This window comes from Mesorhizobium sp. M0772, assembly GCF_040320135.1.
Classification (GTDB): domain Bacteria; phylum Pseudomonadota; class Alphaproteobacteria; order Rhizobiales; family Rhizobiaceae; genus Mesorhizobium.
Genome location: NZ_JAMYPB010000039.1, coordinates 1 through 55,822, shown reverse-complemented (window position 1 = coordinate 55,822; position 55,822 = coordinate 1). Strand labels below are relative to the sequence as shown.

54 protein-coding genes, 3 tRNA genes and 1 pseudogene are annotated in these 55,822 nt (G+C 62.5%); 34 read left to right on the top strand and 24 right to left on the bottom strand.

All coding sequences use genetic code 11. From position 1 onward, the window contains the following. Window positions 1-64 precede the first annotated feature (64 nt). The 3 genes from NKI06_RS22720 to NKI06_RS22710 all read left to right on the top strand — a co-directional run bounded on the left by NKI06_RS22720 (window position 65) and on the right by NKI06_RS22710 (window position 2,690). Window positions 65-496, top strand: a complete 432-nt coding sequence (locus tag NKI06_RS22720) for a CBS domain-containing protein (protein WP_023667498.1) — start codon at window positions 65-67, stop codon at window positions 494-496. 201 nt (window positions 497-697) lie between these two features. After that, window positions 698-2,197: an Asp-tRNA(Asn)/Glu-tRNA(Gln) amidotransferase subunit GatB gene (gene gatB, locus NKI06_RS22715; RefSeq protein ID WP_023681506.1), complete on the top strand. Its 1,500-nt coding sequence runs from the start codon at window positions 698-700 to the stop codon at window positions 2,195-2,197. Between the two features lie 4 nt (window positions 2,198-2,201). Next, the gene (locus NKI06_RS22710; protein ID WP_023695377.1) at window positions 2,202-2,690 is read left to right on the top strand and encodes a GNAT family N-acetyltransferase; all 489 of its coding nucleotides are present in this window, start codon (window positions 2,202-2,204) and stop codon (window positions 2,688-2,690) included. A 16-nt stretch (window positions 2,691-2,706) separates the two neighbouring features. Here the strand turns inward: NKI06_RS22710 and NKI06_RS22705 are convergent, their stop codons facing one another. From NKI06_RS22705 to panB, 4 genes are all read right to left on the bottom strand, one after another. Beyond that, window positions 2,707-4,107 carry an ArnT family glycosyltransferase gene (locus tag NKI06_RS22705; protein WP_050592950.1) on the bottom strand — a complete coding sequence of 467 codons (1,401 nt, stop codon included), beginning with the start codon at window positions 4,105-4,107 and terminating at the stop codon, window positions 2,707-2,709. A 181-nt stretch (window positions 4,108-4,288) separates the two neighbouring features. Next, a complete protein-coding gene (locus tag NKI06_RS22700) occupies window positions 4,289-5,449 on the bottom strand; it encodes a helix-turn-helix transcriptional regulator (protein WP_352596625.1) in 1,161 nt (386 codons plus the stop codon). 224 nt (window positions 5,450-5,673) lie between these two features. Beyond that, window positions 5,674-6,531 carry a pantoate--beta-alanine ligase gene (gene panC, locus NKI06_RS22695; RefSeq protein WP_352987252.1) on the bottom strand — a complete coding sequence of 286 codons (858 nt, stop codon included), beginning with the start codon at window positions 6,529-6,531 and terminating at the stop codon, window positions 5,674-5,676. An 11-nt stretch (window positions 6,532-6,542) separates the two neighbouring features. Continuing rightward, window positions 6,543-7,373, bottom strand: coding sequence for a 3-methyl-2-oxobutanoate hydroxymethyltransferase (gene panB / locus NKI06_RS22690; protein ID WP_352987243.1), 831 nt, complete (start codon window positions 7,371-7,373; stop codon window positions 6,543-6,545). 324 nt (window positions 7,374-7,697) lie between these two features. Between panB and NKI06_RS22685 the strand changes: the two genes are divergently transcribed. The 3 genes from NKI06_RS22685 (at window position 7,698) to NKI06_RS22675 (ending at window position 9,222) form a co-directional block, all read left to right on the top strand. Further along, window positions 7,698-8,096: an NADH:ubiquinone oxidoreductase subunit NDUFA12 gene (locus tag NKI06_RS22685; protein WP_352459060.1), complete on the top strand. Its 399-nt coding sequence runs from the start codon at window positions 7,698-7,700 to the stop codon at window positions 8,094-8,096. 115 nt (window positions 8,097-8,211) lie between these two features. Next, the gene (locus NKI06_RS22680; RefSeq protein ID WP_352987241.1) at window positions 8,212-8,763 is read left to right on the top strand and encodes a DUF2155 domain-containing protein; all 552 of its coding nucleotides are present in this window, start codon (window positions 8,212-8,214) and stop codon (window positions 8,761-8,763) included. A 75-nt stretch (window positions 8,764-8,838) separates the two neighbouring features. Continuing rightward, window positions 8,839-9,222, top strand: coding sequence for a hypothetical protein (locus NKI06_RS22675; protein WP_023667489.1), 384 nt, complete (start codon window positions 8,839-8,841; stop codon window positions 9,220-9,222). 36 nt (window positions 9,223-9,258) lie between these two features. Here NKI06_RS22675 and aat read toward each other — a convergent pair whose 3' ends face one another. The 6 genes from aat to NKI06_RS22645 all read right to left on the bottom strand — a co-directional run bounded on the left by aat (window position 9,259) and on the right by NKI06_RS22645 (window position 14,605). Then, on the bottom strand, window positions 9,259-9,876 hold the full coding sequence (gene aat, locus NKI06_RS22670) for a leucyl/phenylalanyl-tRNA--protein transferase (RefSeq protein WP_023667488.1): 618 nt from the start codon (window positions 9,874-9,876) through the stop codon (window positions 9,259-9,261). Between the two features lie 27 nt (window positions 9,877-9,903). Continuing rightward, window positions 9,904-11,247, bottom strand: a complete 1,344-nt coding sequence (gene accC / locus NKI06_RS22665) for an acetyl-CoA carboxylase biotin carboxylase subunit (protein WP_023681497.1) — start codon at window positions 11,245-11,247, stop codon at window positions 9,904-9,906. Window positions 11,248-11,257: 10 nt separating this feature from the next. Beyond that, on the bottom strand, window positions 11,258-11,722 hold the full coding sequence (gene accB, locus NKI06_RS22660; RefSeq protein ID WP_023681496.1) for an acetyl-CoA carboxylase biotin carboxyl carrier protein: 465 nt from the start codon (window positions 11,720-11,722) through the stop codon (window positions 11,258-11,260). Between the two features lie 26 nt (window positions 11,723-11,748). Next, window positions 11,749-12,183, bottom strand: a complete 435-nt coding sequence (gene aroQ, locus NKI06_RS22655; RefSeq protein WP_023667485.1) for a type II 3-dehydroquinate dehydratase — start codon at window positions 12,181-12,183, stop codon at window positions 11,749-11,751. A gap of 147 nt (window positions 12,184-12,330) precedes the next feature. After that, the gene (locus NKI06_RS22650; protein ID WP_023667484.1) at window positions 12,331-13,134 is read right to left on the bottom strand and encodes a DsbA family protein; all 804 of its coding nucleotides are present in this window, start codon (window positions 13,132-13,134) and stop codon (window positions 12,331-12,333) included. Window positions 13,135-13,192: 58 nt separating this feature from the next. Continuing rightward, window positions 13,193-14,605 carry a M48 family metalloprotease gene (locus tag NKI06_RS22645; protein ID WP_023691221.1) on the bottom strand — a complete coding sequence of 471 codons (1,413 nt, stop codon included), beginning with the start codon at window positions 14,603-14,605 and terminating at the stop codon, window positions 13,193-13,195. A gap of 152 nt (window positions 14,606-14,757) precedes the next feature. Between NKI06_RS22645 and NKI06_RS22640 the strand changes: the two genes are divergently transcribed. Continuing rightward, a complete protein-coding gene (locus NKI06_RS22640) occupies window positions 14,758-15,906 on the top strand; it encodes a pyridoxal phosphate-dependent aminotransferase (protein ID WP_023715790.1) in 1,149 nt (382 codons plus the stop codon). 11 nt (window positions 15,907-15,917) lie between these two features. Then, on the top strand, window positions 15,918-16,847 hold the full coding sequence (locus NKI06_RS22635; RefSeq protein WP_023715789.1) for a glutaminase: 930 nt from the start codon (window positions 15,918-15,920) through the stop codon (window positions 16,845-16,847). Window positions 16,848-16,940: 93 nt separating this feature from the next. Here the strand turns inward: NKI06_RS22635 and NKI06_RS22630 are convergent, their stop codons facing one another. Then, entirely contained in the window at window positions 16,941-19,859 is a 2,919-nt protein-coding gene (locus tag NKI06_RS22630; RefSeq protein ID WP_023715788.1) for a ribonuclease E/G, read from the bottom strand. A 647-nt stretch (window positions 19,860-20,506) separates the two neighbouring features. On the opposite strand from NKI06_RS22630, the gene NKI06_RS22625 reads away from it, so the two are divergent. The 5 genes from NKI06_RS22625 (at window position 20,507) to NKI06_RS22605 (ending at window position 26,908) form a co-directional block, all read left to right on the top strand. After that, entirely contained in the window at window positions 20,507-21,766 is a 1,260-nt protein-coding gene (locus NKI06_RS22625) for an N-acetylmuramoyl-L-alanine amidase (RefSeq protein WP_352987237.1), read from the top strand. Window positions 21,767-21,979: 213 nt separating this feature from the next. After that, window positions 21,980-24,436 carry a penicillin-binding protein 1A gene (locus NKI06_RS22620; RefSeq protein ID WP_352987235.1) on the top strand — a complete coding sequence of 819 codons (2,457 nt, stop codon included), beginning with the start codon at window positions 21,980-21,982 and terminating at the stop codon, window positions 24,434-24,436. Window positions 24,437-24,566: 130 nt separating this feature from the next. Further along, a protein-coding gene (gene prfB, locus NKI06_RS22615) for a peptide chain release factor 2 (RefSeq protein ID WP_155922402.1) occupies window positions 24,567-25,698 on the top strand; the annotation gives its coding sequence in 2 pieces (ribosomal slippage) (window positions 24,567-24,632 and window positions 24,634-25,698; 1,131 coding nt in all). 106 nt (window positions 25,699-25,804) lie between these two features. Continuing rightward, window positions 25,805-26,224, top strand: a complete 420-nt coding sequence (locus NKI06_RS22610) for a GFA family protein (protein ID WP_023667475.1) — start codon at window positions 25,805-25,807, stop codon at window positions 26,222-26,224. A gap of 288 nt (window positions 26,225-26,512) precedes the next feature. Next, window positions 26,513-26,908, top strand: a complete 396-nt coding sequence (locus tag NKI06_RS22605; protein WP_023667474.1) for a hypothetical protein — start codon at window positions 26,513-26,515, stop codon at window positions 26,906-26,908. 54 nt (window positions 26,909-26,962) lie between these two features. Here the strand turns inward: NKI06_RS22605 and NKI06_RS22600 are convergent, their stop codons facing one another. Then, window positions 26,963-27,832 (bottom strand): NmrA/HSCARG family protein, encoded by an 870-nt coding sequence (locus NKI06_RS22600; RefSeq protein WP_352987233.1) that lies wholly within the window; start codon window positions 27,830-27,832, stop codon window positions 26,963-26,965. Between the two features lie 103 nt (window positions 27,833-27,935). Between NKI06_RS22600 and NKI06_RS22595 the strand changes: the two genes are divergently transcribed. The 4 genes from NKI06_RS22595 (at window position 27,936) to NKI06_RS22580 (ending at window position 30,986) form a co-directional block, all read left to right on the top strand. After that, the gene (locus NKI06_RS22595; RefSeq protein WP_023681487.1) at window positions 27,936-28,826 is read left to right on the top strand and encodes a LysR family transcriptional regulator; all 891 of its coding nucleotides are present in this window, start codon (window positions 27,936-27,938) and stop codon (window positions 28,824-28,826) included. A gap of 147 nt (window positions 28,827-28,973) precedes the next feature. Further along, window positions 28,974-29,342: a GFA family protein gene (locus NKI06_RS22590; protein WP_023667471.1), complete on the top strand. Its 369-nt coding sequence runs from the start codon at window positions 28,974-28,976 to the stop codon at window positions 29,340-29,342. Between the two features lie 150 nt (window positions 29,343-29,492). Next, entirely contained in the window at window positions 29,493-30,143 is a 651-nt protein-coding gene (locus NKI06_RS22585; RefSeq protein WP_352987231.1) for a YiaD family glycine zipper/OmpA-like lipoprotein, read from the top strand. Window positions 30,144-30,377: 234 nt separating this feature from the next. Continuing rightward, window positions 30,378-30,986 (top strand): hypothetical protein, encoded by a 609-nt coding sequence (locus tag NKI06_RS22580; RefSeq protein ID WP_352987229.1) that lies wholly within the window; start codon window positions 30,378-30,380, stop codon window positions 30,984-30,986. A 236-nt stretch (window positions 30,987-31,222) separates the two neighbouring features. On the opposite strand, the gene NKI06_RS22575 is transcribed toward NKI06_RS22580, so the two are convergent. Together NKI06_RS22575 and NKI06_RS22570 are read right to left on the bottom strand one after the other, a co-directional pair. Beyond that, entirely contained in the window at window positions 31,223-31,492 is a 270-nt protein-coding gene (locus NKI06_RS22575) for a DUF2798 domain-containing protein (RefSeq protein ID WP_352987227.1), read from the bottom strand. A gap of 47 nt (window positions 31,493-31,539) precedes the next feature. Then, window positions 31,540-32,424 carry an NmrA/HSCARG family protein gene (locus NKI06_RS22570; RefSeq protein ID WP_023702467.1) on the bottom strand — a complete coding sequence of 295 codons (885 nt, stop codon included), beginning with the start codon at window positions 32,422-32,424 and terminating at the stop codon, window positions 31,540-31,542. Between the two features lie 119 nt (window positions 32,425-32,543). On the opposite strand from NKI06_RS22570, the gene NKI06_RS22565 reads away from it, so the two are divergent. Then, on the top strand, window positions 32,544-33,437 hold the full coding sequence (locus tag NKI06_RS22565) for a LysR family transcriptional regulator (RefSeq protein WP_352987225.1): 894 nt from the start codon (window positions 32,544-32,546) through the stop codon (window positions 33,435-33,437). Between the two features lie 167 nt (window positions 33,438-33,604). On the opposite strand, the gene NKI06_RS22560 is transcribed toward NKI06_RS22565, so the two are convergent. From NKI06_RS22560 to NKI06_RS22550, 3 genes are all read right to left on the bottom strand, one after another. Further along, window positions 33,605-35,212: a DEAD/DEAH box helicase gene (locus NKI06_RS22560; RefSeq protein ID WP_352987223.1), complete on the bottom strand. Its 1,608-nt coding sequence runs from the start codon at window positions 35,210-35,212 to the stop codon at window positions 33,605-33,607. 192 nt (window positions 35,213-35,404) lie between these two features. Beyond that, window positions 35,405-36,172: an NAD kinase gene (locus NKI06_RS22555; protein WP_023681482.1), complete on the bottom strand. Its 768-nt coding sequence runs from the start codon at window positions 36,170-36,172 to the stop codon at window positions 35,405-35,407. Between the two features lie 444 nt (window positions 36,173-36,616). Further along, a complete protein-coding gene (locus tag NKI06_RS22550; protein WP_352987221.1) occupies window positions 36,617-39,592 on the bottom strand; it encodes a caspase family protein in 2,976 nt (991 codons plus the stop codon). A 285-nt stretch (window positions 39,593-39,877) separates the two neighbouring features. Here NKI06_RS22550 and NKI06_RS22545 point away from each other — a divergent pair, with 285 nt between their 5' ends. The 4 genes from NKI06_RS22545 (at window position 39,878) to NKI06_RS22530 (ending at window position 43,897) form a co-directional block, all read left to right on the top strand. Next, window positions 39,878-40,912 carry an extracellular solute-binding protein gene (locus NKI06_RS22545; protein WP_352987219.1) on the top strand — a complete coding sequence of 345 codons (1,035 nt, stop codon included), beginning with the start codon at window positions 39,878-39,880 and terminating at the stop codon, window positions 40,910-40,912. 101 nt (window positions 40,913-41,013) lie between these two features. Next, on the top strand, window positions 41,014-42,441 hold the full coding sequence (locus tag NKI06_RS22540; protein ID WP_352987217.1) for an amidase: 1,428 nt from the start codon (window positions 41,014-41,016) through the stop codon (window positions 42,439-42,441). Window positions 42,442-42,510: 69 nt separating this feature from the next. Then, window positions 42,511-43,200 (top strand): TetR/AcrR family transcriptional regulator, encoded by a 690-nt coding sequence (locus NKI06_RS22535; protein ID WP_023681477.1) that lies wholly within the window; start codon window positions 42,511-42,513, stop codon window positions 43,198-43,200. 142 nt (window positions 43,201-43,342) lie between these two features. After that, window positions 43,343-43,897 carry a DUF2569 family protein gene (locus NKI06_RS22530; RefSeq protein ID WP_352987215.1) on the top strand — a complete coding sequence of 185 codons (555 nt, stop codon included), beginning with the start codon at window positions 43,343-43,345 and terminating at the stop codon, window positions 43,895-43,897. A gap of 120 nt (window positions 43,898-44,017) precedes the next feature. On the opposite strand, the gene NKI06_RS22525 is transcribed toward NKI06_RS22530, so the two are convergent. Continuing rightward, window positions 44,018-44,093 (bottom strand) — tRNA-Thr (locus tag NKI06_RS22525). A 158-nt stretch (window positions 44,094-44,251) separates the two neighbouring features. Here NKI06_RS22525 and NKI06_RS22520 point away from each other — a divergent pair. The 3 genes from NKI06_RS22520 (at window position 44,252) to NKI06_RS22510 (ending at window position 45,372) form a co-directional block, all read left to right on the top strand. Next, window positions 44,252-44,419 carry a hypothetical protein gene (locus tag NKI06_RS22520; protein ID WP_023681475.1) on the top strand — a complete coding sequence of 56 codons (168 nt, stop codon included), beginning with the start codon at window positions 44,252-44,254 and terminating at the stop codon, window positions 44,417-44,419. Window positions 44,420-44,583: 164 nt separating this feature from the next. After that, a complete protein-coding gene (locus NKI06_RS22515; protein WP_352625813.1) occupies window positions 44,584-44,796 on the top strand; it encodes a hypothetical protein in 213 nt (70 codons plus the stop codon). Between the two features lie 267 nt (window positions 44,797-45,063). Then, window positions 45,064-45,372: a BA14K family protein gene (locus NKI06_RS22510; RefSeq protein ID WP_352987212.1), complete on the top strand. Its 309-nt coding sequence runs from the start codon at window positions 45,064-45,066 to the stop codon at window positions 45,370-45,372. A gap of 74 nt (window positions 45,373-45,446) precedes the next feature. Here the strand turns inward: NKI06_RS22510 and NKI06_RS22505 are convergent, their stop codons facing one another. Together NKI06_RS22505 and bhcR are read right to left on the bottom strand one after the other, a co-directional pair. Then, window positions 45,447-45,815: a hypothetical protein gene (locus NKI06_RS22505; protein ID WP_352987210.1), complete on the bottom strand. Its 369-nt coding sequence runs from the start codon at window positions 45,813-45,815 to the stop codon at window positions 45,447-45,449. Between the two features lie 47 nt (window positions 45,816-45,862). Further along, on the bottom strand, window positions 45,863-46,681 hold the full coding sequence (gene bhcR / locus NKI06_RS22500; protein ID WP_023681470.1) for an HTH-type transcriptional regulator BhcR: 819 nt from the start codon (window positions 46,679-46,681) through the stop codon (window positions 45,863-45,865). A 204-nt stretch (window positions 46,682-46,885) separates the two neighbouring features. Between bhcR and gcl the strand changes: the two genes are divergently transcribed. The 3 genes and pseudogenes from gcl to NKI06_RS22485 all read left to right on the top strand — a co-directional run. Continuing rightward, window positions 46,886-48,667 carry a glyoxylate carboligase gene (gene gcl, locus NKI06_RS22495; RefSeq protein ID WP_352987208.1) on the top strand — a complete coding sequence of 594 codons (1,782 nt, stop codon included), beginning with the start codon at window positions 46,886-46,888 and terminating at the stop codon, window positions 48,665-48,667. Between the two features lie 168 nt (window positions 48,668-48,835). Then, window positions 48,836-49,633: a hydroxypyruvate isomerase gene (gene hyi / locus NKI06_RS22490; RefSeq protein WP_023821365.1), complete on the top strand. Its 798-nt coding sequence runs from the start codon at window positions 48,836-48,838 to the stop codon at window positions 49,631-49,633. Between the two features lie 217 nt (window positions 49,634-49,850). After that, a pseudogene (locus tag NKI06_RS22485) lies at window positions 49,851-50,741 on the top strand (2-hydroxy-3-oxopropionate reductase); the annotation flags it as partial. A gap of 43 nt (window positions 50,742-50,784) precedes the next feature. Here the strand turns inward: NKI06_RS22485 and rlmB are convergent. Next, entirely contained in the window at window positions 50,785-51,636 is an 852-nt protein-coding gene (gene rlmB, locus NKI06_RS22480) for a 23S rRNA (guanosine(2251)-2'-O)-methyltransferase RlmB (protein ID WP_023667451.1), read from the bottom strand. Between rlmB and NKI06_RS22475 the strand changes: the two genes are divergently transcribed. The 3 genes from NKI06_RS22475 to NKI06_RS22465 all read left to right on the top strand — a co-directional run bounded on the left by NKI06_RS22475 (window position 51,635) and on the right by NKI06_RS22465 (window position 52,033). Continuing rightward, window positions 51,635-51,868, top strand: a complete 234-nt coding sequence (locus NKI06_RS22475; RefSeq protein ID WP_023818201.1) for a hypothetical protein — start codon at window positions 51,635-51,637, stop codon at window positions 51,866-51,868. The two genes, rlmB and NKI06_RS22475, sit on opposite strands and share 2 nt — an antisense overlap. Next, window positions 51,847-51,931 (top strand) — tRNA-Tyr (locus tag NKI06_RS22470). Before NKI06_RS22475 ends, NKI06_RS22470 begins: the two co-directional genes overlap by 22 nt. 28 nt (window positions 51,932-51,959) lie before the next feature. Next, window positions 51,960-52,033, top strand: a tRNA-Gly gene (locus tag NKI06_RS22465). A 16-nt stretch (window positions 52,034-52,049) separates the two neighbouring features. On the opposite strand, the gene NKI06_RS22460 is transcribed toward NKI06_RS22465, so the two are convergent. Beyond that, window positions 52,050-52,439: a VOC family protein gene (locus NKI06_RS22460; protein ID WP_023688409.1), complete on the bottom strand. Its 390-nt coding sequence runs from the start codon at window positions 52,437-52,439 to the stop codon at window positions 52,050-52,052. Window positions 52,440-52,537: 98 nt separating this feature from the next. Between NKI06_RS22460 and NKI06_RS22455 the strand changes: the two genes are divergently transcribed. Beyond that, window positions 52,538-53,425: a helix-turn-helix transcriptional regulator gene (locus NKI06_RS22455; protein ID WP_352987205.1), complete on the top strand. Its 888-nt coding sequence runs from the start codon at window positions 52,538-52,540 to the stop codon at window positions 53,423-53,425. Here the strand turns inward: NKI06_RS22455 and NKI06_RS22450 are convergent. After that, window positions 53,422-53,898: a YidB family protein gene (locus NKI06_RS22450; protein ID WP_023681465.1), complete on the bottom strand. Its 477-nt coding sequence runs from the start codon at window positions 53,896-53,898 to the stop codon at window positions 53,422-53,424. The two genes, NKI06_RS22455 and NKI06_RS22450, sit on opposite strands and share 4 nt — an antisense overlap. 131 nt (window positions 53,899-54,029) lie before the next feature. Here NKI06_RS22450 and NKI06_RS22445 point away from each other — a divergent pair, with 131 nt between their 5' ends. Further along, window positions 54,030-54,287 (top strand): GlsB/YeaQ/YmgE family stress response membrane protein, encoded by a 258-nt coding sequence (locus NKI06_RS22445; protein WP_023667446.1) that lies wholly within the window; start codon window positions 54,030-54,032, stop codon window positions 54,285-54,287. Between the two features lie 65 nt (window positions 54,288-54,352). Here the strand turns inward: NKI06_RS22445 and NKI06_RS22440 are convergent, their stop codons facing one another. Further along, complete coding sequence (locus tag NKI06_RS22440; protein ID WP_023695297.1) at window positions 54,353-55,240, bottom strand: DMT family transporter; 888 nt, start codon at window positions 55,238-55,240, stop codon at window positions 54,353-54,355. Between the two features lie 313 nt (window positions 55,241-55,553). Between NKI06_RS22440 and NKI06_RS22435 the strand changes: the two genes are divergently transcribed. Then, window positions 55,554-55,822: GTP-binding protein (locus NKI06_RS22435; RefSeq protein ID WP_033839122.1), on the top strand; the 269-nt coding region annotated here is incomplete at its 3' end.

The window sequence follows — 55,822 nt, the reverse complement described above, 5'->3', positions numbered from 1 at the left end:
TTCACTCTTATGTGAAGCCGGTCAGGGCGGGAGCTGGCTAGCCAAGCAGGAGGAGGAGGACGCCATGACGGTTAAGGCAATTCTCGAGAGAAAAGGCCATGACGTGTTCACGCTCGGGCCGAATGTAAAGCTCAGCGAAGCCATTCGAATCCTGGCCGACCACAAGATCGGTGCACTGGTCATCACCAATGGCGATCGCAAGATCGTCGGCATCCTTTCCGAGCGTGACATCGTGCGGGTCGTTGCCAGGGAAGGCGCTGCCGCACTTGATATAACGGTACGCTCGGCGATGACGCCGAAAGTGAAGATCTGCAACGAGAACCACACGGTCAACGAGGTGATGGAGATCATGACCAAAGGCCGTTTCCGCCATCTGCCGGTGGAAAAGGACGGGCTGCTCGACGGTATCGTGTCGATCGGCGACGTGGTCAAGCGCCGCATCGAGGATGTCGAGCGCGAGGCCGACGAGATCAGGGCCTATATCGCAACGGCCTGACCTGACGAAGAGACCGCCGACCGAATACCGGCCGGCGGCGTTCATTCATCGGTTGCCGAGCGGCCGAAAAGGGCTGAAAAGGCCAGCCCGCTGCTCTGCGCTGCTTTGGGCGCTTGTCTCGCGAAGCGGTTTGCACTAGCGAAGACCGATACCCAAATTCGCGAAAATCGCAGTTTTCGCGAGCCAAAAGCGCAGGCCACCATGACCCTTATCGATACCCGCACGCCCGATGCCAAACGTTTTATTCCCGGCGCTACCGGCGATTGGGAGATCATCATCGGCCTCGAGGTTCATGCGCAGGTGACCTCGGAAGCAAAGCTGTTTTCCGGGGCGTCGACGACTTTCGGCGCGGCGCCCAACGCCAATGTCAGCCTCGTCGACGCGGCCATGCCCGGCATGCTGCCGGTCATCAATGAGGAATGCGTCAAGCAGGCGATCCGCACCGGCCTCGGATTGAAGGCGCAGATCAACCACAAGTCGGTGTTCGACCGGAAAAACTATTTCTATCCCGACCTGCCGCAGGGCTACCAGATATCGCAGTTCAAGCAGCCGATCGTTGGCGAAGGCACGATCGTCATTTCGGTCGGTCCCGACCGGCAGGGCGAGTTCGAGGACATCGAGATCGGCATCGAGCGCCTGCACCTGGAGCAGGACGCCGGCAAGTCGATGCACGATCAGCATCCGACCATGTCCTATGTCGATCTCAATCGCTCCGGCGTGGCGCTGATGGAGATTGTCTCCAAGCCCGACATGCGCTCCGCCGACGAGGCCAAGGCGTATGTCACCAAGCTGCGCACCATCGTGCGCTATCTAGGCACTTGCGACGGCAACATGGACGAAGGTTCGATGCGCGCCGACGTCAACGTCTCCGTTCGCAGGCCCGGCGGCGAATTCGGTACGCGCTGTGAGATCAAGAACGTCAATTCGATCCGCTTCATCGGCCAGGCCATCGAGTTCGAGGCGCGCCGCCAGATCGCCATCCTCGAGGATGGCGGCAAGATCGATCAGGAAACCAGGCTGTTCGACGCCGTCAAAGGCGAGACGCGCTCGATGCGCAGCAAGGAAGAGGCGCATGACTACCGCTACTTCCCCGATCCCGACCTTTTGCCGCTGGAATTCGATCAGGCCTATGTCGACGCGCTGGCCAAGGAGTTGCCGGAACTGCCCGACGACAAGAAGGCGCGCCTGATCTCTTCACTTGGCCTGTCGACCTACGACGCCTCGATCCTGGTGTCGGAAAAGCCGATCGCCGACTATTTCGAGCAGGTGGCCTCGGGCCGCGACGGCAAGCTTGCCGCCAACTGGGTCATCAATGACCTGCTCGGCCAGCTTAACAAGGCCGGCAAGGACATTGAAAATGCTCCTGTAACACCGGAGCAGCTCGGTGCCGTGATCGACCTGATCAAGGAAGGCACCATCTCCGGCAAGATCGCCAAGGATCTGTTCGAGATCGTCTGGAACGAGGGCGGCGATCCGCGCCAGCTGGTCGAAAGCCGCGGCATGAAGCAGGTTACCGACACCGGCGCCATCGAGAAAGCGGTGGACGAGGTGATCGCCGCCAACCCCGACAAGGTCGAGCAGGCTCGCGCCAAGCCGACCATGGCCGGCTGGTTCGTCGGCCAGGTGATGAAAGCCACCGGCGGCAAGGCCAACCCGCAGGCGGTCAACGATCTGGTCAAGGCCAAGCTCGGTATCGAATAGAACAATGTTCGTCCGCACCGCCAGCGAACGTGACCTTGCCGCCGTCCGCGCGCTGCTGGTCGAAACCTGGCACGCAACCTACGACGCGATCTATGGCGCCCAGCGGGTGATCGAAATTACCGACGACTGGCATTCGATCGCCTCGCTCAAGGCGCGGCTGACAAGGCCGAACTCGGAATTCCTGGTCGCCGATGACGGCAAGCGTATCGGCGGCATGGCTTTTGCCGCCGCAACGGCGGATGCGAAGATCGTGCTGCTGAACCAGCTCTATGTACTGCCGGCCTGCCAGCGGCAAGGCATCGGCCAGGCCTTGCTGGACGAGGTCGAAGCCAGCTTTCCCGAGGCAAACACTTTGCGCGTCGAGGTGGAAGAGGCCAACGTGCCGGCCATCGCCTTCTACCGTTCGAAGGGATTTTTGCCGGCCGGCAGCACCGCCGATTGCGGCGGCGGTTCGGGGTTGCCGGCGCTGATCTTCGAGAAACCGCTGGGATAGGCGTCCGACGAAACGTTCAGTGCTGTCCTTTCAGGACGACCAGATAGCCGCGTTCCACCGGCTGCCGGAAGGCGATCTGTTCGGATGTGCCCGGATCTTTCGATTGCTTCTCGATGACGTAGCCGCCGGGATGAGACTTGAGCCATTCCTCAGGCTTGTCGGCGTTCTCGAATGGCTTCTCTATTCGCCCAAGGAAACCGACCTCGCCCTGATAGTCGTAAGCGACGGCCCAGTCCGCGTCCTTTCGTTCGTCGATGAAGCTCGCCAGCGGCGCGAGATCGTAGCGTTTGAACACGGTCGCCGAGGCGGCGGCGTGGCCGATGCCGAAAAGGGCAAGCATGACAAAGGCCGTCGCCCTCAGTCTGGCGACTGAAATCTCGGCCATGAAGTAGCCCAGCAGAATGGTCGCGAACGGTAGTGCCGGCACGACATAGTGCGGCTGCTTGCCGGATATGGCGCTGAAGACCAGCAGCACCGCAATGAACGAGAACGACAGCAGGCGCAGGGCACGCAGATCCGGGGATTTGGTATCGATCAGGCTGCGTATCCGGGCAACCGGCCTCAGCCGCCACACCGGGGGGATAAAGGCCCAGGGCACGAACATGAGCGGCAACAGCATCAGGTAAAAGTAAAACGGCCGGCCATGCGAATTGTGCAGGCTTCCGGTAACCCGACCTGCCGACTGGTTCCACACGAGATCGTAGACGAAACTGCCCTTGGTCAGGATGGTCGCGGGCGCCAGCCATATGGCGACCGGGACAAGGGCGGCGAGAATTGCCAGGCCGGCTCCGGCAAAGAACTGCAAAGGGGCAAGGCCGGCTCGCCGGTCACGCCAGAGGGGATAGAGCAGGACGGGCGCGCCGATGTGAATGAGCACCACCGGGCCTTTGGCCAGCACGCCGAGCCCGATGAAGAGACCCGCCAGCACCGCCTGCCAGCGGTTGCCGGTCCTGGCGAAGCCCAGCAGCGCCAGCAGTGCGGCGACCACACAGGCCGTCAAAAGCATGTCGAACAGGATCAGGGTCGAATAGATGACAAAGACGGTGCTGCCGGCCACCAGCCAGGGGATGCGACTGGCGATGTCCGGGCGCTCGGGAAACAGGGTTTTGGCCAGAAGCGTCGTCAGCCAGATGACCAGCGACGAGGCGGCGAAGATGACGAGCATCGCCGCCGCGCGGCTCACACCGAAGATGTTCCAAGAGAGATCGATGAGCCAGAACAACAGCGGCGGCTTCTGCAGATAGGGCGCAAAGTTCATCGTCGGTACGAAGACATGTCCACCGAGATACATCTCCCAGGCGACGCTGAGATAGCGCGTCTCATCGACCGGCAGTAGCGGACGGAAAGCGAGCGCGATGCAAAGCAGGGCCAGCAGGAAGAGGTAAGGCAGCAGCCGTTCAATTCGTGTCGGTATCAAGTTCGGGGACCGCCCAGGAAATGGTTTCCACGTCCGGTCATGCACGATGCACCGTCTCCGGACCGGAGCAGAACCGCACCATGATTTTGGCCGAATTGCAACGATGCCGGCTTGGTATTGTGGATTACGCCTGCGTACCGGCAAATAGTTGAAAAATTTGACGATTGGCTCCGATTATTGCTCAGGCCGAGCGCAGCGGCGGCGTCAATTCGCGCATTAGGAGTTCCAGCTCTCGCTGGTCGCCGGTGGCGGTCTTGTCGAAGATGGTTGCCAGCTGTGATTTGACGGTGCCGTCCGAGACGCCGCTGGCAGCCGCGATTTCACGCCGTGTCAGCCCGGCGGCGACATGGCCGGCGACACGCTTTTCCGCTGCGGTCAGTCCGAACAGCGCAGCGATCGCTTCCAGCGCCGGCACTGATGCGGCGCCGGCGGCGGCAATGAAAATGGCCGCGGCGGCGCGCGGCGATATGCGGGCCGAAATGTCGCGTCGCGCCAGAGGCATGACATGCGCCACCGCCGGAGACATGGCCTTCACCAGCGGAATGTTGATGCCGGACGGTCCGAGCGCGAATTCGTCGCGCGTGCCGAGCTGGACGGCGCGACCGATGGCGGTGTTGGCGTTGGCATAAGCGAAGGACAGCTGGCCGCGCACCGAGGACACTGAGGCGGTTTCGGTGAGCAGGGCTTCGGCTGCCGGATTGGCGAAAATGATCTGCATATCGTCGGCGACGATCAGCACTGGATGGTCGAGGCTCTCAAGGATCGAGCGAAAGATGTCGGCCTTGCGCCGCTCGGCCTCGAACAGGTCGCCGATGGTCACCGCACGCCGGACATGGGGGGCGAGCCTGGACATCAGGTCGATATCCCTGGCTGAAATCTGGGGCCTGTCCTTGTCGGTAACCACCATCAGCGTGCCGGTGCGCGCCGGCTGCTTCATCAGCGCTACCCAGAAGAAATCGTCGAGACGGTTGGGTTCCACCCACTCGCGCACGATGCGGCTTTCGAGCCAGTTCTGGCGGGCGTCGGGGCCTTGCAGGGCGTAGACGCTATCGACGGTGAACGGCATGTCGATTTCCATCTTCGGCACCGCCTTGAAGAAGGGCACCTCGCAGGCGTAGTCGCGCTGCAGCGGCTCAAGCAGGACCGGATCGCCGCAGGAAGTCGAAAACCGGGCCGAGTTTCTCGCCGTATCGACGACCGCCAGCATGGCAAGCCGGCCGAGCGCCAATTTGCAGATTGATTCGAGCGTCGATGGCCAACGGCCGACATCGGCAATCGAATCGTAAATCGCTTCGACGATCTGCGGCAGGGCGCGACCGAATACGTTGGCTTGGACAGACACGTAGAGCCTCGTAAGGATTGCAGCGTAGTGGCAGGTCACACACTGTCTCTGCCTGGGGTCGCACACAACATAGCCGGCTTGGTTACGTCTGTGAAACGTCTCACAGCGGCGTTCGGTGTATCGTGAGCGCTTACGGGCTGGCCAGAACGTACCTGATGAGCCGTTGTCTAAGAGCACTCGGGCCGCTCTGCGATACAAATCAAAGTGAACGGAATTGGAATTTTTCAGGGAATAAATGAGGAAACTTCCACATTGTCGATCAACCTGGTTCTGCCAAGCCACGCCGCGGCAAGCAGGCGGCCATTGCCGTCACGCCGCCACGAGGTGAGCGTCAGGCTCTCGCGCGCGGCGACATAGTCGACGCTGTCGAAGCCTGCCTCGAGAAGCGCGGCAGTGGCTTTACCGGTCACGCCGTTTTCATCGGCACCGGCCGCGAGCGCTGCCGCCGTCTGGCGCAAGATGACATTGAGCTGTCGCGCGACGTCGAGCTCGGCGGCGTTGAGATAGGCGTTGCGCGACGACATTGCCAGGCCATGCGCATCGCGCACGGTTGGCGCGCCGACGATGTCCACCGGCAAGTCGAGATCGCGGCAGAGCTTTCGGACGACGCAAAGCTGCTGGTAGTCCTTCTCTCCGAAGACGGCGTAGTCGGGCAGGGCTTGCAGAAAGAGCTTGGCCACCACCGTGGCGACGCCCTCGAAGAAGGTCGGCCTGAAATCCGATTCCAGGCCAGAAGACGGGCCGCCGACCGAAATCTTCGTCGCAAAGCCTGCCGGATACATTTCGGAAACCGTAGGCGTGAAGGCAAGCTGTGCGCCGGCCTCGGTCAGCCGGTCGAGGTCGCGGGCCAGCTGCCGCGGATACTTGTCGAGATCTTCAGTGGGGGCGAACTGGGCCGGGTTGACGAAGATCGAGACGACGCAGCGATCGGCGGTTGCGAGCGCGGCCCTGACCAGCGAGATATGGCCGTCATGCAAAGCGCCCATGGTCGGCACCATGGCGACGCTCAGGCCTTCGCGCCGCCATTCGCGGATCTGCGCGCGAAGGCCGGGCACGGTGTCGACGACGAGCGGCTGGCTGATGGGGGGCCGGTTCATGCCTTGTCCTTGTCGCTCGCGGCTGAAAAGACGTGGCCCGGCCCGGGGAAGGTGCGGCTGCGCACCTCCGCCGCGTAGCGCGCGGCGGCATTGGCGACCACGCTGCGCAAATCGGCGTATTCCTTGACGAATTTCGGCACCCGGTCGACCGTCAGGCCGACCATGTCGTCGATGACCAGGATCTGGCCGTCGCAATCGCGGCTGGCGCCGATGCCGATGGTGGGAATGGCAATCCGCCGGGTGAGGTCGGCGGCAACGGTCTCGACCGTGCCCTCGATGACCAGCGAAAACGCGCCGGCTTTCTCGACCGCGTCGGCGTCGCGCATGAGCGCGGCCACATTCTCCGGCGTGCGGCCCTTGATCTTGTAGCCACCGTCCTTTTCCACCGATTGCGGCTGCAAGCCGATATGGCCCATCACTGGAATGCCGGCCGCGACGATTGCCGCGATCTGGAGGGCGACTTCGACGCCGCCTTCCAGCTTCACCGCCTGGCAGCCGGTTTCCTCAGAGATGCGGCGGGCCGAGGCAAGGGCTTGCGCGGCCGAAGTCTCGTAGCTGCCGGCCGGCATGTCGACCACCACGCAGGCCTTTGCCGAACCGCGCATCACGGCTTGGCCATGGGTGATCATCATCTCCAGCGAGGCGCCGAGCGTGGTCTTGTGGCCATGCAGCACCATGGCAACGCTGTCGCCGACCAGCAGAAGGTCGACATGATCGTCGAGCAGGCGGGCGACGGGATAGGTGTAAGCGGCAAGGCATACGACCGGCACGCCGCCCTTGCGGGCGCGTATTGTCTCCGCACTGATCCTGGCGGCAGCTAAGGCCATTCCTCACCTCCCGCAGCCGGCGTTGACTACAGCGCCGCGCGTCCCGTGGACGCGCAAAGGACGCTGTAGCACTTGGGTTTGGGCATGATCCTTTCCGAAAATCGATTTCGATTTTCGGGGTCATGCGGCAGCGCCGGGCGATGAGAGCTTTAGGAAGACGCAGCCGGCTTGGCAAGCGTCGGTTCGCAGGTGCGAAATGGATCGGCCAATGACCGAGCGTTTCGGCATGCCGTCAGTGCCGCAGGCGCCGCAAAACCCTTGCCTTCGCCAAGGCCTGACGCCATAAGCAGGGACAGCCACCGCCGCGCGCCCGCGAGGATCTGAATGAAAACTTTCCTTCTGCAGTTTTTCACCTGGTGGAACCGCCAGACGCTGGGAACCCGTTTTCACACCTGGCGCCACGGCAACAAGGTCGGCCAGGATGGGGCCGGCAATGTCTACTACGAAGGCGGCGTCGATTCGGAAGGCCGCACCCGCCGCTGGGTCATCTACGCCAATTATTCGGAGGCGTCGGCGATCCCTCCGGGCTGGCACGGCTGGATGCATCACCGCGTCGATGTGGCGCCGCCAAGCGACGACTATCAGCCGCGCGAATGGGAAAAGGCGCATGAGCCGAACCTCACGGGAACACCGGCGGCTTATCGCCCAAAGGGTTCCGTGCTCACCAATCAGCACCGTCCGCAGGTGACGGGCGACTACGATGCGTGGACGCCTGGTTCTTGACCGCCGGCCGGTCCTTTGTCGCCACAATTGGCGTTTAGCTGCTTGCTGATATGACAACGGCGAATAGCCTTGGGCGTGACAGAATCACCCGGGCCCAAACCACCGGTATCTCCGCATGAACATTTTCAGCCTGACATCGATGGCCGGACTGGCGGCAATTGCCGCTGTCGCCATGTGCCCGACATCGTTTGCCGCGGCCCAGGCGCCTGCGGCAGCACCCGCAATCTCCGATCGCATCACCAATCCGGTCGCCGAATTTGCCGGCATCGACAAGATCACCGGCCGTATCATCACCTTCGATGTCTACATCGACGAAACCGTGCAGTTCGGCGCTTTGCAGGTGACGCCGCGCATCTGCTATTCGCGGCCGGAGAATGAAGAGCCGAAGACCGATTCCTTCGTCGAAGTCGACGAAATCACGCTCGACCGCAAGATCCGCCGCATCTTCACCGGCTGGATGTTCGCCGAGAGCCCCGGCCTAAACGCCGTCGAGCACGCCGTCTATGACGTCTGGCTAAAGGGCTGCAAGCAGAAGTCGGATGTGCCGCCGCCCGACGCGGCCAATGCCGAGACGCCCAAGGTCGACACGTCCAAGCCAAAGCCCGCCGCTGCTCCGGCCGCCGAACAGCCAGACCCCACGGAACCTGACGCGACCAACACCAACTGATCCTCCGGAACCGTGGTGGCAACTATGCGTTGGGCCATGGACGATGACGCATTTATGCGCTTGGAGGATATTCTGATGTCGGACAGCAAACGGATCACGGCCAGCAAAGACGACCTGCTCGAACTCGAAAAGGGGTTCTGGACGGGCGACGAAGCTTACTACGCCGCCAATGTCGACACAGAATGCCTGGTAGCATTTCCTGAGATGGCACAGGCAATGGACAATGCCGATCTGGCCAAGACCGCGACCAAGCCCAACCGCTGGCGCGACCTTCAGATCGACCTCAAGGGTATCATCGAGCCCGGCAGCGACATTATCATGCTGACCTATGAGGCTCATGCGACACGAGAAAACGGCGAGCCCTACGCCGCGTTGGTCAGCACCGGCTATGTTCATCGTGTCAACGGCTGGAAGATGATGTTCCATTCGCAGACGCCGATGGAAACCGCGAAGGGCTGACCCCTTTCAGAGCCGGCTCGGCCGCTCGGTCTCCGATCAGGGATAAAAAACGGCTTCGCCCTTCAGCGCCTCGGCCAACATCTTCTCGTATTTGACGCGCGGCACGTCGACCGCGCCGAAGCGTTTGAGATGCTCAGTGGTGAATTGCGTGTCGAGCAGGGCAAAGCCGCGCGCCTTCAGCCGCTCGACCAGATGATACAGGCAGGTCTTGGACGCGTCGGTTTCCCGGGCGAACATGCTTTCGCCGAAGAACACGCGACCGAGCGAGACGCCATAGAGGCCGCCGACCAGCCGTTCCTCGCGCCATGCCTCGACCGAATGGCAGTGCCCAAGACGGTGCAGCTCGATATAGGCTTCGCGGATCGGCGCGTTGATCCAGGTCGAGCGGCGCTCCTCGCGCTTTTCGGCGCAGCCGTCGATCGTCGCCTCGAAATCGAAATCGAAGCGGATGTCGAACGGGTGCTTGCGGATTGTCTTCTTCAAGCTCTTCGGCGTGTGGAAGCCATCGAGCGGAATGATGCCGCGCGTCTCCGGCCGCACCCAGAACACTTCCGGGTCGGAAGCGCTCTCGGCCATCGGGAAGACGCCCGAGGCATAGGCCTTGAGCAACAGGTCGGTCGGAATGCGATAGCCGGGAGCGTAAGGGCGGGTCATCGCGGCATCATAGCGGCAATTCGGGCGCTATTCCTCTTTGGCCAGATACTTCTCCAGCCAGTGGATGTCGTAGTCGCCATTGGCGATATCGGCATTGCCGACCAGGTCGCGAAACAGCGGCAGCGTCGTCTTGATGCCATCGACGACGAACTCGTCGAGCGCCCGCCTCAGCCGCATCATGCATTCGACGCGGTTGCGGCCGTGCACGATCAGCTTGCCGATCAGGCTATCATAATAGGGCGGGATCTTGTAGCCGGAATAGACACCGGAATCGACGCGGATGCCGAGACCGCCAGGCGTGTGGAAATGTGTAATCGTGCCAGGCGAAGGCGTGAAGGTGCGCGGGTCCTCGGCATTGATGCGGCATTCTATGGCGTGGCCGTTGAACTTGATGTCCTCCTGGCGCACCGAAAGCCCGCCGCCGGAGGCAACGCGGATCTGTTCGTGGACGAGATCGATGCCGGTGATCGCCTCCGTCACCGGATGCTCGACCTGCAGCCGCGTGTTCATCTCGATGAAGTAGAACTCGCCATTCTCGTACAGGAATTCGATGGTGCCTGCGCCGGAGTAGCCGAGGTCGGCGATGGCCTTGGCACAGATATTGCCGATGCGGGCGCGCTCCTCGGCGTTGAGGGCCGGCGAGGGCGCCTCTTCCCAGACTTTCTGGTGGCGGCGTTGCAGCGAACAGTCGCGCTCGCCGAAATGCACGCCGCGGCCGGCGCCGTCGCCGAATACCTGCACCTCGATGTGGCGCGGCTTTTCCAAGTATTTCTCGATGTAGACGGCATCGTCGCCGAAGGCCGCGCCGGCCTCCGTGCTGGCTGTCTGCAAGGCGATCTCGAGATCGGCTTCGGTAAGGGCGACCTTCATACCGCGCCCGCCACCGCCTGCCGATGCCTTGATGATCACGGGATAGCCGATCTCGGCGGCAATGCGCCTGGCTTCCTTTTGATCGGTGACGGCGCCGTCGGAGCCCGGTACAACCGGAATGCCGAGCCGCTTTGCGGTGCGCTTGGCCTCGATCTTGTCGCCCATGATGCGGATATGGTCGCCCGACGGACCGATGAAGGTGATGTTGTGGGCGGCGAGGATATCGGCGAACTTGGCGTTCTCCGACAGGAAACCGTAGCCCGGATGCACGGCGTCGGCGCCGGTGATCTCGCAGGCGGCGACGATCTGGTGGATGTTGAGATAGCTGTCGCGCGACGGCGGCGGACCGATGCACACGCTTTCGTCGGCGAGCCTGACATGCATGGCGTCAGCGTCGGCGGTCGAATGCACGACCACGGTCTGGATGCCGAGTTCCTTGCAGGCGCGCAGCACCCGAAGCGCGATTTCGCCGCGGTTGGCGATGAGGATCTTCTGGAACATCCGGCCCGCTCTACTCGATCACGACGAGCGGCATGCCGTACTCGACCGGCTGGCCGTCCTCGAACAGGATCGCCGTCACCGTGCCGGCGCGCGGCGAAGGGATCTGGTTCATCGTCTTCATCGCTTCGATGATCAGCAGCGTCTGGCCTTCCTTGACCTTCTGGCCGACTTCGATGAAGGCCTTGGCGTCGGGCGAGGGCGCGAGATAAGCGGTGCCGACCATCGGCGAGGGGACCGCGTTCTTGGACGGATCGGCCACTGCTGGTGCGGCAGCCGCGCCCGCCGCGGGCTGCTGCGCTGCCGGAGCATAACCGGCCTGCGGGGCGGCGATGGCGTGGACGGCCGGCGCCTGGCGCGACACGCGCACCTTCAGGTCGCCGAGCTCGACTTCGATCTCGGTGAGATTGGTGTCGTTCAGTATGCCCGCGAGATCGCGGATCAGTTGCTGGTCAACACCGGTCTTCTTTATCGACATTTTCGAGCCTTCTGTTTGTGGGCCGGTCATAGGCGTGCCGCCAGCGCCTGCAGCGCCAGCGAGTAGCCAAGCGGCCCGAACCCGCAGATCATGCCGACAGCGACCGGCGCGACCATGGAGACGTGGCGGAATGGTTCCCGCGCGTGGATGTTGGAGAGGTGAACTTCGGCGACGGGCAGCGGCGCGACAGCGCGGATGGCGTCGTGAATGGCAATCGAGGTGTGGCTGTAGGCACCCGGATTGATGACGATGCCGGCTGCCTTGTCGCCGGCTTCCTGGATCCAGTCGACGAGGTCGCCCTCATGGTTCGACTGGCGAAAATCAATCTCGAGGCCAAGGGCGGCGCCCGCCTGCTTACAGTCGTCGGCGATCGCGGCAAGCGTCTTGCCGCCATAGATGCCCGGCTCGCGCTTGCCGAGCGCGTTCAGGTTGGGGCCGTTCAGGACGAAAATCGTTTTCAAAAATGCCGACCTTTTCCGACGCCGGCCTCAAGCCGGCGCGCAGGGCCTTCTATAATGGGCATAGCCGCCCGCGGAAAGAGCACAAGTGCGATCTTTCACTGTCCACAACAGGCGGAAATGTGCCCGTGAGAAGGCTCGCGTGCAAGATCAGAGCGCGGCTTTCGCCGCCTCGATCTTTTCGGCCAGCACTTCCTGGCCGAGCGCGCCGAACACCACTTCATTGCCGACGACATAGGACGGCGTTCCGGTGATGGCCAGCTTGTTGGCGAGGTCGAAGGTCTTGGAGAAGGCCTCGGTGATGGTCGGGTCCTTCATCTTCTCGCGCAATTTCGCCTCATCGGCGCCTAGCGACAGCGCAACCTTGATGGCCGCCGCCTCGGTGGCGCGGCCCTGGCCGCCGAGCAGGGCGTTGTGGAACTCGCCGTATTTCTCCGGATGCATCAGGTGGAAAGCCATCGAGACGACGCTGGCCTTTTGCGAATCCGGCCCGAGGATCGGGAATTCCTTGAGCACGAAGCGCAGCTCCGGATCGGCCTTTGTCAGAGCCTGCATGTCGTCGATGGCGCGTTTGCAGAAGCCGCAATTGTAGTCGTAGAATTCGACGATGGTGACCTTGCCCTTCGGATTGCCGACGACGCCGTCGAAGGTCGAGTTGAAAATCTCGGACTTGGCCTTCTCGATGACGCCGAGGCTGGCTATGCGCTGCTCTTCCTTCTGCTTGGCCTCGAGCGCCTCCTGCACTTCGAGCAGCACTTCGGGGTTCTTCAGGAGATAGTCGCGGATAATGCCCTCGACCTCAGTGCGATCGATCTTGGTGTCGGCAGAGGCGGTCTGCACGGTCTGCGCCGTGCCGGCCTTGGCCACCTGCGGACTGCCGGCGACGAACCCGAAAGCGAGCATGGCAAGAGCAGCCGCCACTCCCGTCGTGCCGAGCAATATTGCCTTGTTCATCGTCTCATCCTCTTTACCGGTTCCGGTCTATCCTAGTCGCCGCGGGCGACCGGAAGGTTCATTTCTTGAGTTTGCCTGAAGGGTTGTAGTTTATGATGTCCTGCGCCCGAATCCAGCCGGGCTCGCCGCGCTTCAAGTCTTTTTGCGCGCGCATGGCGAAAATTTTCGCATTCGTGTAATCGCCGGAATAAAAGTGGCCCTCGGCGGTGGCGAGTTCCGCCGCCGGAATGTTGCCAAGCTCGCCATAGGCCTGGGCGAGATAGCGGTATCCGACCGTGTTTTCCTTGTCGCGCCCGAGACCGTTGTTGATCTGCACCACCGCCTTCTTCAGCGAGTCGGGCGTGCCGATGGCCATCAGCGCCTGGCCGAGGGAAACGGGCAACAGGCCCGACCTCACCGGATCGAGGCTGACCGCCTTGGCATAGGCGTCCGCGGCGTCCTTGGGCTTGTTGGCCTTCATCAGTATGTCGCCGCGCATTTCCTGGAAGTAGGGGTTCTTCGGCTGTTCCTTGATCAATGCATTGGCCTTGGTCAGTGCTGCACCCAGATTGCCGTAGAGATAGGCCATCTGCGCTTCGCCATAGCGCGAGGCGAGGCTGCCCGGGGCCTTGCGGATCAGCCGCGTGGCGGCGGCCTGGCCGCCCATATAGGCGGCGATCTTGATGCGCATCATGTCGTGCCGCTGCTGCAGTGCCGGCGGATCGACCTTGTCGACGTTAGGGCTCTGCTTGACCAGCACTTCGAGATTGGCGATGCGCTCCTGCGGCATCGGGTGGCTGATGCGGTAGGGATCGACCTGCGTGCCGGAAAGCGACAGCGCGCTCTGGAAGCGGGCGAAGGTCTTCAGCATGCCCATGCCGGACTGGCCGGTGGCATTGAGATAGGTGATGGCAGAGCGGTCGGCGGTCGACTCTTCGGTGCGCTGGTAGGCAAGAATGCTGCGCTGCGCCATCTCGCCGCCGCCCGCAGCCACGCCCATGCCGGCGCCGGCAAGGCCGCGGCTGTTGGTGGTGGCGCCGGCAACGATGGCGCCGGCGCCAAGCAGCGTGGCGATGATGGCCATGGTCTTGGCGCGCTCGAGCTGGTCGCGCAATTTCTGCTGATGGCCGCCGGCGATGTGGCCGGCCTCGTGGGCGATGACGCCGATGATCTCGTTGGGCGTTTCGGCCTGCATCAGCGCGCCGGTGTTGATGAACAGCCGGCGCCCGGTAACGAAGGCGTTGAAGCTCTGATCGTTGACCAGAACGATATCGACACCGTCATTGGCAAGACCGGCCGCCTTGAAGATCGGCCGCGCATAGTCGCGCACCAGCGCCTCGATCTCGGCATCGCGCACGACCGGCACCGCCTGCGCGAAGGCCGTCACCGAGCCGGTGACAGCGACGGCGGCGGCAAGCAAAAGCGTCGCGAAGCCGCGCGCTGTCTTCCCGATGGAAGATTTGGACATCGTCGATTTGGGTCGGCTCAGCATGAGGTCCACTGGTAAACGAGCGCGCGAACGATGAAAAGTCACGGCACCGAAACTAGGCGAACTTGTGATCCTCACATCAATCGGGCATTTGTGCGGCGCTGCCGCCGGTTGATGGCTTTGAGCGGCGGGCCGGACGGAAAGATTGAGGTCAAATGGTAGTTTCGCTGTCGCGCCGCGGTGAAGTCGAGCCGTTTCACGCCATGGACATTCTGGCCGAAGCCAACCGGCTGAAGGCGACGGGCGTGCCTGTCGTCTCCATGGCCGTCGGCCAGCCATCCGATCCGGCGCCCGTGGGCGTGAGGGAAGCAGCCGCAAATGCGCTGAGGATCGGACGCATCGGCTATACCGACACACTCGGTCTGGCGGATCTGCGCAAGGCGATCGCCACGCATTATGGCGACCATTACGGGATCGATGTCGCGCCGAACCGGATCGCCGTGACCACGGGATCGTCGGCCGCCTTCAATCTGGCATTCCTGGCGATGTTCGATCCCGGCGACCGCGTCGCCATCGCAGCACCCGGCTATCCGGCCTACCGCAACATCATGGCCGCGCTCGGTATCCAGATCGTCGAGATTGAGCTCGGCAGCGACGCCTATCTTCATGCCGAACATTTGAAATCGGCGCACCGGGAAAAACCGCTGAAGGGTGTGTTGTTCGCCAGCCCGGCCAATCCGACAGGTGCGGTCATTCCCGTCGACGAGTTGTCGGCACTGGTGAGGACAGCCGAAGAACTCGGCATCGCGGTGATTTCGGACGAAATCTATCATCGGCTGGCCTATGCCGCGCCCGACACCACGGCGCTGGCCCATGGCTCAGGCGTGACGGTGATCAATTCCTTCTCGAAATATTATTGCATGACCGGATGGCGCATCGGCTGGATGGTGCTGCCGGAAGCTCTGGTGAGGCCGATCGAACGCATCGCCCAGAGCCTCTACATCTCGCCGCCGGAACTGTCGCAGATCGCGGCGATCGAAGCCTTCAAGGCGGCGGAAGAGCTGGAAGCAGTGAAGGCGCGCTATGCCTGGAACCGCGAGCTGTTGATGCGGCGCCTTCCGGAACTCGGATTTCCCTTGGCGGCGCCGATGGACGGTGCCTTCTACGCTTTCTGCGATGTCACCCGGCATACCAATGACAGCATGGCCTTTGCGCGCAAAATGCTGGCCGAAGCGCATGTGGCGGCGACGCCCGGTCGCGATTTCGATCCGCTGGCAGGACACCGCACGATGCGCTTTTCCTATGCCGGCAGCCATGACGACATGGTCGATGCGATGGCGCGCATCGAGCGCTGGCTGAAATAGCGGGGACGAGCATGCCGGATCTTGAACAAACGCTGGCCGACATCGCCGCCGAGATGGCCGAGCGCTCCGATCGCGGCGAGGTCGCCACCTACATTCCGCAGCTCGGCAAGGTCGATCCGAAGAAATTCGGCATTGCCGCCGTGACCAATGACGGCCGCGTGCTGGTCGCCGGCGACGCCGACCAGGCGTTTTCGATCCAGTCCATCTCCAAGGTGTTTACGCTCACGTTGGCGCTCGGCAATGTCGGCGACGCGCTGTGGCAGCGTGTCGGACGCGAGCCGTCGGGCAATCCGTTCAACTCGATCGTGCAGCTCGAGCATGAGAACGGCATTCCGCGCAATCCGTTCATCAATGCCGGCGCCATCGTCGTCTCCGACATACTGCTTGCCGGCCACCAGCCGCGCGAGGCGATCGGCGAAATCCTGCGCTTCATCCAGTTCCTTGCCGATGACGAAGCGATCATCATCGACCGCGAGGTCGCGGCTTCCGAACGCGCCACCGGCTATCGCAACTTCGCGCTTGCCAACTACATGAAATCCTTCGGCAATCTCCACCATGCACCGGAGCTGGCGCTGGGCGTGTACTTCCACCATTGCGCCATCGCCATGAGCTGCCGGCAATTGGCGCTGGCCGGCCGCTTCCTCGCCAATGGCGGCAGAAACCCGGCAACCGGGCACTCCGTGGTGTCTGCCGAGCGGGCGCGGCGCATCGGCGCCATGATGCTGACCTGCGGCCACTATGACGGTTCCGGCGATTTCGCCTTCCGTGTCGGCATTCCCGGCAAAAGCGGCGTCGGCGGCGGCATATTGGGGATCGTGCCGGGTGTGGCTTCACTCGCCGTATGGTCGCCGGGCTTGAACGCCAACGGCAATTCCAAGCTGGGGTCGATCGCCTTGGAAAAACTGGCCAGGATGATGAACTGGTCGATTTTCGCCCCCTGATGCTTTCCGCCATTCGCGCATGAAAAAATCCCGCGCCGTGGTTTGAACGGCGCGGGATTTTTGTCAGGAACCTATCTTAATCGGCTGAATAGCTTAGAAAAAGCCCTTCCGCTGCCACCAGCCGGCGCGCTTCGGCTTTTCCTCGGCCTTTGCCTCGTCGGCAACGCTGGAGGAAACCACCGGCACCGCGGAGGTATCCGCGGCCACGGCTTTGCGCCGTGACGGGCGAGCCTTGGCGGGCTCGTCGTCGACGGTCGTTTCCGTGGCGGCATCGGCCGCAGCGGGGGCGGCTGCTTCGACGGCAGCTTCCGGTGCAGCCTCGGCCGCCGTCTCATCGGCGACTTCCACCACAGCCTTCTTTGCCCTTGAAGCGCGCTTCTTCTTCGGCTTTTCGGCTGGAGCGTCGTCGTTCGCCGCGGCGGGAGCCGCTGCTTCTTCAACCGCTACGGCTGCTACGGGCTCGCTTGCGGCCGTTCCGACTTCAGCGGCCTCGGCCACCGAGGCGGTTTCGCCGGCTTCGGTCTCCGTGCCGTCTTCGCGACGATTGCGCTTGCCGCCGCGCTTGCCGCGACGGCGCTTCTTGCCCTGGGCGTCATCTGATGCTTCCACCGTTTCGACGGCGCCAACCTGGGCTTCGTCTTGCTGTGTTGCATCGTCACCGCCTGGTTCAGCGGCAAAGTCGTCGCTTGCCGCCGAAACCGAAGCACCTTCGGCGCCATGCTCGCGATCGCCATGTTCGCGTTCGCGATCCTTGCCGCCGCGCCGCCTGCGGCGCTTGCGACGCTTGCGATCGCGGCCTTCGCCGTCCTCAGCCGATCTCGGCTGCTGCTGCTGCGACTGCGGCTGCGCCTGGCGCGGCTGCTCGGCCTGTACCACAACCTCGTCGTCTTCCTCCTCGATGACGATCTCGTCCTCGGGCTCTTCCGGCTCGACATAGGCCGGGAAGGTTCGCGCTTCGACAAAGCCTTCCGGCTTTTCGGCAATGGCGCCGCGGAAGATCGCGTAGTGCTGCACACCCACCGTATCATCGGCCTCGACGGTGATGGTCAGGCCAAAGCGGCTTTCGAGTTCCACCAGCGTGCCGCGCTTGTGGTTGAGCACATAGAGAGCGGTCGCCGCCGGGGTCCGCACCGTGATGTGGCTGCGCGAATCCTTGAGCAGGAATTCCTCGATCGCCCTCACCACCATCAGCGCCACCGACGAATCGGAGCGCACATGGCCGGTGCCGCCGCAATGCGGGCAGGGCTTCATGGTCGATTCCAGCACGCTGGCGCGGATGCGCTGGCGCGACATCTCCATCAGGCCGAAATGCGAGATGCGGCCGACCTGGATGCGAGCTCGGTCGTTCTTGAGGTGATCCTTCAGCCGCTTCTCGACGGAGCGGTTGTTGCGGTTCTCCTCCATGTCGATGAAGTCGATGACGATCAGGCCGGCGAGATCGCGCAGCCTCAATTGCCTGGCGACTTCTTCCGCCGCTTCAAGGTTGGTGTGGAGAGCGGTGTCCTCGATCGAGTGCTCCTTGGTGGAGCGGCCCGAATTGACGTCGATGGCGACCAGCGCCTCGGTCTGGTTGATGATGATGTAGCCGCCGCTCTTCAGCGTCACCTGCGGCTGCAGCATGCGGTCGAGCTGCGCCTCGATGCCGTTGCGCACGAAGATCGGCGTCGTGTCGCGGAACGGCTGAACCACCTTGGCGTGGCTCGGCATCAGCATGCGCATGAAATCCTTGGCCTCGCGGTAGCCTTCCTCGCCGGAGACAAGAATCTCGTCAATATCCTTGTTGTAGAGGTCGCGCACCGAGCGCTTGATCAGGCTGCCTTCCTCATAGACGAGGGCAGGGGCGGTGGATTGCAGCGTCAGATTGCGGACGTTTTCCCAAAGCCGCATCAGATATTCGTAGTCGCGCTTGATTTCCGCCTTGGTGCGGCTTTCGCCGGCGGTGCGCAGGATGACGCCCATGCCCTGCGGCACTTCGAGATCGGCAACGACCTCCTTGAGGCGCTTGCGGTCGACCGCACTGGTGATCTTGCGCGAAATGCCGCCGCCGCGTGCGGTGTTGGGCATCAGCACGGAATAGCGGCCGGCAAGCGACAGATAGGTGGTGAGCGCCGCGCCCTTGTTGCCGCGCTCTTCCTTGACCACCTGCACCAGCAGAATCTGCCGGCGCTTGATGACTTCCTGAATCTTGTACTGGCGGCGCACCGGCTTGCGGCGGCTGCGCACCTCTTCCAGCGCATCCTCGGCGCCTACGGATTCGATCTCGTGGTCGTCCGGATGCGAGGACTGCACCTCTTCCAGCATGCCGCGGTCATTGTCCTCGGAGGTGGCTTCGCCACTTGCCTCGCTGGACGACCTTTCGTCACCCGGCTCCGCCGCAGGGACAGCTTCGGAGATCACATCCGCTTCGACGCTTGCCGCGATCGATGTCGGGCCGCCTTCCGACGGTTCGGTCGCGGATGTCTCGGCGTCGGAGGCTTCGCTGTCGCCATGCCCGGCATGATCGTCATGCCCGGCGGTATTGGCCGCGGCATGCTCGGAAGCAGGCGCTTCGGAGACGGCATCGCTGCCGGCATCGCCATGTTCGCCGTTTTCATCATCGGCGCCGGCGTCGCGCTTGTGTTCGCCTCGCTCACGACCCTTGCCGCCGCGCCGGCGGCCGCGCCGGCCGCGATCGCGGCTCTGGCGGTCGTCGCCGTCATTGTCCTCGTTCTCCTCGTCCTCGGCTTCCTGCGCTTCAGCGCGCAGCAAAGCCTGACGATCGGCGACCGGGATCTGGTAATAGTCGGGGTGAATTTCACTGAAGGCGAGGAAACCGTGACGGTTGCCGCCATATTCGACAAAGGCTGCCTGAAGGGAAGGTTCGACGCGCGTTACGCGGGCGAGATAGATGTTTCCTTTGAGCTGCTTCTTGTCCTGAGATTCAAAGTCGAATTCTTCAATACGGTTACCGCGGATAACGACAACGCGTGTTTCCTCCGGGTGGGAGGCGTCTATCAGCATTTTGTTGGGCATTATTTCGTTTCCTCCCGGCAGCCGTCAGCCGCAGCTTGCGAGGCAAAGCCCGCTGCTGCGTGTCTGGGATGTGGGTGCCGGATGTCTGAATGTCCGCCGGACGCCGCTTGAGCGCCATGGCGGTGCCGCCCGCAGCCACAATGGCGCGGTTTGATGCGGACCTTTCCATGATTGCGCTTGAAGCCATCGTCACCAGCAGAACCTTTTGAACCAAAGCCCGGACGAACCGGACCAGCTTGTTTGCTCATATAGAGCCGGCACGGGAACAACCCCGGCCGTTTTCCTCACGCAGGCGATTCCCCCGCCACGGGCGCACACCTGCGAAATTCGTCGCGATCACCTGAAGCCTTTTCGCTGGAGCGAAAGGAGCCGCCTTTCATCTGACCTGTAGCAGGAAGCTGCGGGAGAAGCGGTTCCAGGATTGCAGTGATCCACCATCGCTTTTATGATTTGACGGGGTGGAAGGCAACCCCGATTTCGGATGCCGGCAAAAAGCAGTGCCGTAACGGAAGCACAGGCCTTAATCCTCAATGAAAAGGCTTGGTTAACCTTCTCTGGATACCAATCGTTAATCGAGTCTGCGGCCTGACCGGCATTTCGACCAACCACGCGGGCGCAAGCGCCAAACCGGGAGCGACTGCAAAGAAATGGGACTGGCGGGCATCACAGACAAGGGCCATGGCTGTGCAGGCCGTTTCCTGCGCGCTGCCGGTGTGCTGTTGCTGCTGGCGCTTTGCCTTGCTTTTGCGCCGGTTTCACGCGCCGCCGATGCGCCACTCGGCGCCACCGCCTACAAGATGGCCGGCGACGCAACCAAGATGCGCATCGTCATCGATTTCGACCGCGAGCCCGACATCAAATGGTTCCTGCTGCGCGGCCCCAACCGGCTGGTCGTGGACCTGCCGCGCACCCGATTCGCCATTGGCGCGAAGGACGCCAAGGCCCGCGGCCTGGTCAAAGCGGTGCGTTATGGCGATCAGGGCGAGGGATCGCGGCTGATCCTGACCGGCAAGGGGCCGTTCTCGGTCGACAAGCTCGAGGTGCTCAAGAACGAGGACGGCGCAGGCTATCGCATCGCCATCGACATGTCGGCAGCCTCCGACCGCGAGTTCGACGAAGCCCTTGCCAACCAGGCGCTGACCACTGGCTCGACCGTCTCCACCGACAAGGGCTCCAGGGTCGGCACAGGGCCGATCTCCAATCCCGGGCATCGCTTCACCATCGTCATCGATCCCGGCCATGGCGGCATCGACGGTGGCGCCGAAGGCCTCAACGGCACCATCGAGAAGAACGTGACGCTGGCCTTCGCCACCGAATTGCGCGACAAGCTCGCCGCCGTCGCCAACTACGACGTGTTCATGACGCGCGATACCGACGAGTTCCTGCGGCTCGATGACCGCGTGCGCATCGCCCGGCAGCACGAGGCCGACCTTTTGATCTCGATCCATGCCGACACGATCAGCGTCAAGGGTATCAGAGGCGCCACCGTCTATACCGTCTCCGACAAGGCGTCCGATCCGCAAGCGCAGGCGCTTGCCGACCGTGAAAACCTCTCCGACCAGTTCGCCGGCATGGTGATCAAGGACGACAACAAGGAAGTCACCGACATACTGATCGACCTGATCCGCCGCGAGACGCATAATTTCTCGATGAGCTTTGCCCACACTCTGGTCGGCCAGTTGTCCACCAGCGTCGGCCTGATCAATAATCCGCAGCGTTCGGCCGGCTTCAAAGTGCTGAAAGCGCCCGATGTGCCGTCGGTGCTGGTGGAACTCGGCTATCTCTCCAACGCCAAGGATGAAGCGCAACTGCTCGACGCCGACTGGCGCGCCAAGGCGGCGCAGAGCATCACCAACGCCATCGCCCTGTTTGCCTCCGCCAAGATGGGAACGGGAACCGGAGGCTGAGATGTTCGCCGCCGCCCACAACCGGAGGCAGCGTTGCACGCCGACAACACCAGGCGCTTTTATTTCCGGTGGGGGATGCCGAAACCGGGCACTGCCGTATTTTGCCCACATGGTGGCGACATGGGTTTTCCATCACGGATCGGGACCGTTGCGAAGGCTTGCGCGAAAGGCGGCTTCGTCTAGGAAATTCCCGAACCTCGGACTGGAGCGGGCATGATTCGTCTTATCGGCTATTTCTTTGGTATCGGCACGACGCTGGCGCTTATCGTCGCCGCGGGCGTGGCGATATACATCAGCCATCTGTCGAAAGACCTGCCCGACTACGAGGTCCTGGCCAAGTACGAGCCGCCGGTGACGACCCGCATCCATGCTTCCGACGGCTCGCTGATGGCCGAATATGCGCGCGAACGGCGGCTCTATCTGCCGATCCAGGCGGTTCCGGACCGGGTCAAGGCGGCGTTCCTGTCGGCCGAGGACAAGAATTTCTACAACCATCCAGGCATCGACATCACCGGGCTTGGCCGCGCCATCTACGTCAACCTGCAGAATCTTGGTTCGGGCAGACGCCAGGTCGGCGCCTCGACCATCACCCAGCAGGTGGCGAAGAACTTCCTCTTGTCCTCGGACCAGACCTACGAGCGCAAGATCAAGGAGATGATCCTGGCCTTCCGCATCGAGCAGGCCTATTCGAAGGACCGCATCCTTGAGCTCTACCTCAACGAAATCTTCTTCGGCTTCGGCGCCTATGGCGTTGCGGGCGCGGCACTGACCTATTTCGACAAGTCGGTCAACGAACTCACGGTCGCGGAAGCCGCCTATCTGGCGTCGCTGCCGAAGGGGCCCAACAACTACCATCCCTTCAAGCATGCCGACCGCGCCATCGAGCGCCGCAACTGGGTCATCGACCAGATGGTCGAGAACGGCTACGTGACGCGCGAGGAAGGCGACAAGGCCAAGGCCGAGCCGCTCGGCGTGACGCCGCGCCGCAATGGCTCATATCTGTTTGCGGGTGAATATTTCACCGAGGAAGTGCGCCGCCAGATCATCTCGCGCTATGGCGAGAACGCGCTCTATGAGGGCGGCCTTTCGGTGCGCACGACGCTCGATCCGAAGATCCAGCTCATCGCCCGCAAGTCGATGCAGAACGGCTTGCTCAAATACGACACGCTGCGCGGCTATCGCGGACCGGTGACGCATATCGATGCTTCCGGCGACTGGGGCGTGGCGCTGGGCAACGTCAAGGGGCTGGAAGACGTGCCGGAATGGTCGCTTGCCGTCGTGCTCGACAGCTCGGCGACCGGCCTTTCCATCGGCCTGCAGCCGACGCGGCAGATTTCGGGCGATATCGTCAAGGAACGCATCGAAGGCGCCGTCAGCAAGGAAGACATGAGCTTTGCCATGCGCCATGTGGTCGATGGCAAGACGGTCAAGGCCAAGTCTCCGGCCGATGTACTGCAGCCCGGCGACGTCATCTTCGTGCAGAAGAACGAAGGGTCGGAAGGCGCCTACACGTTGCGCCAGGTGCCGGAAGTGGAGGGCGGCCTGATCGCCATGGATCCACATACCGGCCGCGTGCTGGCCATGGTCGGCGGCTTCTCCTATGCGCAGTCGGAGTTCAACCGCGCCACGCAGGCGATGCGCCAGCCGGGATCGTCCTTCAAGCCGATCGTCTATTCGGCCGCGCTCGACAATGGCTATACGCCGGCCTCGGTTATCATGGACGGACCGATCACCATCCAGAGCGGCAACACGACCTGGACGCCGAAGAACTATGACGGCACGGTGGCCGGCCCCGCGACCTTGCGCTCCGGCATCGAAAAGTCGCGCAATTTGATGACGGTGCGGCTCGCCAACGACATGGGCATGAAGCTGGTGGTGGAGTATGCCGAGAGGTTCGGCGTCTACGACCATCTGGCGCCGTATCTGCCGATGGCGCTGGGCTCCGGCGAGACGACGGTGATGCGCATGGTGTCGGCCTATTCGATCATGGCCAATGGCGGCAAGTCGATCAAACCCTCGCTCATCGACCGCATCCAGGACCGCTACGGCAAGACCGTGTTCAAGCAGGACGAGCGCGGCTGCGAAGGCTGCAACGCGCCCGAATGGAACAACCAGCCCGAACCGGAACTGGTCGACAATTCCGAGCAGGTGCTCGATCCGATGACGGCCTACCAGATCACCTCGATGATGGAAGGCGTGGTCCAGCGCGGCACCGGCGCCACCATCGCCGAGCTTGGCCGCCACATCGCCGGCAAGACCGGAACGACCAATGACGAGAAGGACGCCTGGTTCATCGGCTATACGCCGAACCTCGTCGTCGGCCTTTACATGGGTTACGACACGCCGCGCGGTCTCGGCCATGGCGCCACTGGCGGCGGTCTGGCGGCACCTATCTTCAAGGACTTCATGCGCGTTGCGCTGGACGGCACGCCGAATGTCGACTTCAAGGTGCCGGAAGGCATGAACCTGGTCGCGATCAACCGCAAGACCGGCATGCGTGCCGCGTCGGGCGATCCCGGCACCATCATCGAAGCCTTCAAGCCTGGCACCGGCCCAGCCGACAGCTATTGGGTGATCGGCATGGGCGCCGACGGGTCCAACGGCGCCGGCGGACCGCTATCGCCGCAGGCAACGGAAGCCATCCAGGCACCCGGCGGCGGACTCTACTGACGACCTGATTTTTTACGTCGAATGGGCTGGCTTGTTGAGCCGGCCCATTTCGCTTTACAGGCAGCAATGCCGTGCCTATGTATCGCGCCGACCCAAGCGCCACTTCGAAAACAGGACAGAACAACCAGCCATGCGCGCGGAAACGCAGAATATTGTCGACGAGATCAGGCAGGCGATCACCCTGCTGAGGAGGCATCTTTGACTGGGATCAGGCTATAAAGCGGCTTGAATACCTGAACGTGCGCGCCGAGGATTCCAGCCTCTGGAATGATCCGCTGGAAGCGCAAAAGCTGATGCGCGAGCGCCAAGGCCTCGAAGACGGGATCGCCGGCGTCAAAAGCCTGACTCAGGCGCTGGAAGACAATATCGGCCTGATCGAACTGGGTGAGGAAGAGGGCGACCAGAGCGTGATCGCCGAGGCGGAAGCAGCCCTCCGCTCGATGCAGGGCGAGGCCAAGGCCCGCCAGGTCGAGACGCTGCTGTCGGGCGAGGCCGACGCCAACGACACCTATCTCGAAGTCCATGCCGGCGCCGGCGGCACCGAGAGCCAGGACTGGGCCTCGATGCTTCTGCGCATGTACACGCGCTGGGCCGAGCGTCGCCGTTTCAAGGTCGAAGTGCTGGAAGTCCATGACGGCGAAGAGGCCGGCATCAAGTCCGCCACGCTCCTGATCAAGGGCCACAATGCCTATGGCTGGCTGAAGACCGAGTCGGGCGTTCATCGCCTGGTCCGCATTTCACCCTATGACAGCAATGCGCGCCGCCACACGTCCTTCTCCAGCGTCTGGGTCTACCCGGTCGTCGATGACAGGATCGAGATCGACGTCTCGGAATCCGATGTACGCATCGACACCTACCGCTCATCCGGTTCGGGCGGCCAGCACGTCAACACCACGGACTCGGCGGTTCGCATCACCCATATCGCCACCGGCATCGCGGTTGCCTGCCAGGCCGAACGCTCGCAGCACAAGAACAAGGCGAAGGCCTGGGAAATGCTGCGCTCGCGCCTTTACGAGGAAGAGCTGAAGAAGCGCGAAGCGGTGGCCAATGCCACAGAAGCGTCGAAGAGCGACATCGGCTGGGGTCACCAGATCCGTTCCTATGTGCTGCAGCCCTACCAGTTGGTGAAGGACCTGCGCACCGGCGTCGAGAGCACCAGCCCGTCGAGCGTGCTCGACGGCGACCTCGACGACTTCATGGAAGCCTCGTTGTCGCAGCGCATCGAGGGCGGTGCCGGTGAAGCCGTGGCCGACCTCGACTAGGATATGTTCATATTCAGCTGAGGCCGGCCTGCGAATGGATGATACCTGCGCTTCCGCCACTTTCTTGAATAAGAACATCCCTTGGCGGGGGAGCGAAGGAGGAACCATGACTCGCAGGCTCACCGGCAAATGCTTTTGCGGCACGGTTCAGTATGAAGTGGCGGACGAGTTCGTCTATGCCGCGATCTGCCATTGTTCGAACTGCCGGCGCACCACAGGTTCCGCCTTCAAGCCCTTCGCCGGCATCGAGCGCGAGAAACTTGCCCTTGCCGAAGGGCATCACGGGCTCATCCATTTCGGCGATGACAGCGGCCACGATGCGCATTGCAGCCGCTGCGGCTCGTTGCTGTATTCGCTGGTCCGCGACGGCGCCTATGTCCATGTCGCCATGGGCACGCTGGTCGACGATCCGACGATCCGGCCGACCGCGCACATCTTCGTCGGCTCCAAGGCGCCATGGTTCACCATCGCCGACGACTTGCCGCAATATGAAGGGCATGTGGTCGCCGGTCCAGGCGAAGTATAGGCTGGAACCACATTCGGCCAATCCCGTTGTTTCGATGCCCGTCTGCCGGGAGTTGAGCCTGGCCTTGGATCTCGTCAGCGGTTGCGGATAGCGGCGTAGATGTGGCGGCCTCGCGCAGCAACTTCTTGCGCCGGCCTAGGAATCAGCCCAGCATCCGAGGGCTGGAAGAGAAAAAGCATTTATGGCCGGACGCGGCATATCTGCGACCTGACGATCCGGCCACTGGGAAGACACGTTCCGGGAACGGGCAAGCGAAACGCTTGATGCTCGTTTGAAAGGAACGCTTCCATGTCTGCTGCCACTCTCCGATCGGCCAGAGCCGTTCAACCGGCTGGCCGACTCCTGTTTTCCTTGTTCGTGACCCCGATCTTTGCCATCGCGATGCTTGCTGCGGTGCTGACCGCACCCGCCTTCGCCCATGACGCCAAGCCTACGGCGGCGAAGCCGCAAGGCTGGAGTTATCCCTTCGCCTGCTGCGCAAACTACGACTGCCGCACCACCCATACCGGCGAGGTGCTGGAAAAGCCGGAGGGCTATGTCATCGCCGGAACGGGGGAGGTCGTGCCGATGAGCGACAAGCGGGTCAAGGACTCACCCGACGGCGATTTCCACTGGTGCGCGCACCAGGCCGGCCTCGACGCAGGCAAGACGATCTGCCTGTTCGTGCCACCGCGTTCCTACTGAGTTCTGTTGGCAGTTCTCATCGGAAGGCCGGCCTTGGTGCTGAAGGCGCTTGCGTCAGACGGAAGCAGCGAGTGCTGAGGCGAAGTCGCGATACGGCCGCAGTGGGCGACCCAGAAGTGCCGTCAGGCGCTCGACGTCGCCGGTCTCGGGCAGCATCCCGTCGGTAAAGAAACGCTCGCCCATCAGGCGCATGTCGTAGGCCATCCAGGCGGGCAGGAACTGCTTGAAATTTTGCTCAAAACCCTCCGTATTGTCGCCGCTGTAGCTGATCGGGCGGGCGAGTACGTCTGACCAGATTGCGGCAATGTCCGTCCCGGTCAGTGTCTGCGGACCGACGAGGTTGATCCTCTCGAACGCAAGCGGCTCCTTGGACCGTTCGCGACGCAGCAGCTCAAGAGCGGCGATCTCGGCGATATCGCGGGCATCGATCATGGCGAGACCCTTGGGGCCGATCGGCATTGGGTAGGTGCCGTAGCCGGTGATGACGTCTTCGACCGTCAGATCGTTCTGAATGAAGTAGGCCGGGCGCAAGATCGTAGCTTTGAAGTCCATCTGTTCGATCATTCGCTCGACGCCGAACTTGCCCGCGAAATGCGGCACGTTCACATAGACGTCAGCGTGGATCACCGAGAGATAGACGATCCGCTCGATGCCGGCCGATCGGGCGACATTCAAGGCGATCAAAGCCTGGGTGAATTCGTCCGGCACCACGGCGTTCAAGAGGAACAGCGTGGAAACGCCAGACATGGCTTTGCGCAGCGAATCGACATCGAGAAAGTCGCCTTGCACGACGGATACGCCTGCCGGAAAACTGGTTTTCGACGGATCGCGCACGAGAGCACGCACATCGGCGCCGCGCTTGGCGAGCTGTTCGACGACTTGGCGGCCGATATTGCCGGTGGCGCCGGTAACGAGAATGGTCATGGAATTTCTCCTGTTGGGTTGCTTGACAGCCCCAATATGTGTGGCTCACAAAGAGCCCAGTAGACGGCAATTTTAGACACGTCGTCTCACTGGTGGGACAGTCATGGATCTTTTAGCCCTTGCCGATTTTAACCTCGTGGCTCGCCATGGCGGCTTCGGCAAAGCGGCAAGGTCCACCGGCCGGCCCAAGGCAACATTGTCCCGGCGCGTTGGCGAATTGGAAAGCAGTCTCGATCTGCGTCTGTTCGAACGGGGTGCGCGTAACCTGAAGCTGACCGAAGAAGGACGGGCGCTCTTCGAGCGGACGGGGGCGTTGCTTGCCGAGCTGGACGAGACGGCATCGGCGATTGCCTCGGGCGGCCAGAGACCCAAGGGCAGATTGCGGATCAGCGCGCCTTTGCATTTTTCGCAGACTGCAATGGGGAGGATCGCCGCGGGATTTGCCCTGAGGTATCCTGAGGTGAGGCTTGAAGTGACCACCGAAGACCGGCATGTCGACATGATCGAGGAAGGCTACGATCTGGTAATCCGGGTCAATCCGGATCCCGATGAAAGCCTGGTCGGACGGGCGTTTCTCCGCGACCGCCTGGTCGTTGTGGCGAGCCCGGACCTTCCTCGCCCGGCCGATGGGCTCGCCGCTCCTGGCGTTGCGCGCGGGACAGGCGAGCGGCAAACATGGCAGGTGAAGACACCAGGTGGCCGGGCAACACTTAGAATCGAGCCGGTCCTCGCCTTGTCGACGCTCATCATGGTCCGGGATGCGGTGCGAGCCGGCATCGGCGCAGGACGGCTTCCCATTTCGTTGGTGGCCCACGACCTGGCTGACGGCACACTGGTGAATTGGGGGGATATTGACGGCCCCGAAATTTCTCTATGGACGCTCTACCCCTCCCGGCGGCTGCTCAGCGCGCGCGTGTCGGCGTTCCTGGATTTTCTGAAACAGGCTTTCCCAAACGGGACGCCGGACGAACTGGCCGCCTATATCGGCAGGTGACGACGATTGGGAGGTGACGACGGGCCTGCTTCAGCCAGAGCGCCGCTCGGCTCGATCGACCGGAGCCTGCTGACAGACAGTTGTCAGGAGCCTTCCTTTATGGTGCCTTGCCGCATGGGTGGCGGGCAACGGAGAGGAAAGCTTTTCATGACCATCAAGGCCAGCTGTCATTGCAAGGCGACGACGTTCGAGGTTTCGCAGGCGCCCGAGACGGTAACACAATGCACCTGCTCGTTCTGCTCCAAGCGCGGTTCGCTGTGGGCTTACTACGTTCCGTCGCAATTCAAGCTCACCAGCTCGCCGGAAAACGTTTCCTTCTATCAATGGGGATCGAAGACCGTCAAACACGGGTTTTGCGCCATTTGCGGCTGCGGCACCTTCACCGAAACGCCGGACTGGTCAACCGGCAAACCGGACTTCGACAATCCCAAGATATCAGTCAATTCGCGGCTGTTCGACGATTTCGACCTCGATAAGGTCGAGGTGGTCGTCATTGACGGCAAGAACCTCTGGTAGGCCAGCACCAGCCACCAAAGCGGAAGAGTGGCGCGAGCGGGGAAAAGCCGCTTTCGCCGCTCGGTTTTTCGCCGCATTTCATGTTACAAGACCGGAGAAGGGCTTATATGCGCGAGCCGCAAAGGCCGCGCTTTGGAGAGGGACGATTCTATGAAAAAGACTGTGCTCGTCGCCGTTGCGACGGCTGTGCTGGTGAGTGCCTGCACCACGACCGATCCGTACACCGGCGAGCAGAAGGTTTCGAACACCGCAGCCGGCGCCGGCCTTGGTGCCCTGGCGGGCGCGGGCCTCGGCCTGCTTGCCGGCGGCAATGACCGCCGCAACGCGCTGATCGGCGCCGGTATCGGCGCGCTGGCCGGCGGCGCCATCGGCGCGACCATGGACCAGAACGAGGCTGAACTGCGCCGCCAGCTCGAAGGCACCGGCGTCAGCGTCACCCGCACCGGCGACCAGATCATCCTCAACATGCCGTCCGACATTACTTTCAACGTCGACCAGGATGCGGTGAAGCCTGGCTTCTACCAGGTGCTGAACTCGGTTGCGCTGGTGCTGAAGAAGTTCAAGCAGACCACGGTCGACGTGTTCGGCCACACCGATTCGACCGGCGGCGACGAACACAATTTCGATCTGTCGCAGCGCCGTGCATTGGCGGTCGCCAACTATCTCTCGCGCCAAGGTGTCGATTCGCGCCGCTTCGCCGTCACCGGTTTCGGCAAGACCCGTCCGATCGCGTCCAATGGAACGGCGGCCGGCCGTGCGCAGAACCGGCGTGTCGAGATCCAGCTTTCGCCGCTGACCTGATCAGGTCGGCATCGAAATGCGAAGGCGGCCCCGCAAGGGCAGCTTTCTTTTTGGGCTCCTGTGGTCCGCCAAAAGGTCTAACGCATTAGAGATTTCTAATAATCCCTTTCCGGAGGCCTTGGAAGGGATTAGCATTGGTGCGTTTCCAGAGGGATGGGGCGATACAAACGGCCGCGCAGTCACTTAGTCGGCCCCGGTCCTGCACGGCCAGATAAGGAAATCTGGGAGGAATGCATGACAAGAACAGCTCGTCTTGGGCGTTGCGGCGTCCTCATTTTGACAGGTCTGGTCTCCGCTTGGTGCGCAGCGGCCACGGCTCGAGCCGAGGACGCCAACAAAGCCGACATCGAAGCGTTGAAGAAATCGCTCGCCAAATATGAAGACTACACGATCGCCGTCCGCGACCTTTATCTGTCGACTGTCGGGTGCGTCTATTACAGCGGGGACAGGATCGAGGGCGCAATGGACTATCCGAAGGGCGCTATGGGCATCCATTTCGTCAACGTCCCGAGTGTCGGTCAGAAACTCGATCCGATGCGCCCCAATGTGCTGATCTACGAGCCGACCAAGAAAGGCTTGAAATTGGTTGGCGTGGAATGGCTGATGCCCCTGACGCCAGACACCAAGGAACCTCCAAAACTATTTGGCCAGACCTTCATGGGACCGATGGAAGGGCACTATCCGCTCATTCCGAGGGAGTTCGTCCACTACGACCTTCATGCCTGGCTGTTCAGAGACAATCCGAACGGCATGTTCAGTCCGACCAACCCGAACGTGAAATGCAGCAAGGCAGAGTTTCCGATGCTGGAAAAACCGACCAAGATGATGCCCGGCCCGATGTGACGGACGGCCAGGATAGGAGCTTGCCAAGAGTGCAAGCCGGCCGGCTGCATTTAAGAGCGCTCGGGATCAGGCTCGGACGACGATCGGCATGAGGGCTGGCCCGCATGAAGGCTGCCCGCATGAAGACAGGTATCTGGTCGCGGAAGCCGACAATGGCGCTGCGAGCCGTCAGTCGAAGGTAAAAGCGGCCCGCAAGGGCCGTTTTTGTTTGGCATGTCGGCCCCTGTAATCAAGGCCTACGAGGTCGGCTGATCGACAATTGCCGCAACCATACGGCGCACGATCGGCAAGACCAGCAGCAGACTTGGAAAGCCCATTAGCCATGATGCTCCCCATGCATACGGCCAGGTCGCCACGAAACCGGTTGTCCAGCCCGCATTGATCAGCGTCGCTACCGCGGAAACAATGCCCGACATCAGGATGGAAAGAACGAATGGCATCACCAGCGCATTGTAAGAGGCCGGTAGCTTTCTCGATTTCAAAACCTTGTGGGATGACGGTCGCATCACCTATCTCCTTCTCGAAAAGTGAAAGTATGCGCGGCTGAGCGCAGTCAGGCGGCCTGCGCCATTTGCTGGGCCAGGTTCCGAATAAAGCCGCGCAACGAACGCGGTTCGCGGCCCAGGGCGGCGCGCAATGTCAGACTGTTCCCGCCAAGGCCATAGTGGGCGTAGTGGGCGTATATTTTGGCCAGCACCTGCATTTGGCGGTCATTGTAGGGAAGGCGTGCCTCGGCCGCCCACTCGCCAAATGTCGGCTCACCAGAAGAGATGGGTCGGCCAAGTTCCTCACTCATCATCGCAACGATGTCTTCCCGGCTGTGCATGCCGTCAGCGCACAGATCGAGGGTCGCGTAGGACAATCGCGCTTCGGTTAGGGCGATCGCCGCCACCTCAGCGACATCGCGGTAGTCGACGCGGGCCAGCTTCGCCGTCTTTGGAAACGGTTCCGAGAAAACACCATGTTCAACGACGGACGGCCAAGCCGCTGCGAGGTTCTGCATGAAATTGGCAGGGTGCAGAATCGTATATTCCATCGTTGTCGAGTAGAGAGCAGCCTCGACAGGCACCTTGCTGGCATGGTTCTTCAGTCGCGTATTGGTAGGCTGGATCACCGACGAGAAGACGAACTTTCGAACTCCTGCTCGCGTGGCGGCCTCAACCATGGCAACGCCCATGGCTGCTTCATCGGGAGCAAAAGCCGGCCCAATGTGAAAGACGCCGTCGACGCCCTCGACCGCCCTTTCGAGGCTCTGACGATTTCGCAAATCTCCTGTCGCTACCTCGGATGCCCCCAGCTTCCGGGCCTTTTCGGCATTCGCAGGGTCGCGAACGAGCGCTCGAACATTGGCATTGCGGCGGACAAGTTCAGGCACGACAAGTCCCGCAACTCGGCCTGTGGCACCAACGACCAGAACAGTTGGATTGGCTACTTGCATGACGATTCCCTTCCATCAAGCCTGTCCTCGCGGGACAACTTGCAGAGAGGTACGACGTCGCAATTGTCGCTACAATTACCCGTTTTTGCGATATATTATCTCGAAGATCGGGAGAATACATGAGCCGGATGGACGATTTCGAGGCTTTCATCGCGATCGTCGAGCATGGAAGTCTGACGACTGCCGCACATCGGCTGAACCGCTCGCTACAGTCGGTCAGCCGGTCCCTGGCGGCACTGGAGCAATCAGTCGGCGTCGAGCTGATCCACAGGACAACGCGTCGCTCGACACCGAGTGAAGTCGGAGCAGCCTTTTTCAACCGGATCAAACCCGCGGTCGACGAAATAAACGACGCAAGACTTCAGGCGATCAATCAACGATCGGAGCCGGCAGGCGTCCTGCGCATCGGGGCGCCGGTTCTGTTTGGCCCGAACGTCCTGATGCCTGTCATCGCCGAATACATGCGGACATTTCCCCGGGTCGAGGTCGATCTTCAACTTTCCGATGGATTTGCCGATCTTGGCGCCGAAGGTCTCGACCTGGCAATACGCATCGGCGATTTGCCGGATTCCAACTTGAAAGCCAAACGCCTGGGGGCGTTGCGGCGCGTTGTGTTCGGCGCGCCTTCCTATTTCGCGCGGTGTGGCCGGCCGGCCCATCCCTTCCAGCTGAGTGAGCACAGTTGCATAATCAGAACCGCTAACGAGCGTCCAGGTGAATGGACGTTTCAGATCGACGGGAAACCCCGGACCGTGAAGGTCGCAGGCGCTTTTCGCTCCAATCTGATGACCTCGGTCTATGCCGCCGCAATCCACGGACTGGGTTTGGGCTTCTCGCCTCTGTGGCAGATAAGACATTTGGTCGACGACGGTCTCGTCGAACTGGTTTTGACGGAATTCGAGCCGGCACCGGTGCCGATCCATGCCTTGTGGCAGGAAGGCCGGTCATCTTCGGCCAAGGTTCGGGCATTTCTGGATTTATTGGCATCCCGCCTGGAACTGAAAAGCCTGTAGCATCGACGGGCTATTTAAGCCCTCCAGGCCGGAAGCGATCGGGTAGATCGAGCCTGTCTTGCGATTACCGCGCATGGCGCCGACTGATCCTGGAGCGGGCTCCAGATCTCACATCCCCGTCGCGTCCAGGCAAGCCGCGCGTCCTCGGGACGCCGCGGCTCATGGGATCAGACCTTGGCGACGATCTTCATGAAGGCCGGCATGTCGTCGCCGAAGCCGACGGTGCCGTCATTGTCTTCACCGCGGTTGTTGCCGCGGGCAGGGCGGCTGTTGCTGGCGCGCTGCGGCCTTGTGTCGCCGCGTTCCGGGGCGCGGTTCTCGTTGTTGCGATCGGAGACCTTGCGGTCGCTGTTTTCGGAGCGGATCGCTTCCTTGCGCTGATGCCGTTCGCCGATGTCGGCGGCCTCGGCTACCACCGGCTGTTCCTCGCGCGCGGCATCTGCCGCCGGCGCGTCGTCGCTGCGCTTGGCATGGCGTTCGCGCGGCTTGCGCTCGCCACCGTCCTTGCGCTCATGGGCCTTGCGGTCCTCGTCCTTGCGGCCGGCGCGGCGCGGAGCGCCACGGCCACGGCGGGGCGCTTCGTCCTCGCCGCCTTCGCTGGCGACCACGGTCGACAGGTCGCCGTCATGCCACTCGATCTTGTTGCCGATCAGCCGCTCGATGGCGTCGATGTATTTGGTGTCGGACTTGGTGGCGATGGTGAAGGATTTGCCCGAGCGTCCGGCGCGGCCGGTGCGGCCGATGCGGTGGACATAGTCTTCGGCGTGGATCGGCACGTCGTAGTTGAAGACGTGGCTGACGTCGGGAATGTCGAGGCCGCGCGCGGCGACGTCGGACGCCACGAGATAGCGCAATTTGCCATCGCGGAAATTGGCCAGCATCTGCATGCGGGCGCGCTGGTCCATGTCGCCATGCAGGGCGCCGGCGTCGAAATCATACTTCAACAGCGAGCGGAACAGCTCCGCGACCTCGACCTTGCGGTTGCAGAAAATGATAGCGTTCTTCAGCTCGGCGTCTTCGGCCTTTATCAGATTGCGTAGCGTCTCGCGCTTGTCCCACGGCTTGGAGCCGGACTTGACCAGGCGCTGGATGATGTTGGTGGCAGCGGATGCCGCCTTGGACACCTCGACGCGCACCGGCGCATGCAGGAATTTCTCGGTGAGCTTGGTGATCTCCGGCGGCATGGTCGCTGAGAAGAACAGCGTCTGCCTGGTGAACGGGATCATCTCGCAGATGCGCTCGATGTCGGGGATGAAGCCCATGTCCAGCATGCGGTCGGCCTCGTCGATGACGAGGATCTCGACGCCGTTGAGCAACAGCTTGCCGCGCTCGCGGTGATCGAGCAGACGGCCGGGCGTGGCGATCAGCACGTCGGCGCCGCGCTCCAGCTTCTTGTCCTGCTCGTCGAAGGAGACGCCGCCGATCAGCAGCGCGATGTTGAGCTTGTGGTTCTTGCCGTATCTGATGAAATTCTCTTCGACCTGCGCGGCGAGCTCGCGCGTCGGCTCGAGGATCAGCGTGCGCGGCATGCGGGCACGGGCCCTGCCTTTTTCGAGGCGGGTCAGCATCGGCAGCACGAAGGAAGCCGTCTTGCCGGTGCCGGTCTGTGCTATGCCCAGAATATCCTTGCCGAGCAAGGCATGCGGGATGGCGCCAGCCTGGATCGGCGTCGGCACGGTGTAGCCCGCATCGGTGACTGCGGAAAGGACCTTGGGCGACAGGCCGAGGTCTGAAAAGGTCAACGCTTCTAGAGCGGTCGTGGTGTCTGAGGACAAGAGTTGCTGTCTTTGGCTGGTTCGGGGAAGCGCAACGGCATCCGTCGCGGCAAGCACAGCGTGCCTGCAAGATTGGTATTGCGATTAGGCGCAAGCCCGCGATTTGTCAACAGAAACGGGCGGGATTGGCACGATTGTGAAAACGTAAGCTTAATCGCGATGCTTAATTAGGTAGTCACTCTTTGCGCCGGCTCAATAGCGAAACTGCTCGGCGAGAATGCGTTCGTTCCACGAATGGTTGGGATCAAACAGCAGCGTTGCCGTCGCAGTCGGCGATTCGCGGACCGTTACGGAAGCCACCGCCTTGACCTCGGTGTGGTCGGCGGCGGTGTTCACCGGGCGCTTTTCCGACTCCAGAATATCGAAGCGTACGGTCGCCTTGTTTGACAACAAGGCACCCCGCCAACGGCGCGGCCGGAACGGGCTGACCGGGGTCAGCGCGAGCAACGGCGCATCCAGCGGCAGGATCGGCCCGTGCGCCGAAAGATTGTACGCGGTGGAGCCGGCCGGCGTCGCGATCATCACGCCGTCGCAGTTCAGTTCCTCGATGCGGACCTGCTCGTCGACGGTGATGCGGATCTTTGCCGTCTGGTAGGACTGACGCCACAGCGCCACCTCGTTGATGGCGAGTGCCGAAACCGTCTCGCCCTCATGCGTCAACGCCAGCATTTCCAGCGGGCGGATCGTTTCGGCGACGGCGGCCGCGATGCGCTCGGTGAGGCCCCCGACGCGGTACTCGTTCATCAGGAAGCCGATGGTGCCACGGTTCATGCCGTAGACCTTCTTTCCCGTGCTCATCGTGTCGCGCAAGGTCTGCAGCAGGAAGCCGTCGCCACCCAGCGCCACCACCACCTGGGCGTCGTCGAAGGATGCCTGGCCATAGCGGGCCGACAGGCTCTCCATCGCCGCCTTGGCATCGGCAGTGTCGGAGGAGACGAAGGCGAGATTGGCTTTGCTCATGACATTCCGATGGCGGTCGGCCGATGGCGGTCGGCGGCGGTTGCGTGGGGTAGCATGGGCAAGCGCATCTGCAAAGGGAGGCATCGTCCGGCGCAGTTGCGGCCGCGGCGAAACGAAATCGGCGGCTCGCGCTTCATGTCGCCGGAACGGCGAATGTGATGGTTAAGTGCGAGCTTAAGCACTCGTAAAGCCTGATCGATCATGTTAGCCGAAAGAGGATGGGTGCCTGGGGGGCTAGCCAGTCGAGACCTGTCTATTGCCGGTGACACGCCTGATTATCGTCTTCCTTGTGATGGGAAGTTTCGCCCTTCTCTTTGCGGAGCTTGTGCGGCAGTCCGAAGACATGAGCTCCAGGCCGATGGCCTCACGCTGCGGCGGCGCCGGCGTGCCATGCCCGCAAAACGCATTGTAGGCGAAGCCAATCCGCCAACGACGATCCGTCGCCTACTGCCCGACAATCCTCAGATTGGCGTTGCCGTAGAATGTGTAGGCGAGATAGGTCGGATCGCCGGTCCGGTAGAATTCTCTGCGGACATCCTGCAGGATCTCGGCCAGATAGACCGGCCCGTCCTTAATCCGCGTGCTGATGCCGCCATAGAAATCGGTCGAGAAGGCCGCTGCCGCGCGGTCGGTCAGTGGCCACATGCCGCCGATGAAGCCGGAAGCGCCGCCCGCCAGCACCGCCGGACCCCAGCCCTGCACGAAGCCGCCGAGCATCTGGGAACGGCCTGTGTCGCAGGCGTTGAAGAAGTAGAACGGATTGCCCTTGCCATGCGCGGTGGCGACCAGCGCAGCCCATGTATCCGGGTCGAGCGACTGATCGACGAGATCGATGGCAAAGACCGGCCGGCCACTGCTCGGCTGGTTGACCTCGCCATGACCGGAGAAATGAATGAAACCGGTCGAGACTTCACCGACCAGTTTCTCGAAAGAGGTGAAATCGCCATCGAAGCGGCGGTAGCCGTAAAGCTTGCTCAGCGCCGCGATCTCGTCCTGTTGGAAGCGCAGCGAGCGTTTGTCGACATAGGAGGGCGCGACAGCCGCGACGCCGGTGAAGGTCATGCGGTCGAGCGGGTTGTCGACCTGTGAGGCACTGCTGCGCGGAGCCCAGCGCGCCAGCCGGTAGCCCATGCCGAGAAAACCGTCGGCGACGGCGCCGTCGGCGCTGCGCGGGCGGATCAATTCCCAGGGCAGCGTCGGGCTGTTCGAGGTGATCTGGATCGAATGGAGTTCGCCTTTGCCGCGCAGCGACCAGAACACGTCCTTGAACGGTTTCGGCACATAGTCGCGGTAGAGCGCATCGCCAAAACCTTCGGCGGCGAGCGTGACAAAGCGCTTTTGCGCCCCCGTATCGCTGCTTGCGGCAGGCTGCTGCAGCGAAACGGCGCCGCGCAGGCTCAATCCGAGCTGCAGCAGGCGGCGGTATTCGGAGTCCAGCCATGCCGCCATCTCAGGTGGCGTCGAGAACGTATCGGTCACCGGACCGGCCAGATGCGGCGAATGGATGATGATCTGCCCCGAACCCAGCCCGCTCGGATCGTCATAGAGGATGGTCACGTCGAGATCGGGGACGTCATCGCCGGCTGCGCCGCCGAGCGTCACATTGCCAGTTACCGCCGGCTGCGGCGCCGCTGCGGCCAGCATCAGCATGGCAGGTGCTGCGGAGCGTTCGGCTGTGGCGCTCAGAGCGGCTGCCTCGACAGGCGCGGTGCGGCGAATGACAACGGACCGCGACGCCGATCCGAGGAACCTCCCGGCGCTGTAGATGCGCGCGATGAACTGGGCCGGCTTGCTGTCCTTGGCGATCGGCCGCGCCTTGACGTCGAAGCGGACGAAGTCGCTGTCGCCCTGGCGGTAGAGCGTCGTCCGTCGGCTCCATTTGCCGCCGTCAGCGAGATCGAAGCCGGAGGCGAACAGATCGATATCGATCGGCCATTGCTCGGTTCCCGCCGGCATCGCCATGGCCAGGGCGCCATCTTCCGTCACCGACGAGCCCGGCGCTGCCTTCACCTTCACTTCGGGCGTGAATTGCTCTTCGGTAAGGGCGATCGAAACGGTCACCGTCTGGCCGGCGACAATCTCATCCGGCGCATCGATGGTTGGATGGCGCACCACCTCGACAGCGCCCGTCTCGGGTTGTGGAAGGGCGCCGCCGGAAGGAGGGCTTTGCGCCTGGTCGATGGGCGGCGGCGCTGGTTTCGGTGGCGCCTGCGCCTCCGGCGGACTTTCGGCGCCGGTCGCGGGTGGCGGGGCCGATGTCATGCCGTCCTCAGGGGGGATCCCTGCCTTATCGGGGGGCGGTTCGGCGCCCGTGGCTCCGCCATCCTGCGGATAGGTCCCGCCGAGATTGTTCTGGGCAGCGGCCGCAGCTGCGTCTTCAAGACGTTGCTTTTCCTCTTCGTATCGTTGCCGAGCCTGCTCTTCCTGCAATTGGCGCTGCTGTTCCTGGCGTTTGTATTCCTCGTAGAGCGCCGCCTCCTTGGCGCTGTCGCCCATCGCGGCATCGGGACTGCCGGAGCCCGGTGCAACGTCCATGGGGTAGGGCTCCTGACCGCTGCCATCGGCGTAGTCGCTGCCGTCAGGCTCCCAACCGCCACTCCCGGAGATGTAGCCGCCGCTCGCCATCGCCGGCGGTGCCGGTTCCGGCACAAGCGGCAGCGCCGGTGCCGCGCCGGCCACCTGGTCCGGCGTCAGCACAAAGGCAGCGTCTGCCGAGCGGCCATATGCCATCCATGGCCACTGGGCGCCTGACGTTTTGTCGATAGTGGTTTGCCTGACCGAGGCGAGGATGATGGCTATGTCCGCGCCGCGCTTGACCAGTGCAGCGGTGAGCGCATCGGCAAATACGGTGACGGGGCGGGCTTCGTCCAGTGCAACGGTTCCGGGTTTGGCCGACAGAGCGATGATGGCGTGGGTGAGGGGATCGACCGCCGCCAGACCCTGCATCACGCCGGAAGTAGGGTTGTGGCCATCGCCGGGATTGTCGAGCAGAACCACCTTCAATGTCGGGGTTGCCTCCAGCGCCTGCATGAACAGATCGAGGGGCAATGCCGTCTGGTCGACCGTTTCCTTTGAATCGATCCGGGTGCCGCGCGTCAGTAAATAGTTCCTGCCGTTGGCCTGCGCGGTGTGGCCGACATAGTAGAAGATGCCGACGGAGTCCGGATTGGCCAGGGATTGGGCGAAATCATGCATGGCGCGCGCGACAGCGGCGCGGTCGCCATCCGACACCTGCCGGACGGTGAAGCCAAGCGATCGTAGTGTCGCTGCAACGAGTTCGGCACTGAGGTCGGCGTTGGCGATTGCCGGTGAGCCCTCAGAGGCCGGATTAGCGACAACCAGCGCTATCCGCTCTTCGCCGCGCGCAGCGGAGAAGGGCGCCATGGTCATCAGCAGCACGACCGCCAGAAAAAGGCGCATGACCGTGATCCAAGCCCTGCAGGCTGCGGCCCTCACGCCACGGCTTGCCCCAATTCATCAATGGCTCAACCTTGACCATATCATGTCGGCTTCGCCGGCGCACTGCCGGTGCCGATGATGCAGTTGTGTCGCTAAAAGATATTGACTGTATGTTTAGTAATTAATACCGTTGCCCGACATACCGAGTTGGTCAGCCGGCATTCGCCGGTGAATGATCACCAGGACGAAGGGAACTTAGGGACTCGAGGCGCAATCCCGCCGGTCCCAACAATGGGAGACATAAGCATGCAGTTGAAATCGACCGCGACGGCGCTCGGCCTGTCGCTGCTGGCGATGACTGGCATTGCCCGCGCCGAGGGCGAACTCCAAATCTACAATTGGGGCAACTACACCAGCCCGGACCTGATCAAGAAGTTCGAGGAGACCTACGAGGTCAAGGTTACCGTCACCGACTACGACTCCAACGATACGGCTCTGGCCAAGGTCCGCCAGGGCGCTTCCGGCTATGACATCGTCGTGCCCTCGGCCAGCGTGATGCCGATCTGGATCAGCGAAGGCCTGCTCTTGGAAACCGATCCCAACACGATGGAGAACTTTAGAAACGTCGATCCGAGATGGGTCGACGTGCCGTTCGACCCCGGCCGCAAATATTCGGTGCCGTGGCAATGGGGCACGACCGGCATCTCGGTCAACAAATCGGTCTATGCGGGCGACCCGAACACCTCGGCGATTTTCCTCGATCCGCCGCCGGAACTCGTCGGCAAGATCAATGTCGTGCCCGAAATGGGGGACATCATGTTCCTCGCCATTGCCTATGAGGGCGGTAAGTACTGCACCGACGACAAGGTGCTTTTGAAGAAGGTGCATGACAAGCTCATCGAGGCGAAAGCGAAATGGCTGTCGCTCGACTATGCGGCCGTCGACGGTCTCGGCAGGGGCGACATTGCCGCCGGCGTCAATTGGAACGGCATATCGCTGCGCGAGCGGCTGGAGAACGACAAGATCGTCTACGGCTATCCCAAGGAGGGCTTTCCAATCTGGATGGACAATGTCGCGGTGCTCAAGGATGCCAAGAACGTCGAGAACGCCAAGCTCTTCCAGAATTTCATCATGGACCCGAAGAATGCGGCGATGATCTCGGCCTTCGCGCACTACGCCAACGGCATCAAGGGCTCCGAGCCCTTCCTGCCGGCCGATATGAAGGGCGCGCCCGAAGTGGATGTTCCGGCCGAATTTGCCGACAAGGGCCAATTCATGCCGGCCTGTCCCGCAGACGTCCAGGCGCTCTACACCAGGATCTGGACCGATCTGCAGAAATAGCGGCCCCGCCAGCCGAAGCTGACCACCAAACATCGCGCCGCGGATCGCGGCCCTGCCATCGCCAATGCCAGATGCCGTAAAGCCGCCGCGGGGGATTTTCGATGTCCGATCTCGACCTTTGCTACATGCCGGCCAGCGAGGCGTTGCGGCTGTTCAAGGCGAAGAAACTGTCGCCTGTGGAACTGATGCAGGCCACCATCCGCCGCGCCGAGGCGACGAAAGAAACGATCAATTGCCTCACCTTCACGCATTTCGACGAGGCGATGGATCTCGCCAGAAAAGCCGAGGCGAAATACGCCAGAGGCGCCAGGACCGGCGCGCTCGAGGGCCTGCCGATCGGCATCAAGGATGAGAGCTACATCAAGGGCAAGCCGACCTCGCACGGTTCGCTGCTGTCCGGGGACGCCATTGGCGGCCATACCTCGACGATGAACGAGCGTGTCATGAAGGCCGGCGGCATTGTCCATGCGCGCACGGCAACGCCCGAATTCAGCTGCGCCGGCTATACCTGGTCGAAGCGCTGGGGCGTGACGCGCAACCCATGGAATCCGGACTTTACACCGGGCGGGTCGTCAGGCGGTTCGGCGGCAACGCTGGCCTCCGGCACGTCGTCCATCGCCACCGGCTCGGACATAGCGGGCTCAATCCGCATCCCTGCCTCGGCCTGCGGCCTCGTCGGCTTCAAGCCGCCTTACGGCCGCAACCCGGACGAGCCGCCCTTCAATCTCGATTTCTATTGCCACACCGGGCCCTTGGCCCGAAACGTCGGAGATGCGATTCTGCTGCAGAACGTCATGGCCGGGCCGAGCCCGCTCGACATCGCCACGCTGCGCCCGAAACTGCGCCTGCCGCTCGACTACAAGCCGATCAAGGGTTGGAAGATCGCCTTCTCCATGGATCTCGGGTCCTTCGAGGTGGATGCGGACGTGCGCAAGAACACGCTCGCTGCCTGCGATGTGTTCCGCTCGCTCGGCGCCACCGTCGAGGAGGTGAACCTCGGCTGGGGCGACGAGGTGCTCAAGGCCGGCATGGCCTATCTCGAACATCTCTTCGGCGCCTCGCTGTCGCCGCTGCTCGCCAAGCACGGCAAGGACATGACCAGCTATGCCAGGCAGTTTGCGCAGGACGGCCAGAAGTCGAAGGCCACGGACTTTGTCGCAACTTTGGACGTGGCGGCCAGGATGTACCAGACGCTGGGGCCGTTGCTGGAAAAATACGATGTGCTGATCTGCCCGACCAATGCGCTTCCCGCAGTGCCGGCGGAATTCGATCAGACCAAAGGCAAGGTCGAGATCAATGGACGAGAGGTGAACCCGTCGCTGGGCTGGGTGATGACGACGCCGTTCAACATGCTGAGCCGCTGCCCGGTTCTGTCGATCCCGTCGGGCCGCGCCGCCAACGGCGTGCCGACAGGCATCCAGATTGTCGGCCGCACCTATAGCGACGCTGACGTGTTCCGGGCGGGTATGGCCTATGAGACGGCTCGTGGTCAGTGGTACACGAATGCCGGGACACGCCCGACGCTGTGAGTCCGCAGAGCGCCGGCATGCCAAGGCAGCGGCGGGATGTTTCGGCCGCCGGGGAAAGGCCTGACGACAATGGCGCAACGCATAGCCACTCCGGATGCGGGAAAAAGCAAGGCGGCCAAGGGTGCGGCGAACGACGCCGCGCCCAAGGACCGCCGGCGCGAGCGCGGCGAAGCGAGCGTCCAGCGCATCATCGACGCCACCATCGAGCTCATCGCGGAGGAGGGGCTGGCCAGCGTCACCATGCAGCGCATTGCCGGGCATGTCGGCTCGTCCAACGCACTGGTGGTCTTTCATTTTCGCAGCAAGGAGAACCTGTTCCGGGCCGTCCTGCAATATCTCAGCGACCAATATGACGCGCTGTGGCTGACGCTGGTGCGGGCGCCCGGCCTGTCGCCGGTCGAGCGGGTCTTGGGCGCGGTCGATTGCGCGCAACGCTTTGCCCGCCAGCATCCGAATTGGGTGTCGGTCTTCGTCGTGTTCTCCAGCGACCGCAAGAGCATGCAGCTCTACAACGAGATAGGCCTGCCCAGCGATCTCGCCTACACGGCCGAAGCGCGCGAACTGCTGATCGAGATTTCGCGCAGCGGCGGTTACACCGGCGTCGACATAGACACGCTGTCGGAGAGCCTGAATTATCTGGTTCACGGCGCCTGGTATTGGGACCATCTCAACCCGTCCAGCCGCGACACCGACGTGCTGCGCAAGACCATGCTGCTCCTGCTGCACCAGGCCTTTCCGCGGCATTTTGACTTGGGGTGAGATGCGGCCATTGCGAGCGACGAAAGCGTCCTCTGCAAACCTAACCCTAAAATCTCTACGATGCCTTGATCTCTGTAAAAACGCTTGCACAATCCAGAGGTGGCGAGCTAAACAACCCAGGGATGCATTCGAGGGTGGGTAAATGTGGCATTGGGCGATACTTCTGTTGCTGATTGGCGTGCCGGTTTTCTTCGCCGTCCGGTCGTCGCGCAAATCCTCACAGAGCCCAGATGACCTCGTGGGGTTCGGCGGCTGGCTGATCCTGCTGGCGATCAGCCTGTCCCTTTCGCCGTTGCGCACACTTGTCGATATGGCCAGTCTGGTCAAAACCTACCAACAGCTTGTTACAGTGCCCAACGGGGCCTTGGCCATCTATGGCGAGGCAGCCCTCAATCTGGCATTTCTGGTGCTTCAGCTGGTCGTGCTTGTTTCGATGCTGCGGCGAAGCCACCGCTTCCCGCAGCTGTTCATATGTCTGTGGTTTGCGATCCCTCTCTTGTTCATACTGGACGCAGTTTGGATATCGACTGTGCTTGGTGTCCCGGTAGACCGTTTGCTTGCCGGAGGGGCTCTGGTTACACCTTTGGCATCCTTCATAGTCACAGGGATCTGGGCCGCCTATGTATACAGATCGGTCAGGGTGAGAAACACGTTCGGTGGCAGTACGGCAGCCACTCAGGCTGCGACGTTTTCTTAGAAGGTCGCAGGATCAACGGTTGCGAGTTAGCCTGATGCCGCTGCTGCCAGCTGCCCCGAATTGAACTATCGGTCGAGCTTCGAAGGATGGCCCGCCATCCGAAGCTCGAAGAGCGAAGGATGGTGCCCCCGGACGGAATCGAACCGCCGACCTTCGGTTTACAAAACCGCTGCTCTACCAGCTGAGCTACAAGGGCATGGCGCTCCGGTTAGCATATTTCGTGCGCCAGTAAAGACAAAACTCCGTTTTCGATCGCTAATGGACCCCGCCGAGGTGGGCGGGCCGCCATGCTGAAAACCGCCAATGCGATCCCTACATATTTCTCAGGTGCAAACGCATCGAACGGGGTGTCGCATGATCAGACTTGTCATCATCCTGCCGCTTGTCGTCATTGCCTGGCTGCTTGCGGTAAAGCTCATCAAGGACGTGAAGAGCGCCAATGTCGACTGGACCGGCATCGCCGCCATCCTCGGTTTTATCGCGATGGCGTTTTGGCTGCGGCATGTGACTGGGATGGGATGAGAGACAAGCAGTGGTCAGTAGTGAGTAGGGCTTAGGGGCCACGGACAGGGTCCAATCTAATGCCTACTCACCACTCCCTATTCCCCCAAAAACCTCGAACCTTTCGCCGCGCCGCGACGACTGATCTCCAGAGGCGAATGGTCGCCTCGATCAAGGAGATCATCATGTTGAAGCGCACTCTTACTTCGGGCCTGGTCGCCATCTTCGTCGCCACCGGCGCGCTCGCCGGTACCGTGCAGTCGTCCTCCGCTCACGGCCATCATCACCACCATCATCACAAGCACCACGACAAGCCCTGGTGGTGGTGGAACCATCACCACCAGCACCATCACCACAAGCATCATCATCACCACGGGAAAGTGATCATCTTCCTTTGAGCGAGACGACCTGCCTCGCGGAAGGGCGGCTTCGGCCGCCTTTTTTTGCGAGCGACGGCGCCACTGATGTGGGCCACCCGGTTACCGGCAACATAAGATTTTCAGCGCTGTCGCGCGAAGATTTCGCGAGTGACGAAACGTCGACCGCAGAAAGTTCTCTGGTCCGAGAGAAAAATCTTCAAAAACCTCGAACCTTTTTCCTGCTCGCCGCGACTGATGATCAAGAGGCGGATGGATCGCCTCTCGCAACGAAACAAGGAGATCGTCATGTTCACGCGCAAAATCGCTTCTGCCCTCATCGCCAGCACCGTCGCCGCCACCTCGCTGGTCGGCACCGTCCAGCCCTCGGCCGCCCACAGCCATCACCACAACCGCGAAATCGGCATCGGCATCGCCGCCGGCGTCGGCGGCTTCGTGCTCGGCAGCCTGTTCAACCAGCAGCCCCGCACCGTCTATGTCGACGACGAGGGTGGTTCCTGGCACGTCCGCCGCTGCGCCAATCGCTACGCCAGCTACGATCCGTACTCCGACACCTATGTCGGCTATGACGGCTACCGCCACTATTGCCGCCTCTAAGAGGAGGCTCCCCACAAGAAGGAGGGGCTGTACGCAGCCCCTCTTTCCTACATTTGAGCGCGTGGCAGTGTCAGCTACGGTTTGGAGATCGGTAATCCGGCTGCATGGCAGGTGCCGACAACACCACCGCTCGCATTCAGCGATTGATCGCCCATGGCGATGAGTTCGAAGCTGCTTCCTTCATCCGGATAGATCTTGGCGGCGAACGGTTGGTCTGTTGTATGACCACCGGACGATGACTTCGCGGCGACATGGCCGCAGACCACGATTTCCCGGCGGCCGTTGAGCGTCCGCTCGCCGGCGCGCATCGTCCCGAATTTGGCGGATACAGGATCCTGCAAATGCTGGCGAATGCCGATCGTGATTGTCTCCTCCAAAGCGAGCGAGATCGGAATCTCGCTGACTTGCTGGGAGACAGGGGCGGGTTCGGGCACCGTCGCCACGCATCCGCACAGTGAAGCGGCGAGCAAAAGCTGAAGCGTTCTCCGCATTATAATCGGAACCCGCCGATCATCCTCGTCACCTCAGCGGCGGCGTCGCGCACCAGCGGCCCGATCTCGTCCAGCCGCTCCATCGTCACCCGCACCGTCGGTCCGGAGACCGAGACACCGCCGATCGGCTCGCCGAACTCGTTGAAAATGGCGGCGGCCACGCAGCGCATGCCGGGATGCCGCTCCTCGTCGTCGACCGACCAGCCGCGGTGCTTGATGACAGCCAGGTCATGGGCCAGCGCCGAAATGTCGGACAGCGTCTTGTCGGTGAAGCGCTGCAGGCCCGACTTGCGCAGGATGGCGGCGACGCGTTCCGGCTCGAGCTGCGCCAGCACCGCCTTGCCGATGCCGGAGGCATGGAACGAGCTGCGCGTGCCCGGGCGGAAGAAGGCGCGGATTGCCTGATGCGTCTCGACCTGGCTGACGAAAACGACGCAATCGTCCTCGGCGACGCCGAGATTGGCTGTCTCGCCGGTCTTCTCCATCAATTCCTGCATGACCACGCGGGCGCGATCGACCAGCTTGCGGCGGCGCAGGAAGGCGGCACCCATGCGGTAGGTCTCGACGCCGATCGACCACAGCTGGTCCGATGTATCGAATTCGACCATGCCGTGGTTCTGCAGCGTCGTCAGCATGCGATAGGCGGTGGACGCCGCAAGCTCGCTGCGCGCCGAAATCTCGCTCAGCGACAGGCCACTGCCTTCGGCGACGATGGCCAAGATGCGCAAGGCCCGGTCGAGCGACTGTACAGAACCGGCCTCGGACGGACCGTTGAAAGCGCGCGGCCGGCCGCGCTGGCGTTTTTCGCTGGTTTCCATGGCGGCATTGTCGCCGGTTTCGCCGAAATCGCAATGAAAAACTTTTTCATCAATTTTGATGGCCGGATTCATGGAAAACGAAAAAGCCAGTGGAATCAGTGTATAGAAGGGGTTTTCTCGAAATGAAAAATTATTCTGAAAAAATTGAAAAATGGAAACGACACTGGCATTGTCAACCAACCAACAATCTTGAGGAGGCTGGACATGGCCAGGATGCGCGCTGTCGATGCAGCGGTTCTCGTTCTCGAAAAGGAAGGCATTTCCTGCGGCTTCGGCGTGCCGGGCGCGGCGATCAATCCGTTCTATTCGGCGCTGAAGGCGAGGGGCTCGATCCGCCACATCCTGGCGCGCCATGTCGAGGCGGCCTCGCATATGGCCGAGGGCTACACGAGAGCTAAATCAGGCAATATCGGGCTGTGCATCGGCACGTCAGGCCCGGCCGGCACCGACATGGTCACCGGGCTCTATTCGGCGGCGGCGGACTCCATCCCGATCCTGTGCATCACTGGTCAGGCGCCGCGGGCACGGCTCAACAAGGAGGATTTCCAGGCGGTCGATATCGCCGCCATAGCCGCACCCGTCGCCAAATGGGCGGTCACGGTCATGGAGCCCTATCTCGTGCCGATGGCGCTGCAGAAGGCATTTCACCTGATGCGCTCGTCGCGACCGGGCCCGGTGCTCATCGACCTGCCGGTCGACGTGCAATTGGCCGAGATCGAATTCGATATCGATGCCTATGAACCGCTGGTCCCGTTCAAGCCGGCAATGTCGCGCGCCCAGGCCGAAAAGGCCTTGGCGATGCTCAATGCCGCGGAAAAGCCGCTGATCGTCGCCGGCGGCGGCATCATCAACGCCGATGCGTCGGATCTGTTGATCGAATTCGCCGAGATAACGGGCGTGCCGGTCATCCCGACGCTAATGGGCTGGGGCGCGATCCCCGACGACCACCGGCTGATGGCCGGCATGTGCGGGCTGCAGACCTCGCATCGCTACGGCAATGCGACCATGTTGGAAGCCGATTTCGTCTTTGGCATCGGCAATCGCTGGGCCAACCGCCACACCGGTTCGGTCGATGTCTACACCAAGGGCAAGAAATTCATCCATGTCGACATCGAACCGACCCAGATCGGCCGGGTGTTCGCGCCGGATCTCGGCGTCGTCTCGGACGCCGGTGCGGCACTGAAGATGCTGCTCGACGTCGCCACCGAATGGAAGACGGCAGGAAAGCTGCGCGACTGGTCGGGCTGGGCGAAGGAATGCCAGACCCGCAAGAAGACGATGAAGCGCAAGACGCATTTCGAGCAGGTGCCGCTGAAGCCGCAGCGCGTCTATGAGGAGATGAACAAGGCGTTCGGCCGTGACACCACCTACGTCACCACGATCGGCCTCTCGCAGATCGCCGGGGCGCAGTTCCTGCATGTCTACAAGCCGCGCAACTGGATCAATTGCGGCCAGGCCGGCCCGCTCGGCTGGACGCTGCCGGCAGCGCTTGGCGTGCGCGCCGCCGATCCGGATCGCAACATCGTGGCGCTGTCGGGCGACTACGACTTCCAGTTCATGATCGAGGAACTGGCGGCCGGCGCACAGCACAAACTGCCGTATATCCATGTCATCGTGAACAATGCCTATCTCGGCCTGATCCGCCAGGCGCAGCGCGGTTTTGCGATGGATTTCGAGGTGAGCCTGGCCTTCGAGAACGTCAACCGCGCCAACGATCCGGAGGCCGGCTACGGCGTCGACCATGTCGCGGTCGCAGAAGCGATGGGCTGCAAGGCGGTCCGGGTGCGCAAACCGGAAGAGTTCGCCGGCGCGTTCAAGGAAGCGCAGCGGCTGATGAAGGAATACCAGGTGCCGGTGGTGCTCGAATTCATCCTCGAGCGCGTCACCAACATTTCCATGGGCACGGAAATCGACAAGATCACCGAATTCGAGGACCTTGCCGAAAGCCATGAGGATGCGCCGACGGCGATTGTGTTGCTCGATTAGGCGCGCCGATATTCAGGTGAGACAGGCCTGCAAACGGCGCCTTCCTGCGCTTCCGGTGCTCACGTACAGAAAGTACGTTCCGCTCCGGTTCTCGAAAGTCACCGTTTTCGACTCTGCCCGACCTGAATCTCAACACGCCTAGGGCCAAGCAGAAGAAGGAGAAAAAGAGTGCCGCGTTTTTCAGCCAATCTGTCGATGCTCTTTGGCGAGCATGAGTTCCTCGATCGCTTCGATGCCGCAGCCCGCGCCGGCTTCAAGGGCGTCGAATATATCGGCCCCTATGATCATACGCCTGACGTGGTCGCGGCCCGGCTGAAGAAGAACGGCCTGACACAGGTGCTGTTCAACCTCCCGGCCGGCGACTGGGGCAAGGGCGAGCGCGGCATCGCGGTTTTGCCCGACCGCGCGCCGGAATTCCGGCAAGGCATCGCCAAGGCGATCAGCTATGCCCATGCGCTCGGCTGCGAGCAGGTCAATTGCCTCGCCGGCATCGCGCCGCAGGGCGTGGATCGTTCGGTGCTGGAAAATACTTTAGCCGAGAACCTCGCGTTTGCGGCCGAGAAACTGGAGCAGGCCGGCATCCGGCTTTTGATCGAGCCGATCAACACGCGTGACATCCCGGGCTTCTTCCTGAACTATTCGAACCAGGCGCTGGCGCTGATCGACCGCGTCGGCTCGAAGAACCTCTATCTGCAATACGACATCTATCACATGCAGATCATGGAGGGGGATCTCGCCCGTACCATCGAGGCAAACCTTGGCCGCATCGCGCATATCCAGCTTGCGGACAATCCCGGCCGTCACGAGCCGGGGACGGGCGAGATCAATTATCCCTTCCTCTACGAGCATATCGACCGGATTGGTTATTCCGGCTGGGTCGGGGCGGAATACAAGCCGAAGGCGGGGACGGAGGCCGGGCTGGAGTGGTTCAGAGAGCTGGCCGGGCAGGGGAGTGCTGCGGCTTAGCTGTTGCAATTTGAAGTCGCGTTCCTTCGCGCCCCCCTCTGGCCTGCCGGCCATCTCCCCCACAGGTGGGGAGATCGGACGTCATCCCGGCTTTCGCCAATCCCCAACATTGTAGGGTGAGCGAGGCGCCGAAACTGCCAATCTCCCCACAAGTGGGGGAGATTGGCCGGCAGGCCAGAGGGGGGCGCGAAGGAACTCAGCCTCAACAAAGGAGAAAACAATGGAAACCATCGGCTTCATCGGCCTCGGCATCATGGGCGCGCCGATGGCGGGGCATCTGCTCAATGCCGGCTACACCGTCGTCGCCAGCGACCACCGCTCGAAGCCGCCGGCCGATCTCGTCGCCAAGGGCTTGAGAAGCATCACCGGCCACGCGGCAGTGGCGAAGGCCGCGGATATCATCATCACCATGGTTCCCGACACCCCGCAGGTAGCCGAGGTGCTGTTCGGCGACAATGGTGTTGCATCCGGCCTGAGCAAGGGCAAGCTCGTCATCGACATGAGCTCGATCTCGCCGATCGAGACCAAGACCTTTGCCAAAAAGATCAACGATCTCGGCTGCGACTATCTTGACGCGCCGGTGTCGGGCGGCGAGGTCGGCGCAAAGGCGGCGTCCCTGACCATCATGGTCGGCGGCGAGGACAAGGCGTTCGAGCGCGCCAAGCCCGTGTTCGAAAAGATGGGCAAGAACGTCACGCTTGTCGGCCCGAACGGCGTCGGCCAGACCACCAAGGTTGCCAACCAGATCGTCGTAGCCCTGACCATCGAGGCGGTCGCCGAGGCGCTGGTCTTTGCCGCAAAAGCCGGCGCCGACCCCGCCAAGGTCCGGCAGGCGCTGATGGGCGGGCTGGCGGCATCGCGCATCCTCGAGGTGCATGGCGAGCGCATGATAAAGCGCACCTTCGCGCCGGGCTTCCGCATCGAACTGCACCAGAAGGATCTCAGCCTGGCGCTGGAAGGCGCCAAGGCGCTCGGCGTCTCATTGCCCAACACCTCGACGACGCAGCAGCTGTTCAACTCGTGCGCGGCGAATGGCGGGGCGAAAGAGGATCATTCGGCGCTGGTGCGGGCGCTGGAGCGGATGGCGGGGCATGAAGTGGGTGAATAGTGAACGGTGACGGTAAGAACGCTTTCCATTCAGCATTCACTATTCACTTTCCAAGGAACTTCCGTGCCGCATAAAGGCTCACCGCCGCGGCGTTCGACACGTTGAGCGAGCGGATGGCGCCGGGCATGTCGAGGCGGGCGAGTGTCGTCACCGTCTCGCGCGTCTTCTGGCGCAGGCCCTTGCCTTCGGCGCCGAGCACCAGGGCTATCTTTTCGCCTGAAAAACTCGTTTCGAGTTCGGCCGGCCCGTCCGAATCGAGGCCGATGGTCTGGAAGCCGGCTTCGTGCAGCTGTTCCAGCGCGTCGGCGAGGTTCTTCACCTCGACCTGGTCGATATGTTCCAGCGCGCCGGAGGCGGATTTGGCCAGCACGCCGGATTCCTGCGGGCTGTGGCGGGCCGTGGTGATCAGCGCACCGGCGCCGAAGGCGACCGCCGAGCGCAGGATGGCGCCGACATTGTGCGGGTCGGTGACCTGGTCGAGCACCAGCACCAGTTTGGTATCGCCGAGCGCGTCAAGGCGCTTGGGCTTCAGCGGCTCGGCCTCGATCAGCACGCCCTGGTGGACGGCGTCCGAACCGGTGATCTTGTCGATGTCCTTCGGCTCGACCAGTTCGGCCTTGAACGGCAAAGCGGCGAGGTCGGCGATCGCCAGCCGCTCGGCGGCATTGCGCGTCACCAACATCTTTCTGATCCGCCGGCGCGGATTGTCGAGCGCGGCGCGCACCGTGTGCAGGCCATAAAGCCGCACCAGCCCGTCGGCGGCGTTCTCGCCCGGCGGCACCGGCTGGCGCGGCCGGAAGGCGGGCGCGCCGCCGGCCTTCTCGTCGCGATGGGCGCGGCGCAGCTTGGCGTAATGGGTGTCTTTGGCGGTCTTGGGCGTGTTGTCATTGCTCATGGCCGGCTTCTATAGCCGCGTCGCCGGGCTGTGGATACAGGCAGAAACCCGGCTTGCCGGGCAGGCTGTCAAATTCAGCGCATTTTGCCTTGGGGTGCGGTTGACACCCACTGGCCTTGCCGCCATAAGGCGCTTCGCTGATTTCGGACAAAACCCTGGTTTCGACCTGATCGGCGAGAATGCCTCGTTGCAAGGCTTCGACGGCAGGCTGGAGAGGTGCCCGAGTGGTTAAAGGGGACGGACTGTAAATCCGTTAGCTTAGCTTACGTTGGTTCGAATCCAACCCTCTCCACCACTGCCAGCCCGCGAACCTTGAGGACGATGCGGGTATAGCTCAGTGGTAGAGCAGCAGCCTTCCAAGCTGAATATGCGGGTTCGATTCCCGCTACCCGCTCCAAACTCCCCACTCCGCATCAGATCTCAGCGAATATCTCGACAACGTTGCCGTCCGGATCGCGGAAGAACACTGTTCTGTGGCCCCATTCCTGGTCGGTGAGCGGCAGGACCGGCTGCACGCCCTTGGCCTGAAGCGCCTCGGCGCAGGCAGCGACCATCTCCGGCGCCACCCGGAATGCCAGCTGCAGCGACAGCGCATCCCGCTGCTGCGGCGTGTCGTTGAACATCATGCCGAGGCTGGTCAAGGCCAGCGTGTTCGGGCCGACCCGATATTCGATCCACCTGTCGCCGAGTTCGCGCTGCAGATCAAATTCCATCACATCCCCGTAGAAGTGCCGCATGGCGGCCATGTCGCGGGCGAAGATGACGGTGTAGTCGATCTGACGGATTTCATTGAGCGCGTTCATTGTCGAAGTCCCGTGGGCTGATGTTCGGTCGCCCGCAACCTAGCTTTCCTTTAAAGTAGTACAAGACTATAGCTTATACTGGTATCGGAGGTGACTGCATGCCATACGACGGCCCACGGCGCGATGAGCTTGCCCGCTTCCTGCGCGAGCGGCGGGGCCGCTTGCCGCGGATCGATGGCGCCAATGGCCGCCGCCGGGCGCCGGGCCTCAGGCGCGAAGAGGTCGCCGCCGAGGCGGGGATCAGCACCACCTGGTACACCTGGCTCGAGCAGGGACGGGAGGTGAACGCGTCGCCGCAGGTGCTTCGCTCGCTGGCGCGGGTGCTGAGACTGAGCCGGTCGGAGCAGGCCTATCTCTTCCAATTGGCGCGGCCCGATCTCGATTGGCGAAACCGGCTCGGCGAGCAAGGCCTGCCCAGCGCGCCGCTGCTAAGCCTGCTCGACGGGCTGGCGCCGCACCCGGCATATGTCGTCAACCGCTACTGGCAGGTCGTCGTCTGGAACCACCCGGCGGCGGTGCTGCTCGGGGATTTCGAGACGGATGATGAGTGGTCCGGCAGCCTGCTCGCCCGGCTGTTTCTCGACCTGGAATGGCGGCAGCGCTTTGTCGACTGGCCGGAGGTTTCGCGCTCGGCGGTCGCGCAGTTCCGGCTTGCCACAGTCGCCATGCCTCGCGATCCGGTGCTGGCCGCGCTGCTTTCGTCACTGGAAGCGGCAAGCGAAGCGTTCGTCGCGTGCTGGAACAGCCGCGACATCGCCGAGCCACCGATCTGGCGGAAATCCATCCGGCACCCTGTCGCCGGCGCGATGTCGTTCGATTTCGCCACGCTGCAGCCGGGCGGCCGCGACAGTGATTTCTCGGTTTCCGTCTACACGCCGGTCGATGCGTCGACTGCCAGGCGGTTCGCGGCGCTGGTCGCAGCAACGCCCGACAGCCGCAAGGCGGTGCCGGGCGTGTTTGCGCGTGATGCAGGCGCAGAAGTCTAGCTGTTGAAGGCGGACGCGACCTGGTGTTGCTGCGGCACCTGTCCGTTCGGCGTCAGTCTGTCGACAATGCCGGGCAGGGCTGTGGACAATTGCTTGAGCAACTCCTGCTCGTCCAGTCCGGTCCTTTGCGCGATCTCTCGAATGACCTGCGGGCCGATCGCCTTGCCGAGATCATTGGCGTTGATCGGCTGGTTCTGTCCGGTGCCGACCCAGGAGTCAGCGACATTGCCTTGGCCGGCAGTCTTGAGCTTGTCGAGCAGTCCGCCCAGTCCGCCAAGCAGGCCGCCATCCCCTGAGGCCGTGGTTCCGGTGGGGGCTGGCGTTTGAGGCTGGGCGGGCTCGCCCGTCTCTTCGGCACTCGTCTGTTCGGCGCTTCTGCCGCTCAGCATCTTTCCCACCAGCAGCGCGCCGAGCGCGATCATCAGCGGTTTGGTGATGTTGCCGCCGGGCACGGCGTTGTCAAAAAGTCCCATAGGTCAATCCTCCATAACGACCAAGCCCGTCCCGCCGGCTACAATGGAGCATGCGGGCGGAAATTCAAGTTGGCTTGAGCTTTTGACAATCATGTGACCATGATCGGCCGGCGGGGGAATGGAGAGGAAAAATGGGCATTATCAGCTGGATCATCCTCGGCGTCATCGCCGGCTTTATCGGCAGCAAGATCGTCAACAAGACCGGCCAGGGCCTGATCATGGATATCGTGCTCGGCATTGTCGGCGCCATCGTCGGAGGGCTGATCTTCAGCGCCTTTGGCGCCACGGGTGTGACCGGCCTCAACATCTGGAGCCTGATCGTCGCCGTCATCGGCGCGGTGGTCGTGCTGTGGGCCTATCACCAGTTCTCCGGCAAGCGAACGCTTTAGGCGCCAGTCTGCCGACTGGTTGACCGCAGGACGGCCGAACCTGCTTCGACGCGTTGACTTGAAGGTCAGGCGACGACGGTCAGCCTTCGTTTGCGTTCATCGAGCGAGACGATGGTCAGCCCGCTCGCGACCACCAGCAGGATGCCGCAGACCGCCAGGGCATTCGGGAACTGCCCGAACACCAGCACGCCTGAGATGACCGCCCAGACGGTGAAACAGTAGTAGAACGGCGCCACGATGCCGGTCGGACCGACGCGATAGGCCATGAAGATGAAGAAATGGCCGAAGATCAGGAAGAATCCGGCGCCGGCCATGAGCAGCAGGTGCCGGGCTTCCGGCATCACCCAGCGCTCGGAAACGAGATGCGCGGCGCCCGCGCCGATCAGCACCACCACGACGGCGGAAATGGCGACGATCATGCCCGGCACCTCGGCCGCGACCCGCCTGCCGGCAAGATCGCGTGCCGCCGCCAATGCCGCGTTGCCGAGCGCCAGCAACGCATAGACCGAGATGCCCTGCATGGTCGGCTGGGCCACCATAAGCGCACCGATGAAGCCGAGCCCGATCAGCGCCATGCGCACGCCGCCGATCCGTTCGCCGAACAGGATGGAGGAGCCGACCAGCATCAAAAGCGGGGTGATCTGCCCGAGCGCGGTCGAATCGGCGATCTGCATGTTGGCCAGCGCCACGACGTAGCAAAGGATGGCCGCCAGCTCGAGCAGGTTGCGGCGCAGCACGCGTTTGTCGAAGATCAAAGGTATCTGCCTGCGATAGCCCAGCAGGAACAGCAGCGGCATGCCCCATAGCGTGGCCGCGACCCCGCGCAGGAACAGCACTTCATAGGACGGCAATCCCGCTGTGGCGAGCTTCATCATCGTGTCGTTGACGAGGTACGACCCCGTCGAAACGATCATGAACAGCGGGCCGCGTATGGAGGTCGGTATGAATTGCATGGGGCAACCAAATCAGACCGCCGCCGCAGCGGCAATGGGCCAGGCGCCGGCTGCAAATCCGGCAGGCAAAGGCCAGGACATGGGCGGGACAGGACATGGGCGGGAATAGCAAACAGGTGCTGGAGCCCGCAGCCCCCATTTCATTTCCGCTCGCGCGTTCCTATATCAGCGCCATATCCCCGCAATCGGATCATCGGTTGAGACCGAGTGGACAGCGCACCCGGCCACAAGGCACTTGTGTTTTTCGGCCGTAGTCGCTAATCGCCCCGCATTCGACTGAACTGAAGGTCAAGGCCGTCCAAGGAAAGAGACTATGGCAAAAGGTAAATTCGAGCGTAACAAGCCTCATGTGAACATTGGCACGATTGGCCACGTCGATCATGGCAAGACGTCGCTGACGGCGGCGATCACGAAGTATTTTGGCGAATACAAGCGCTACGACCAGATCGATGCGGCGCCCGAAGAGAAGGCCCGCGGCATCACCATTTCGACGGCGCACGTCGAATACGAGACGGCAGCGCGCCACTACGCCCATGTCGACTGCCCCGGCCACGCCGACTATGTGAAGAACATGATCACGGG

Coding starts and splice junctions, on each gene's coding strand:
- NKI06_RS22720 (WP_023667498.1), top strand. CDS start 65: ATGACGGTTAAGGCAATTCTCGAGAGAAAAGGCCATGACGTGTTCACG.
- gatB (WP_023681506.1), top strand. CDS start 698: ATGACCCTTATCGATACCCGCACGCCCGATGCCAAACGTTTTATTCCC.
- NKI06_RS22710 (WP_023695377.1), top strand. CDS start 2,202: ATGTTCGTCCGCACCGCCAGCGAACGTGACCTTGCCGCCGTCCGCGCG.
- panB (WP_352987243.1), bottom strand. CDS start 7,373: ATGGCCTTAGCTGCCGCCAGGATCAGTGCGGAGACAATACGCGCCCGC.
- NKI06_RS22685 (WP_352459060.1), top strand. CDS start 7,698: ATGAAAACTTTCCTTCTGCAGTTTTTCACCTGGTGGAACCGCCAGACG.
- NKI06_RS22680 (WP_352987241.1), top strand. CDS start 8,212: ATGAACATTTTCAGCCTGACATCGATGGCCGGACTGGCGGCAATTGCC.
- NKI06_RS22675 (WP_023667489.1), top strand. CDS start 8,839: ATGTCGGACAGCAAACGGATCACGGCCAGCAAAGACGACCTGCTCGAA.
- aat (WP_023667488.1), bottom strand. CDS start 9,876: ATGACCCGCCCTTACGCTCCCGGCTATCGCATTCCGACCGACCTGTTG.
- accC (WP_023681497.1), bottom strand. CDS start 11,247: ATGTTCCAGAAGATCCTCATCGCCAACCGCGGCGAAATCGCGCTTCGG.
- accB (WP_023681496.1), bottom strand. CDS start 11,722: ATGTCGATAAAGAAGACCGGTGTTGACCAGCAACTGATCCGCGATCTC.
- NKI06_RS22650 (WP_023667484.1), bottom strand. CDS start 13,134: ATGAACAAGGCAATATTGCTCGGCACGACGGGAGTGGCGGCTGCTCTT.
- NKI06_RS22645 (WP_023691221.1), bottom strand. CDS start 14,605: ATGCTGAGCCGACCCAAATCGACGATGTCCAAATCTTCCATCGGGAAG.
- NKI06_RS22640 (WP_023715790.1), top strand. CDS start 14,758: ATGGTAGTTTCGCTGTCGCGCCGCGGTGAAGTCGAGCCGTTTCACGCC.
- NKI06_RS22635 (WP_023715789.1), top strand. CDS start 15,918: ATGCCGGATCTTGAACAAACGCTGGCCGACATCGCCGCCGAGATGGCC.
- NKI06_RS22630 (WP_023715788.1), bottom strand. CDS start 19,859: ATGCCCAACAAAATGCTGATAGACGCCTCCCACCCGGAGGAAACACGC.
- NKI06_RS22625 (WP_352987237.1), top strand. CDS start 20,507: ATGGGACTGGCGGGCATCACAGACAAGGGCCATGGCTGTGCAGGCCGT.
- NKI06_RS22620 (WP_352987235.1), top strand. CDS start 21,980: ATGATTCGTCTTATCGGCTATTTCTTTGGTATCGGCACGACGCTGGCG.
- NKI06_RS22610 (WP_023667475.1), top strand. CDS start 25,805: ATGACTCGCAGGCTCACCGGCAAATGCTTTTGCGGCACGGTTCAGTAT.
- NKI06_RS22605 (WP_023667474.1), top strand. CDS start 26,513: ATGTCTGCTGCCACTCTCCGATCGGCCAGAGCCGTTCAACCGGCTGGC.
- NKI06_RS22600 (WP_352987233.1), bottom strand. CDS start 27,832: ATGACCATTCTCGTTACCGGCGCCACCGGCAATATCGGCCGCCAAGTC.
- NKI06_RS22595 (WP_023681487.1), top strand. CDS start 27,936: ATGGATCTTTTAGCCCTTGCCGATTTTAACCTCGTGGCTCGCCATGGC.
- NKI06_RS22590 (WP_023667471.1), top strand. CDS start 28,974: ATGACCATCAAGGCCAGCTGTCATTGCAAGGCGACGACGTTCGAGGTT.
- NKI06_RS22585 (WP_352987231.1), top strand. CDS start 29,493: ATGAAAAAGACTGTGCTCGTCGCCGTTGCGACGGCTGTGCTGGTGAGT.
- NKI06_RS22580 (WP_352987229.1), top strand. CDS start 30,378: ATGACAAGAACAGCTCGTCTTGGGCGTTGCGGCGTCCTCATTTTGACA.
- NKI06_RS22575 (WP_352987227.1), bottom strand. CDS start 31,492: ATGCGACCGTCATCCCACAAGGTTTTGAAATCGAGAAAGCTACCGGCC.
- NKI06_RS22570 (WP_023702467.1), bottom strand. CDS start 32,424: ATGCAAGTAGCCAATCCAACTGTTCTGGTCGTTGGTGCCACAGGCCGA.
- NKI06_RS22565 (WP_352987225.1), top strand. CDS start 32,544: ATGAGCCGGATGGACGATTTCGAGGCTTTCATCGCGATCGTCGAGCAT.
- NKI06_RS22555 (WP_023681482.1), bottom strand. CDS start 36,172: ATGAGCAAAGCCAATCTCGCCTTCGTCTCCTCCGACACTGCCGATGCC.
- NKI06_RS22550 (WP_352987221.1), bottom strand. CDS start 39,592: ATGCGCCTTTTTCTGGCGGTCGTGCTGCTGATGACCATGGCGCCCTTC.
- NKI06_RS22545 (WP_352987219.1), top strand. CDS start 39,878: ATGCAGTTGAAATCGACCGCGACGGCGCTCGGCCTGTCGCTGCTGGCG.
- NKI06_RS22540 (WP_352987217.1), top strand. CDS start 41,014: ATGTCCGATCTCGACCTTTGCTACATGCCGGCCAGCGAGGCGTTGCGG.
- NKI06_RS22535 (WP_023681477.1), top strand. CDS start 42,511: ATGGCGCAACGCATAGCCACTCCGGATGCGGGAAAAAGCAAGGCGGCC.
- NKI06_RS22530 (WP_352987215.1), top strand. CDS start 43,343: ATGTGGCATTGGGCGATACTTCTGTTGCTGATTGGCGTGCCGGTTTTC.
- NKI06_RS22520 (WP_023681475.1), top strand. CDS start 44,252: ATGATCAGACTTGTCATCATCCTGCCGCTTGTCGTCATTGCCTGGCTG.
- NKI06_RS22515 (WP_352625813.1), top strand. CDS start 44,584: ATGTTGAAGCGCACTCTTACTTCGGGCCTGGTCGCCATCTTCGTCGCC.
- NKI06_RS22510 (WP_352987212.1), top strand. CDS start 45,064: ATGTTCACGCGCAAAATCGCTTCTGCCCTCATCGCCAGCACCGTCGCC.
- bhcR (WP_023681470.1), bottom strand. CDS start 46,681: ATGGAAACCAGCGAAAAACGCCAGCGCGGCCGGCCGCGCGCTTTCAAC.
- gcl (WP_352987208.1), top strand. CDS start 46,886: ATGGCCAGGATGCGCGCTGTCGATGCAGCGGTTCTCGTTCTCGAAAAG.
- NKI06_RS22475 (WP_023818201.1), top strand. CDS start 51,635: ATGGCCGGCTTCTATAGCCGCGTCGCCGGGCTGTGGATACAGGCAGAA.
- rlmB (WP_023667451.1), bottom strand. CDS start 51,636: ATGAGCAATGACAACACGCCCAAGACCGCCAAAGACACCCATTACGCC.
- NKI06_RS22460 (WP_023688409.1), bottom strand. CDS start 52,439: ATGAACGCGCTCAATGAAATCCGTCAGATCGACTACACCGTCATCTTC.
- NKI06_RS22455 (WP_352987205.1), top strand. CDS start 52,538: ATGCCATACGACGGCCCACGGCGCGATGAGCTTGCCCGCTTCCTGCGC.
- NKI06_RS22450 (WP_023681465.1), bottom strand. CDS start 53,898: ATGGGACTTTTTGACAACGCCGTGCCCGGCGGCAACATCACCAAACCG.
- NKI06_RS22445 (WP_023667446.1), top strand. CDS start 54,030: ATGGGCATTATCAGCTGGATCATCCTCGGCGTCATCGCCGGCTTTATC.
- NKI06_RS22440 (WP_023695297.1), bottom strand. CDS start 55,240: ATGCAATTCATACCGACCTCCATACGCGGCCCGCTGTTCATGATCGTT.